This window comes from Escherichia sp. E2661, from assembly GCF_004745185.1.
Taxonomy (GTDB): domain Bacteria; phylum Pseudomonadota; class Gammaproteobacteria; order Enterobacterales; family Enterobacteriaceae; genus Escherichia.
In genome coordinates this window covers 57,672-115,342 of the sequence record NZ_PDIG01000042.1, presented here as the reverse complement: position 1 = coordinate 115,342, position 57,671 = coordinate 57,672, and the positions used below count along the sequence as shown (strand labels likewise).

General features: G+C 50.3%; 50 protein-coding genes and 5 pseudogenes (2 of these 55 cut by a window edge). 30 read left to right on the top strand and 25 right to left on the bottom strand.

All coding sequences use genetic code 11. The features are described 5' to 3' along the window. The 3 genes in view from CRI63_RS23000 to CRI63_RS22990 are tightly spaced (at most 8 nt apart) and all read left to right on the top strand, a layout consistent with a single transcriptional unit that may run on beyond the window. Nucleotides 1-1,864, top strand: partial view of an efflux RND transporter permease subunit gene (locus CRI63_RS23000; RefSeq protein WP_165383546.1) — the 3' portion only. The gene continues 1,244 nt to the left of window position 1, outside the view; only the last 1,864 of its 3,108 coding nucleotides appear in the window; its start codon lies off the left edge, out of view; its stop codon occupies nucleotides 1,862-1,864. A 3-nt stretch (nucleotides 1,865-1,867) separates the two neighbouring features. Then, entirely contained in the window at nucleotides 1,868-3,241 is a 1,374-nt protein-coding gene (locus CRI63_RS22995; protein WP_130222755.1) for a TolC family protein, read from the top strand. 8 nt (nucleotides 3,242-3,249) lie between these two features. Next, entirely contained in the window at nucleotides 3,250-4,413 is a 1,164-nt protein-coding gene (locus CRI63_RS22990; RefSeq protein ID WP_135520915.1) for a multidrug effflux MFS transporter, read from the top strand. 52 nt (nucleotides 4,414-4,465) lie between these two features. Here the strand turns inward: CRI63_RS22990 and sapF are convergent, their stop codons facing one another. The 9 genes and pseudogenes from sapF to puuA form a co-directional block, all read right to left on the bottom strand. Beyond that, nucleotides 4,466-5,272 carry a peptide ABC transporter ATP-binding protein SapF gene (gene sapF / locus CRI63_RS22985; RefSeq protein WP_000573415.1) on the bottom strand — a complete coding sequence of 269 codons (807 nt, stop codon included), beginning with the start codon at nucleotides 5,270-5,272 and terminating at the stop codon, nucleotides 4,466-4,468. A gap of 1 nt (nucleotide 5,273) precedes the next feature. Next, entirely contained in the window at nucleotides 5,274-6,266 is a 993-nt protein-coding gene (sapD, locus tag CRI63_RS22980; protein WP_130258932.1) for a peptide ABC transporter ATP-binding protein SapD, read from the bottom strand. After that, nucleotides 6,266-7,156, bottom strand: coding sequence for a peptide ABC transporter permease SapC (sapC, locus tag CRI63_RS22975; RefSeq protein ID WP_130208813.1), 891 nt, complete (start codon nucleotides 7,154-7,156; stop codon nucleotides 6,266-6,268). The genes sapD and sapC overlap by 1 nt, the downstream gene beginning before the upstream one ends. After that, nucleotides 7,143-8,108 carry a putrescine export ABC transporter permease SapB gene (gene sapB / locus CRI63_RS22970; protein WP_064527260.1) on the bottom strand — a complete coding sequence of 322 codons (966 nt, stop codon included), beginning with the start codon at nucleotides 8,106-8,108 and terminating at the stop codon, nucleotides 7,143-7,145. The genes sapC and sapB overlap by 14 nt, the downstream gene beginning before the upstream one ends. Further along, the gene (gene sapA, locus CRI63_RS22965; RefSeq protein WP_130208811.1) at nucleotides 8,105-9,748 is read right to left on the bottom strand and encodes an ABC transporter substrate-binding protein SapA; all 1,644 of its coding nucleotides are present in this window, start codon (nucleotides 9,746-9,748) and stop codon (nucleotides 8,105-8,107) included. Before sapA ends, sapB begins: the two co-directional genes overlap by 4 nt. Nucleotides 9,749-10,060: 312 nt before the next feature. After that, on the bottom strand, nucleotides 10,061-10,306 hold the full coding sequence (locus CRI63_RS22960; protein ID WP_130208809.1) for a YmjA family protein: 246 nt from the start codon (nucleotides 10,304-10,306) through the stop codon (nucleotides 10,061-10,063). A 134-nt stretch (nucleotides 10,307-10,440) separates the two neighbouring features. Then, nucleotides 10,441-11,825 (bottom strand): annotated as a pseudogene (puuP, locus tag CRI63_RS22955) (putrescine/proton symporter PuuP). Beyond that, the gene (locus tag CRI63_RS22950) at nucleotides 11,815-11,979 is read right to left on the bottom strand and encodes a hypothetical protein (RefSeq protein ID WP_122992123.1); all 165 of its coding nucleotides are present in this window, start codon (nucleotides 11,977-11,979) and stop codon (nucleotides 11,815-11,817) included. Before CRI63_RS22950 ends, puuP begins: the two are co-directional and overlap by 11 nt. Before the next feature lie 148 nt (nucleotides 11,980-12,127). Beyond that, complete coding sequence (gene puuA, locus CRI63_RS22945; protein WP_130208805.1) at nucleotides 12,128-13,546, bottom strand: glutamate-putrescine ligase; 1,419 nt, start codon at nucleotides 13,544-13,546, stop codon at nucleotides 12,128-12,130. Nucleotides 13,547-13,757: 211 nt separating this feature from the next. Here puuA and puuD point away from each other — a divergent pair, with 211 nt between their 5' ends. The 5 genes and pseudogenes from puuD to puuE all read left to right on the top strand — a co-directional run bounded on the left by puuD (nucleotide 13,758) and on the right by puuE (nucleotide 19,326). Next, the gene (gene puuD / locus CRI63_RS22940; protein WP_064527272.1) at nucleotides 13,758-14,522 is read left to right on the top strand and encodes a gamma-glutamyl-gamma-aminobutyrate hydrolase; all 765 of its coding nucleotides are present in this window, start codon (nucleotides 13,758-13,760) and stop codon (nucleotides 14,520-14,522) included. 25 nt (nucleotides 14,523-14,547) lie between these two features. Further along, entirely contained in the window at nucleotides 14,548-15,105 is a 558-nt protein-coding gene (puuR, locus tag CRI63_RS22935; RefSeq protein WP_001278727.1) for an HTH-type transcriptional regulator PuuR, read from the top strand. 149 nt (nucleotides 15,106-15,254) lie between these two features. Next, nucleotides 15,255-16,742: an aldehyde dehydrogenase PuuC gene (gene puuC, locus CRI63_RS22930; RefSeq protein WP_135520913.1), complete on the top strand. Its 1,488-nt coding sequence runs from the start codon at nucleotides 15,255-15,257 to the stop codon at nucleotides 16,740-16,742. 1 nt (nucleotide 16,743) lies between these two features. Next, nucleotides 16,744-18,024 carry a gamma-glutamylputrescine oxidase gene (gene puuB, locus CRI63_RS22925; RefSeq protein WP_135520911.1) on the top strand — a complete coding sequence of 427 codons (1,281 nt, stop codon included), beginning with the start codon at nucleotides 16,744-16,746 and terminating at the stop codon, nucleotides 18,022-18,024. A 37-nt stretch (nucleotides 18,025-18,061) separates the two neighbouring features. After that, nucleotides 18,062-19,326, top strand: a pseudogene (gene puuE, locus CRI63_RS22920) (4-aminobutyrate transaminase). A 130-nt stretch (nucleotides 19,327-19,456) separates the two neighbouring features. Here puuE and pspF read toward each other — a convergent pair. After that, nucleotides 19,457-20,434, bottom strand: a complete 978-nt coding sequence (gene pspF / locus CRI63_RS22915) for a phage shock protein operon transcriptional activator (RefSeq protein ID WP_023154543.1) — start codon at nucleotides 20,432-20,434, stop codon at nucleotides 19,457-19,459. Nucleotides 20,435-20,600: 166 nt separating this feature from the next. Between pspF and pspA the strand changes: the two genes are divergently transcribed. From pspA to tyrR, 8 genes are all read left to right on the top strand, one after another. Continuing rightward, entirely contained in the window at nucleotides 20,601-21,269 is a 669-nt protein-coding gene (pspA, locus tag CRI63_RS22910) for a phage shock protein PspA (RefSeq protein WP_000511019.1), read from the top strand. Between the two features lie 53 nt (nucleotides 21,270-21,322). Further along, nucleotides 21,323-21,547, top strand: a complete 225-nt coding sequence (pspB, locus tag CRI63_RS22905; RefSeq protein ID WP_001274965.1) for an envelope stress response membrane protein PspB — start codon at nucleotides 21,323-21,325, stop codon at nucleotides 21,545-21,547. Beyond that, nucleotides 21,547-21,906, top strand: a complete 360-nt coding sequence (gene pspC, locus CRI63_RS22900) for an envelope stress response membrane protein PspC (RefSeq protein WP_000907387.1) — start codon at nucleotides 21,547-21,549, stop codon at nucleotides 21,904-21,906. Before pspB ends, pspC begins: the two co-directional genes overlap by 1 nt. Before the next feature lie 8 nt (nucleotides 21,907-21,914). Beyond that, on the top strand, nucleotides 21,915-22,136 hold the full coding sequence (pspD, locus tag CRI63_RS22895) for a phage shock protein PspD (RefSeq protein ID WP_096839698.1): 222 nt from the start codon (nucleotides 21,915-21,917) through the stop codon (nucleotides 22,134-22,136). Nucleotides 22,137-22,210: 74 nt separating this feature from the next. Then, a complete protein-coding gene (pspE, locus tag CRI63_RS22890) occupies nucleotides 22,211-22,525 on the top strand; it encodes a thiosulfate sulfurtransferase PspE (protein WP_064527288.1) in 315 nt (104 codons plus the stop codon). Nucleotides 22,526-22,643: 118 nt separating this feature from the next. Then, nucleotides 22,644-24,041, top strand: a complete 1,398-nt coding sequence (locus CRI63_RS22885) for a YcjX family protein (protein ID WP_000825763.1) — start codon at nucleotides 22,644-22,646, stop codon at nucleotides 24,039-24,041. Next, the gene (locus CRI63_RS22880; protein ID WP_135520909.1) at nucleotides 24,038-25,099 is read left to right on the top strand and encodes a YcjF family protein; all 1,062 of its coding nucleotides are present in this window, start codon (nucleotides 24,038-24,040) and stop codon (nucleotides 25,097-25,099) included. Before CRI63_RS22885 ends, CRI63_RS22880 begins: the two co-directional genes overlap by 4 nt. A gap of 147 nt (nucleotides 25,100-25,246) precedes the next feature. Continuing rightward, nucleotides 25,247-26,788, top strand: coding sequence for a transcriptional regulator TyrR (gene tyrR, locus CRI63_RS22875; RefSeq protein ID WP_130216092.1), 1,542 nt, complete (start codon nucleotides 25,247-25,249; stop codon nucleotides 26,786-26,788). 44 nt (nucleotides 26,789-26,832) lie between these two features. Here the strand turns inward: tyrR and tpx are convergent, their stop codons facing one another. Continuing rightward, on the bottom strand, nucleotides 26,833-27,339 hold the full coding sequence (gene tpx / locus CRI63_RS22870) for a thiol peroxidase (RefSeq protein ID WP_130216094.1): 507 nt from the start codon (nucleotides 27,337-27,339) through the stop codon (nucleotides 26,833-26,835). Between the two features lie 118 nt (nucleotides 27,340-27,457). On the opposite strand from tpx, the gene ycjG reads away from it, so the two are divergent. After that, complete coding sequence (ycjG, locus tag CRI63_RS22865) at nucleotides 27,458-28,423, top strand: L-Ala-D/L-Glu epimerase (RefSeq protein ID WP_135520907.1); 966 nt, start codon at nucleotides 27,458-27,460, stop codon at nucleotides 28,421-28,423. Here ycjG and mpaA read toward each other — a convergent pair. After that, nucleotides 28,398-29,126 (bottom strand): murein tripeptide amidase MpaA, encoded by a 729-nt coding sequence (gene mpaA, locus CRI63_RS22860; protein WP_064527321.1) that lies wholly within the window; start codon nucleotides 29,124-29,126, stop codon nucleotides 28,398-28,400. The genes ycjG and mpaA overlap by 26 nt on opposite strands. A gap of 182 nt (nucleotides 29,127-29,308) precedes the next feature. Here mpaA and mppA point away from each other — a divergent pair, with 182 nt between their 5' ends. The 3 genes from mppA to CRI63_RS22845 all read left to right on the top strand — a co-directional run bounded on the left by mppA (nucleotide 29,309) and on the right by CRI63_RS22845 (nucleotide 34,118). Next, nucleotides 29,309-30,922 carry a murein tripeptide ABC transporter substrate-binding protein MppA gene (gene mppA, locus CRI63_RS22855; RefSeq protein WP_130222734.1) on the top strand — a complete coding sequence of 538 codons (1,614 nt, stop codon included), beginning with the start codon at nucleotides 29,309-29,311 and terminating at the stop codon, nucleotides 30,920-30,922. A gap of 280 nt (nucleotides 30,923-31,202) precedes the next feature. Continuing rightward, nucleotides 31,203-32,189, top strand: a complete 987-nt coding sequence (locus CRI63_RS22850) for a GH25 family lysozyme (RefSeq protein WP_130216102.1) — start codon at nucleotides 31,203-31,205, stop codon at nucleotides 32,187-32,189. A 3-nt stretch (nucleotides 32,190-32,192) separates the two neighbouring features. After that, nucleotides 32,193-34,118 carry a GH25 family lysozyme gene (locus CRI63_RS22845; RefSeq protein ID WP_135520905.1) on the top strand — a complete coding sequence of 642 codons (1,926 nt, stop codon included), beginning with the start codon at nucleotides 32,193-32,195 and terminating at the stop codon, nucleotides 34,116-34,118. A 57-nt stretch (nucleotides 34,119-34,175) separates the two neighbouring features. Here the strand turns inward: CRI63_RS22845 and ynaI are convergent, their stop codons facing one another. Then, nucleotides 34,176-35,207: a low conductance mechanosensitive channel YnaI gene (ynaI, locus tag CRI63_RS22840; protein ID WP_130222730.1), complete on the bottom strand. Its 1,032-nt coding sequence runs from the start codon at nucleotides 35,205-35,207 to the stop codon at nucleotides 34,176-34,178. 243 nt (nucleotides 35,208-35,450) lie between these two features. Here ynaI and CRI63_RS22835 point away from each other — a divergent pair, with 243 nt between their 5' ends. Then, nucleotides 35,451-35,708: a DUF2534 family protein gene (locus CRI63_RS22835; RefSeq protein WP_130222728.1), complete on the top strand. Its 258-nt coding sequence runs from the start codon at nucleotides 35,451-35,453 to the stop codon at nucleotides 35,706-35,708. A gap of 50 nt (nucleotides 35,709-35,758) precedes the next feature. On the opposite strand, the pseudogene uspE reads toward CRI63_RS22835, so the two are convergent. The 5 genes and pseudogenes from uspE to CRI63_RS24865 all read right to left on the bottom strand — a co-directional run. Further along, nucleotides 35,759-36,710, bottom strand: a pseudogene (uspE, locus tag CRI63_RS22830) (universal stress protein UspE). Between the two features lie 150 nt (nucleotides 36,711-36,860). After that, the gene (gene fnr, locus CRI63_RS22825) at nucleotides 36,861-37,613 is read right to left on the bottom strand and encodes a fumarate/nitrate reduction transcriptional regulator Fnr (protein WP_000611911.1); all 753 of its coding nucleotides are present in this window, start codon (nucleotides 37,611-37,613) and stop codon (nucleotides 36,861-36,863) included. 194 nt (nucleotides 37,614-37,807) lie between these two features. Next, nucleotides 37,808-38,323, bottom strand: coding sequence for a methylated-DNA--[protein]-cysteine S-methyltransferase (gene ogt, locus CRI63_RS22820; RefSeq protein WP_130208908.1), 516 nt, complete (start codon nucleotides 38,321-38,323; stop codon nucleotides 37,808-37,810). A 27-nt stretch (nucleotides 38,324-38,350) separates the two neighbouring features. Continuing rightward, nucleotides 38,351-38,481, bottom strand: a pseudogene (locus CRI63_RS24145) (AbgT family transporter); the annotation flags it as partial. Nucleotides 38,482-38,752: 271 nt separating this feature from the next. After that, nucleotides 38,753-38,857: pseudogene (locus CRI63_RS24865) on the bottom strand (AraC family transcriptional regulator); the annotation flags it as partial. A 271-nt stretch (nucleotides 38,858-39,128) separates the two neighbouring features. Between CRI63_RS24865 and smrA the strand changes: the two are divergent. Next, nucleotides 39,129-39,692: a DNA endonuclease SmrA gene (gene smrA, locus CRI63_RS22815; RefSeq protein ID WP_130208769.1), complete on the top strand. Its 564-nt coding sequence runs from the start codon at nucleotides 39,129-39,131 to the stop codon at nucleotides 39,690-39,692. Between the two features lie 30 nt (nucleotides 39,693-39,722). Here smrA and CRI63_RS22810 read toward each other — a convergent pair whose 3' ends face one another. Beyond that, a complete protein-coding gene (locus CRI63_RS22810; RefSeq protein WP_135520903.1) occupies nucleotides 39,723-40,955 on the bottom strand; it encodes a sensor domain-containing diguanylate cyclase in 1,233 nt (410 codons plus the stop codon). Between the two features lie 256 nt (nucleotides 40,956-41,211). On the opposite strand from CRI63_RS22810, the gene zntB reads away from it, so the two are divergent. From zntB to dbpA, 3 genes are all read left to right on the top strand, one after another. Beyond that, a complete protein-coding gene (gene zntB / locus CRI63_RS22805) occupies nucleotides 41,212-42,195 on the top strand; it encodes a zinc transporter ZntB (protein ID WP_130208765.1) in 984 nt (327 codons plus the stop codon). 274 nt (nucleotides 42,196-42,469) lie between these two features. Further along, nucleotides 42,470-42,643, top strand: coding sequence for a protein YnaL (gene ynaL, locus CRI63_RS24780; RefSeq protein WP_276319618.1), 174 nt, complete (start codon nucleotides 42,470-42,472; stop codon nucleotides 42,641-42,643). 29 nt (nucleotides 42,644-42,672) lie between these two features. After that, nucleotides 42,673-44,046, top strand: a complete 1,374-nt coding sequence (dbpA, locus tag CRI63_RS22800; RefSeq protein WP_135404317.1) for an ATP-dependent RNA helicase DbpA — start codon at nucleotides 42,673-42,675, stop codon at nucleotides 44,044-44,046. Nucleotides 44,047-44,172: 126 nt separating this feature from the next. On the opposite strand, the gene ttcA is transcribed toward dbpA, so the two are convergent. The 4 genes from ttcA to nifJ form a co-directional block, all read right to left on the bottom strand. Continuing rightward, complete coding sequence (gene ttcA / locus CRI63_RS22795) at nucleotides 44,173-45,108, bottom strand: tRNA 2-thiocytidine(32) synthetase TtcA (RefSeq protein WP_130216114.1); 936 nt, start codon at nucleotides 45,106-45,108, stop codon at nucleotides 44,173-44,175. Nucleotides 45,109-45,283: 175 nt separating this feature from the next. Then, on the bottom strand, nucleotides 45,284-45,718 hold the full coding sequence (gene uspF, locus CRI63_RS22790; RefSeq protein WP_130216116.1) for a universal stress protein UspF: 435 nt from the start codon (nucleotides 45,716-45,718) through the stop codon (nucleotides 45,284-45,286). Between the two features lie 139 nt (nucleotides 45,719-45,857). After that, nucleotides 45,858-46,976, bottom strand: a complete 1,119-nt coding sequence (gene ompC, locus CRI63_RS22785; protein WP_130222724.1) for a porin OmpC — start codon at nucleotides 46,974-46,976, stop codon at nucleotides 45,858-45,860. 365 nt (nucleotides 46,977-47,341) lie between these two features. Continuing rightward, complete coding sequence (gene nifJ / locus CRI63_RS22780; protein ID WP_135520901.1) at nucleotides 47,342-50,866, bottom strand: pyruvate:ferredoxin (flavodoxin) oxidoreductase; 3,525 nt, start codon at nucleotides 50,864-50,866, stop codon at nucleotides 47,342-47,344. A gap of 273 nt (nucleotides 50,867-51,139) precedes the next feature. On the opposite strand from nifJ, the gene CRI63_RS22775 reads away from it, so the two are divergent. After that, nucleotides 51,140-51,406 (top strand): DUF333 domain-containing protein, encoded by a 267-nt coding sequence (locus CRI63_RS22775; RefSeq protein ID WP_064527363.1) that lies wholly within the window; start codon nucleotides 51,140-51,142, stop codon nucleotides 51,404-51,406. Here CRI63_RS22775 and hslJ read toward each other — a convergent pair. Next, nucleotides 51,403-51,825 (bottom strand): heat shock protein HslJ, encoded by a 423-nt coding sequence (hslJ, locus tag CRI63_RS22770; RefSeq protein ID WP_135520899.1) that lies wholly within the window; start codon nucleotides 51,823-51,825, stop codon nucleotides 51,403-51,405. The two genes, CRI63_RS22775 and hslJ, sit on opposite strands and share 4 nt — an antisense overlap. 157 nt (nucleotides 51,826-51,982) lie before the next feature. Beyond that, complete coding sequence (gene ldhA / locus CRI63_RS22765; RefSeq protein WP_064527367.1) at nucleotides 51,983-52,972, bottom strand: D-lactate dehydrogenase; 990 nt, start codon at nucleotides 52,970-52,972, stop codon at nucleotides 51,983-51,985. 207 nt (nucleotides 52,973-53,179) lie between these two features. Here ldhA and CRI63_RS22760 point away from each other — a divergent pair, with 207 nt between their 5' ends. The 4 genes from CRI63_RS22760 to CRI63_RS22745 all read left to right on the top strand — a co-directional run. Next, nucleotides 53,180-55,819, top strand: coding sequence for a YdbH family protein (locus CRI63_RS22760; protein WP_135520897.1), 2,640 nt, complete (start codon nucleotides 53,180-53,182; stop codon nucleotides 55,817-55,819). After that, nucleotides 55,816-56,001 (top strand): YnbE family lipoprotein, encoded by a 186-nt coding sequence (locus CRI63_RS22755; RefSeq protein ID WP_000706310.1) that lies wholly within the window; start codon nucleotides 55,816-55,818, stop codon nucleotides 55,999-56,001. Before CRI63_RS22760 ends, CRI63_RS22755 begins: the two co-directional genes overlap by 4 nt. A 7-nt stretch (nucleotides 56,002-56,008) precedes the next feature. After that, complete coding sequence (locus CRI63_RS22750; protein WP_135520930.1) at nucleotides 56,009-56,332, top strand: YdbL family protein; 324 nt, start codon at nucleotides 56,009-56,011, stop codon at nucleotides 56,330-56,332. 485 nt (nucleotides 56,333-56,817) lie between these two features. Further along, nucleotides 56,818-57,671: the 5' portion of an autotransporter outer membrane beta-barrel domain-containing protein gene (locus CRI63_RS22745; protein ID WP_135520895.1), read on the top strand. It continues 4,444 nt past the right edge of the window; the window shows 854 of its 5,298 coding nt (coding positions 1-854); its start codon is at nucleotides 56,818-56,820; its stop codon lies beyond the right edge, outside the window.

Below are 57,671 nucleotides of genomic sequence, written 5' to 3'. Positions count from 1 at the left end.
GAACGTCGAACGCATTATGCGTGACGAAGGGTTGCCCGCGCGTGAAGCCACGGAAAAATCAATGGGCGAGATTTCTGGCGCACTGGTTGCTATTGCGCTGGTGTTGTCAGCCGTATTCCTGCCGATGGCCTTCTTTGGGGGATCTACGGGAGTAATTTATCGTCAGTTTTCGATAACCATTATCTCCGCAATGCTGCTTTCCGTGGTGGTGGCATTGACCTTGACTCCCGCGCTGTGCGGTTCCGTCCTTCAGCATGTTCCGCCGCATAAAAAAGGCTTTTTCGGCGCATTTAACCGCTTTTACCGCCGTACTGAAGATAAATATCAGCGAGGCGTAATTTATGTCCTGCGCCGTGCTGCCCGAACGATGGGTGTTTATGTCGTGCTGGGTGGCGGAATGGCCCTGATGATGTGGAAACTGCCGGGCAGTTTCTTACCCACTGAAGACCAGGGCGAAATCATGGTGCAGTACACGCTGCCAGCTGGGGCGACCGCGGCTCGTACAGCAGAAGTGAATCGCAAGATTGTTGACTGGTTCCTGGTAAACGAAAAAGCAAATACCGATGTCATCTTTACCGTTGATGGTTTCAGTTTTAGCGGCAGCGGACAGAATACCGGGATGGCGTTTGTCTCGTTGAAAAACTGGTCACAACGTAAAGGGGCAGAAAATACCGCCCAGGCTATCGCCTTACGGGCAACCAAAGAGTTGGGGGCAATTCGTGATGCAACGGTATTTGCCATGACGCCGCCTGCAGTTGATGGTCTGGGGCATAGCAATGGCTTTACGTTTGAATTAATGGCAAGTGGTGCGACTGACCGCGAAACCTTGCTTAAAATGCGTAATCAGTTGATTGAGCAGGCTAATCAAAGCCCTGAGCTGATTTCTGTACGTGCCAATGACCTGCCGCAAATGCCGCAATTGCAGGTAGATATCGATAACAATAAAGCCGTATCGCTGGGGTTGAGCTTAAGTGATGTCACCGACACGCTGGCAAGCGCGTGGGGCGGTACTTATGTGAATGACTTTATTGACCGTGGTCGTGTGAAGAAAGTCTACATTCAGGGCGACAGTGAATTTCGTTCTGCGCCGTCAGATTTAGGAAAATGGTTTGTGCGCGGTAGCGATAACGCCATGACACCGTTCTCTGCTTTTGCCACTACGCGTTGGATCTATGGCCCGGAAAAACTGGTGCGCTACAACGGTTCTGCGGCCTATGAAATTCAGGGCGAAAACGCGACTGGCTTTAGTTCCGGCGATGCAATGACAAAAATGGAGGAACTGGCAAACAGTCTTCCTGCGGGAACGACCTGGGCCTGGAGTGGTTTGTCATTGCAGGAGAAACTGGCCAGTGGTCAGGCATTAAGTCTGTACGCAGTCTCTATTCTGGTGGTTTTCCTCTGTCTTGCAGCCCTGTACGAAAGCTGGTCAGTTCCGTTCTCGGTCATTCTGGTGATCCCACTGGGGCTTCTTGGCGCGGCGCTGGCGGCCTGGATGCGTGATTTAAACAACGATGTTTACTTCCAGGTGGCGCTATTAACCACTATCGGCTTGTCGTCGAAAAACGCCATTCTGATTGTGGAATTTGCTGAAGCGGCAGTTGCTGAGGGCCATTCCCTGAGTCGGGCGGCATTACGCGCGGCGCAGACTCGTTTACGCCCAATCATCATGACCTCGCTGGCGTTTATTGCGGGGGTAATGCCGCTGGCGATGGCGACCGGCGCAGGTGCGAACAGCCGTATCGCCATTGGTACGGGCATTATTGGCGGTACGCTGACCGCTACGTTGCTGGCTATTTTCTTTGTTCCTCTGTTTTTTGTACTGGTGAAACGTTTGTTTGCCGGTAAACCGCGCCGTCAGGAGTAAGTTATGTTGCGTCGTTCTCTTATTTTTCTGGTGCTGTTGAGTGCGGGATGTGTCTCGCTCGATCCTCACTACAGCACGCCTGAATCCCCAATCCCGGCGACCTTGCCGGGAGCACAGGGCCAGGGAAAGGCAATCAGCCATGACTGGCAGCAGGTGATCCACGATCCCCGATTGCAGCAGGTGGTGACCATTGCTCTGAACAGTAACCGCGATGTGCAAAAAGCGATAGCTGATATTGACTCCGCACGGGCGCTCTATGGGCAAACTAATGCGTCGTTATTCCCGACGGTGAATGCGGCCTTAAGTTCGACCCGCAGTCGTTCGCTGACGAATGGTACGGGAACCACTGCCGAGGCTGACGGCACGGTGTCCAGTTTTACGTTAGATCTGTTTGGTCGTAATCAGAGTTTATCTCGGGCGGCGCGGGAAACCTGGCTTGCCAGTGAATTTACAGCCCAGAACACCCGTTTAACGCTGATTGCTGAAATCAGCACCGCCTGGCTGACCCTGGCGGCTGATAACAGCAATCTGGCCCTGGCAAAAGAAACGATGGCCAGTGCAGAAAACTCATTGAAAATTATCCAGCGCCAGCAACAGGTTGGCACGGCGGCAGCGACAGATGTCAGTGAGGCGATGAGTGTTTATCAGCAAGCGCGCGCCAGCGTTGCCAGCTATCAGACACAAGTGATGCAGGATAAAAATGCACTGAACTTACTGGCAGGTACAACGCTTGCGGAAAATCTGCTACCGGGAACACTGGAAAGCCTGCCGGAACAGATGATAAGCCTGGTTCCTGCGGGAGTGTCATCTGACGTTCTGCTGCGTCGCCCGGATATCCAGGAAGCGGAACATAATCTGAAGAGCGCCAATGCCGATATTGGCGCCGCGCGGGCTAACTTTTTCCCGACGATTTCGCTGACTGCCAGCGCTGGTGTTGGCAGTGACGCATTGTCATCGCTGTTCAGCCACGGAATGCAGGTCTGGTCATTTGCGCCATCGGTCACATTACCGCTGTTCACCGGCGGTAGTAATCTGGCGCAGCTTCGTTACGCAGAAGCACAAAAGCGCGGGCTCATTGCCACCTATGAGAAAACCGTTCAGAGCGCATTTAAAGATGTCGCTAACGCACTGGCGCGGCGGACCACGCTTGAAGAGCAACTGGATGCACAGCGCCAGTATGTTAAAGCTGAACAACAAACGGTCGATGTTGGCTTGCGTCGCTATCAGGCGGGTGTTGGTGATTACCTGACCGTGTTGACGGCACAGCGCAGCTTGTGGAGCGCACAGCAGGAGCTGCTGGCATTGCAACTGACTGATTTTACGAACCGGATCACGATCTGGCAGTCGCTGGGCGGCGGCATGTCATCACTCAAGTAAGGAATAGTATGGCTAGAGTCTCTCTTTCATGGGCGTTGATTCTTGGTCTTTTAGCCGGTATCGGCCCGATGTGTACCGATCTTTATTTGCCGGCATTGCCGGAGATGTCTGAGCAACTGGCGGCAACCACGACCATAACGCAATTAACGCTGACTGCATCACTGATCGGTCTTGGCGTCGGACAACTGTTATTTGGCCCTCTGAGCGACAAAATAGGGCGTAAACGTCCGTTAATCTTGTCGTTGCTATTATTTATTGTTTCTTCCATTTTGTGCGCGACAACGAACAATATTTACTGGCTGGTGGTCTGGCGTTTTATTCAAGGGATCGCGGGGGCAGGTGGTTCGGTGCTCTCTCGTTCTATTGCTCGTGACAAATATCAGGGAGTAACGCTGACCCAGTTCTTTGCGCTGTTAATGACGGTGAATGGCCTGGCACCGGTGTTGTCGCCAGTGCTGGGCGGTTATATTGTCAGCACGTTTGACTGGCGCACTTTATTCTGGGTGATGGCTGAAATTAGCACCGTACTGTTGCTGGGCTGCCTGTTATTTATCAATGAGACATTGCCAGAAAATAAAAGGGGCTCTTCATTGCTATTAACCGGACGAAGCGTGGTGCAGAACCGCCGTTTTACGCGCCTTTGCCTGATTCAAAGTTTTATGCTGGCAGGCTTGTTTGCGTACATCGGCTCTTCGTCGTTCGTGTTGCAGAAGGAATTTGGCTTTAGTCCAATGCAATTTAGCCTGGTGTTTGGCCTTAACGGCATCGGACTTATCATCGCTTCATGGATCTTCTCGCGCCTGGCGCGACGAGTTAACGCGATTATATTGCTGAGAGGTGGCCTGATAGCGGCAATTTTGTGTGCATTGCTCACGGTCTTATGCGCATGGATACAATTGCCCATTCCGGCACTGGTGGCATTATTTTTCACCATCGCATTTTGTAGCGGCATCGGCACTGTTGGCGGGGCAGAGGCTATGAGTGCAGTAGGGACGCAAGAATCTGGAACGGCGTCTGCGTTGATGGGGATGAGCATGTTTGTCTTCGGCGGTATAGCCGCACCATTGTCGGGGCTTGGCGGAGAAACACTGTTAAAAATGAGCCTGGCAATTATGGTGTGTTATACGCTGGCATTGCTGGTTGCTCTCACCAGAATCGACAATCAAAAGTAATGAATACCTCATTCTGACGGGGATTTCCCCTGTCAGAATGAGGTACCGAATACTAACGATCTTTACGCCACGCATCCGCCGTCAATGCTTCGCCAAAGTGGCCGGAAATTAGCCGTTTGGTGAGTTCGTGCAGCGGCGATGCCAACACATCCGCAGTGCTACCGCGTTCGACAACTTCTCCCTGATGCATGACCAGCACCTGGTCGCTGATGTGCTTCATCATTCCGATATGCTGGGTAACATAAATATAAGAAATACCCTGTTTCTCTTGTAGCTCCAGCATCAGGTTAATTAGCTGCGAGCGCATCGACATATCCAGCGAGGCGAGGGCTTCATCGGCAATAATCACTTTTGGGCGCAATATCAGCGCGCGCGCCAGACCAAGACGCTGTTTTTGCCCGGGGGCCAACATATGCGGATAGTAACTGACGTGATCCGGTAGCAGCCCAACCATACGCATCGTTTCAATAATCTGTTTGCGGCGCTGTTCCGGTTCCAGGTCGGTGTTCAGGCGCAGTGGAAAATCCAGAATTTGCGAGATACGTTGACGGGGATTCAACGAGGTCGACGGATCCTGAAATATCATGCGAATACGCTGGCTTCGGAAGGAATAATCGCCAAAATGCAGCGGATGATCGTCAATCAATAACTCGCCGCTGGTTGGCTCAATCATTCCTGCCAGCATCTTTGCCAGCGTCGATTTACCGGAACCGTTCTCACCAATAATCGCCAGTGTCTGGCGTTCACGCAGCGTAAAGCTCAATGGTTTTACCGCTTCGACTGTCTGACGGCGAAACCAACCGGTCCTGTAGCGGAACGTTTTGCTTAAATTACGCACTTCGAGCAGAGTTTCTATCATCTCACTCTTTCTCCATGTTCAGCGGGAAATGACAGGCATAGAGATGATTTTTCGCCCCCATCAAACGTGGCGTCACAATGCATTCTCGTTGTGCATAAGGGCAACGTGGCCCCAGACGACAACCAATCGGTAATTGTTCCAGCAGCGGAATTGCGCCCGGCAGGGTATTGAGGCGGCTTTTATGCGGCATCGCACTGCCAAAGTCCGGTATTGCCCGGATTAGTGCCTGGGTATAAGGATGATGTGGCATTGTCACCAACTCCTTACTTGGCGCGCTTTCCACTGTCTGGCCACAATAAAGCACGTTGATTTTATCCGCCCATTGGCTAAGCATTTGTAAGTCATGGCTGATAAGCAAAATAGTGGTGTTGCTGTTTTGGTTGAGACGCGTCAACAGGCGGAAAATTTGCGCCTGCGTTGTTGGCTCCATCGAGTTGGTCGGTTCGTCGGCAATCAGTAGACGCGGTTGATTCGCCAATGCGATGGCAATCATCACTTTCTGGCATTCACCTTCGGTCAACTCGTACGGGAAACTGCGCATCGCATCTTTATGATCTTTAATCCCCACGCGGTGTAGCAACTCAATGGCGCGGCGTTTGCGCCAGCCAAAACGCTGCCACCAACGGCCTTTATAGGTCCAGGCCGGGATGTTCTGCATCAACTGGCGACCCACACGTTCCGATGGATCAAGACACGATTGCGGTTCCTGAAAGATCATCGACACGTTGTGTCCAACCAGTTTGCGCCGTTCGCGTGCGGAGAGACGCAGCAAATCGATATCATCAAAACGCATTCGGTCAGCGGTAACACGCCAGTTATCTTTATTCACCCCACAAATCGCTTTCGCAATCAAACTTTTGCCGGAGCCGGATTCGCCAACAAGACCGCGAATTTCACCTTCGGTTAAGGTCATACTCACGCGGTCGACGGCTTTAACCCACTCATCACCGGTTTTAAATTCAATGGTCAGGTTACGAATATCCAATAATGGCATTATTCCACCCCCGCAATAATCGCACGACGAACGCCGTCGCCAAGGAGGTTAACCAACAACACGCTAATCATAATTGCCGCGCCAGGAAGCATTACGGTCCACGGGGCGACATAAATCAGTTCCAGCGCATCACCGAGCATCGCTCCCCATTCAGGCGATGGCAGTTGCGCGCCGAGGTCAAGAAAGCCCAGCGCGGCGATATCGAGAATTGCCATCGACAATGCGCGAGTGATCTCGGTGACCAGTCCGGCGGTGATGTTAGGCATCACCGCAAACCAGAGAATATTCAGCGTCGTTGCGCCATCCAGACGGGCGGCGATAACGTACTCTTTTTCCAGTTCGTCATGCACCATGCTGTAAATCGAACGTACCATACGCGGCAGCAGTGCCAACCAGACGGCAAACATGGCGTGCGATAAACTCGGTCCGGCAAATGCTACTACGATAATCGCCAACAGCAGGGACGGAATCGCCAGCAAAGTATCCAGAATATGGTTAAGCACCGCTGAGCGCAGACCGTGCGTTGCACCGGCGAAGGTGCCAAGTACCAGACCACAAATCGTCGCGGCGAGCGTCACCACAAATGCGCCCCCCACGGTAGGTGCTGCGCCACTCAATAAACGGCTTAAAACGTCGCGTCCCAGGTCGTCGGTCCCAAGGAAGAACGAGACTTCGCCATAGCGTGACCATGACGGCGGCAACAATTGATAACCAAGAAATTGCTGGTCGATGCCGTAAGGCGCAAACCAGCTACCAAAAATACACAGCACCGCCAGCCCCGCGCAGCCGTACAGGCCGACCATCGCAGCGGCGTCTCCATAGAATTTGCGCCAGGCAGTACGCAGCGTGCCCGGCGGGCGCTTCTCGCTGTATACGCTATCGTAAGGCATACCATTCCTTATGTTTCAGAGGGTTAGCCATGGCACCCAAAATATCAGATATCACGTTAATAATAATGACCAATGAACCGCACACCATCACTCCGGCGGAAATGGCTGCGTAATCCTGCTGGCGGATGGCGTTAATTAACCAGCGCCCTAAACCCGGCCAGCTAAAAACCATTTCGGTGATCATCGCCAGCGTCAGCATGGTGGAAAACTGCAAGCCCAGGCGAGGAATAACCGGAGGTAACGCGTTATGCAGCACGTGGCGACGCAAAATAGTAAAGCGCGACAAACCGCGAGTCGCCGCCGCTTTCACATAGTTTTGGTCATAGACTTCGATGGTGCTGATACGCATCAATCGGATCACTTCAGTTGTTGGCGCAACCGACAGGGTAATCACCGGTAGCACCATATGGCGAAGTGCGCTCATGATCATTTCGTCCCGCCACGGTGAGTCCGAAAGCCAGGCATCAATTAACGCAAAGCCGGTAATCGGTTTCACTTCATAGAGCAGATCGAAACGCCCTGAAACGGGCAGCCAACCTAGCGTGAGTGAACAAAACAGCGTCAACAGAAGCGCCAGCCAGAACACCGGGATGGAAAAGCCCAGCAAGGCGATGGCGTTGATCAAGTTATCCTGCCACTTATGGCGTGTAATCCCGGCAATCATGCCCACCGGGATCCCGACAATCAGCGCAAAACCGAAGGCGAGGATGCACAACTCCATCGTTGCCGGAAAGACTTCTTTTAACTGTTCGGCAATAGGCTGGCCGTTAATGCTGGAAACACCAAAATCCCAGTGGATCAGGCCATTAAACCAGAACACCCAGGCATTCCACAGTGAAGCGCCTTGTAACGGCGCGTGTGGCGTGAAATAGCTCAAACTGAAGCCAACAAAGGTTAGCAGGAACAAGGTGACGATTAATAACAAAATACGACGTAAGGTGAAGATAATCATGGTTTTTTCACCTCTTCTTGCTTCTCGCGATACACCCCTGCGAAGGAGGCGTTACCGAACGGGCTCAGTACCAGACCTTTAATATCGTAACGGTAGGCCTGCAAGCGCAGTGATGAGGCCAGCGGCAGAATGGGCAGTTCCTGCGCCAGAATGCTTTGCGCTTCATCATAGGCTTCAATACGCGCCGCCAGTTGCTGCGAGGAGAGGGCATTACGCAACACGCTGTCGAATTTCGGATCGCACCAGTGGGCAAGGTTGGTTTGCGAGTGAATAGCCGCGCAGCTCAGTAACGGACGGAAGAAACTGTCCGGGTCGTTACTGTCCGTCGCCCAACCAGATAACGTCAGATCATGGCTCATATCCATCAACCGCGCCTCCTGAAAACGACCTTCTACCGGCACAATCACCACTTTCACGCCAACCTGCGCCATATCCGCCTGAATCAGTTCGGCGGTTTTCAGCGGACTGGGGTTCCATGCCTGCGATCGTGTCGGTACCCACAGTTTCAGCGTTAAGTTTTCCAGCCCCAACGCTTTCAGTTGTTCGCGCGATTTCGCTGGGTTGTATTCAGTAATTTTAGCCTCGTTGTCATAAGCCCACGAGGCGCGCGGTAAAATAGAGGCCGCAGTTTCAGCCGTACCATAATAGATGGATTGCATCAGGCGCTGGTTATTGATCGCCAGTGCCAGCGCATGGCGGACAGCTGGATTATTTAGCGGCGGTTTGGCGGTGTTAAATGCCAGATAGGCGACGTTCATCCCCGGGCGCAGCGTTAAACGCAAACGCGGGTCGTCGCGCAAAATGGATAACTGGCTGGCGGCAGGCCAGGCCAGAACGTCGCATTCACCGGTCAGGAGTTTCGACAATCGTCCGGTACCGCCGGAGCCTAAATCCACCACCACCTGCGGCATCAACGGTTTGCCACGCCAGAACTCATCATGACGTTGTAAGCGAATATATTGCCCGGCGCGGTATTCCGACAATTGATACGGCCCGGTACCGACCGGTTGACGGTCGAGTTGTTCCTGGCGATCTTCTTTCTCTAATTTCTGGGCGTATTCGGCAGACATTACCGACGCATAGTGGGTCGCCAGGTGCCATAAGAAGGATGCATCCGGCTGGGCGAGACGGAACTCAACGGTGTGATTATCCAGCTTGCGGACACTTTTAACGTTATCGGCAAATTGCAGACTGTCGAAATAGGGGAAGTTACTGCCGTTGACGTTATGCCACGGATTATTGCGGTCAAAAATCCGTTGGAAGGTAAACACCACATCATCGGCATTCATTTTGCGAGTGGGAGTAAACCAGGCGGTTTTTTGAAACGGGACATCGCGACGCAGGTGGAAGCGATAGGTCGCGCCGTTGTCGAGCACTTCCCAGCTTTCGGCAAGTTCTGGCATCAGGCGATAGGTATACGGATCGACATCCAGCAGTCGATCATAAAACTGGGCGGCAAGGGTATCGACAATTAACCCACTGCTCGCTTTGGATGGGTTAAAGGTGTTGACTTGCCCGCTGACGCAATAGACAAAACCGCTGTCGCGGATATCAGCATGCGGGGGGGATTCAGGCGCGGCTATTGCCTGACCACTCACAAGTCCAGCAATCACCAAAAGAGACGATAATACCTGGCGCATAATATTAAGGGATTTTATGTAAAGAGGCTATCTTACTAATATTTAATGACATTTGCCATTACCGTTTGTGTTCAGGGGTCGTAATGAGGGCCGTGTGGTTGGTCGTTGAACAGGTGGCGTCGCCATCTGTTCAACATTCGTACCCGTGATTTCTCTATAACTATAACTCACAGAACAACTTAGCGAAGAGCAGAGCGGTACGATCGTGAGAAACCCATTAAAGCAGGCTGCAGTGCATGTCATTTTTAGCCGGATGCGGCGTGAACGCTTTATCCGGGCAACGATACTGACCGACTGTCCGCAATTAAATAATTATTCATTACCCCATTGATTCAAAAACTCTGCGATTTCATCAATGCGCGCGGGATTAATCCCCGCTTCAGCGGCCATGTCATGCTGGGCTTCTTCGCTGATCTCTTCATTATTCATCAAACGGGTGAGTAGTAACTGGAAGTAGTGGGCCAGCGGTGTGCGTTCTGCGTCTGCGACAGGTTCTGCGCATTCAGTCGCGTATTCATCGGCAATATCGAAATATTTTAATGGGATATCGTGGTTCATTGTTTGCCCCTGGAGTTAATGCGCTAAGCATAAGGGCGGATGATAGCACTCGTGATCCGGGTCATACATCTTTTTATAGTTAATGGCGCGGCGCATTACCCTCAGGCAGGATAATGCGCCGTGCATCCTGGATATTACGTTTCGCTCACCGGCGTTCTGTCACCATCATACAACGGCACTTTGCGATAGCGGCGGATCAAATACCACAAATATGCGCCGCCTAACGAAGCCCATACCAGACCCAGCGTCAGCGAGGTGGCTTCGAGGTTAATCCACAGCACGCCCACCGTCAGCGCGCCAACCAGCGGCATTAATAAATAGTGGAAGTGTTCCTTCCAGCTTTTATTCATTCCTTTGCGCCGCCAGAAGTGATTGAACACCGACAGGTTAACGAAGGTAAACGCTACCAACGCGCCGAAGTTAATTAACGCTGTGGCGGTAACTAAATCGAAGAACAGCGCCGACATCGCGACAATTCCGACCATAATGACGTTCAGTGCCGGAGTCCGCCATTTCGGATGCACATAGCCAAACACGCGCTCCGGAAACACATTGTCACGCCCCATCACATACAACAGACGCGACACGCTGGCGTGTGATGCCAGGCCAGACGCTAACGTGTTCACAAACGTAGTGCAAAGGAAAATCGACTGGAACAGCTTACCGCCAACGTACAGTGCAATTTCAGGCAGTGCGGCGTCCGGGTCTTTAAAGCGGCTGATATCGGGGAAGAACAGCTGCATAAAGAACGACGCCGCGATAAAGATAACTCCGCCGTATACCGCCGTCAGGAAGATGGCTTTCGGGATCACGCGTGCGGCGTCTGGTGTCTCTTCCGAAGTGTGGTCACTGCATCGAAACCGAGGAACGAGAAGCAGACGATCGTCGCCCCGGTAATAATCGGGATCAGGTGCGCGTTCTCGCTGATAAACGGCTGAAGTGACCAGACGGTGCCAACGCCTTCTCCTTTATGCAGTCCCTGAACCACCAGGAAGATAAACACCACCATGATGGAGATTTGCACCAGCACAAACAGGGTATTGAAGTTAGCGACCAGGTTGACGCTCTTCAGGTTCGCGGCAGTTAAGATGGCGACGAACGTCACCACCCACACCCACGGTGGCACTTCCGGGAAGAGGGCGGAGAGATAGATCTTCGCCAACAAGACGTTGATCATCGGCAAAAAGAGGTAATCCAGCAGCGATGACCAGCCGACCATAAAACCGACGTGCGGGTTAATCGACTTTTGCGCGTAGGTATAGGCCGAACCGGCCTCCGGAAACTGACGAACCAGTTTGCCGTAGCTGATAGCGGTAAACAGCACGCCCGCCAGCGCCAGCAAATAAGATGCCGGAACGTGACCGTCGCTAATACCGGAAACGATGCCAAACGTATCGAACACGGTCATTGGCGTGAGATAGGCCAGACCCATCATCACCACCTGCCACAACTTCAGTGATTTTCGCAGACGGGTTTTGCCAGGTTGCGCAGCAATATTCAGTGGTGAATTAATAGCCATAATTGCTGCCTCCCCTGCGTAATAAGGTTTGCGGTCGTGTCGACCTGAAATCAAACCTGTTTAGCAAGGGAAGCAAAGGGGGCGGAGTCCAGTCAGTCGCAGGGAGGGCGCACACGCAGCCTCCCTCGCCATGCGGGGATTTAATCATCGGCATCATCTCATTTCCTCGTCACAGTCTTAATCGTTAACGGAAGCCCGTTGCCGCCTGCGCTCCATAACGCGACATCCGGGAAATGTCTGGATTACCAGCAAATGTCAGGCCTGGCTCCGCTCAGGCCGATGAAACAACCCCGCAAGGGGTACTATGCATTTTTCAACATCCACTCAATTTCTGTTTCTGTGATGAGGCGCTCAAACTGCAACAACTCATCATTTTTACAGGCGTGATACACATGGCAAAAACGCTCGCCTAAATAGCGGCGCAAATGATCGTTCTCGATAAACTCCCACAGGGCATCGCTCTGGCGAATCGGGAAGGGTAAGCCTTCCTGCTCCAGCCCGTTGCCTTCGACTTCTTCCTGTAACGGCAGTTCGTTATCAAGGCCATGCAAAATACCGGCAAAAATCGCCGCCATCACCAGATATGGGTTGGCATCGGCACCCGCCACGCGGTATTCCACGCGGTGGTTATGACGATCGCCGCACGGAATACGCAGGGCGACGGTGCGGTTGTTATGGCCCCACGACGCCTGCGTCGGCACATACATCCCTGGCTGGAAGCGGCGATAGGAATTCACGTTCGGCGCCAGCAGCGCCATTGATGACGGCATCAGGTCGATCATCCCGGCGAGCATCTTTTTCAGCAGCGGCGAATCTTCGCCTTCCGCGTCAGAAAGCACGTTCTCGCCACGATTATTTTGCATACTGATATGGATATGCATCCCGCTGCCCGCGTGCTCTTCATACGGCTTCGCCATAAAAGTGGCGTGCATCTTATGCTTTTCTGCCATCAGACGCACCAGGCGTTTTAGCGCCAGCGCATCATCGCAGGCTTCCAGCACGTTATCGGTATGGTAAAGGTTGATTTCAAACTGACCCGGCGAGGCTTCGGCGACCGCACCGTCGGCGGGAATTAACTGTAACTGTGCCAGTTCATCAATATCATTGAGCACATCGGCGAAGTGGTTGAGGTTATCAACGGAGTAAACCTGGCTTTGTGTATTGCGGTCATCGGTGCCGGGCGCGCAGGGCGGTTGCAGATACCCTTCAGCGTCGCGCTGACGATCCAGTAAATAGAACTCCAGCTCTACCGCTACAACCGGGAACAATCCGCGCTGGCGTAGCTGCTGCCACAGGCGGTTAAGTACGTTCCGCGGCTCAACGTCAAAGGGAGCGCCATCTTCATCGACCATGGTCAGGAGTATCTGACCGATAAACTCAGGATCGGCGGCAGAAGGGGTTAAGGTACCGAGTATTGGCACACAAGTACGATCTGGTTCACCCATTTCCTGACCCAGGCCCGCTTCTTCTACTACATTGCCCAGAATATCCATTGCAAACACCGAGGCCGGGAAATAACACCCTTTCTCCAGCTTCTGCAGACTTGAAACAGGAATGCGTTTCCCACGGAAACAACCATTCAAATCGGTAAGTAAAACATCAACATATTGCGTATTCGGGTAGCGCTCCAGGTAGCGTTTCACTTCCTGCGTAAAGGCGCTACCCCGCCTCTCTTCTGACTGCTGAACAAAGTTCTCTACTTCAACGATATTGGTTTCCATGATTCTTCGCCTTTGGTTTGTTTTCCGCTCGTTAGCAAAGCGTAAAATATAATGACCACTATTCGAATCTGTATGCAAACTAAATGTTTGTCAAATGTTAAATTGAGTTTGCAAAAATGAAAACCCACTGCTAGATTGAAAAAATATTGAACATAAAGGTCATTTAAACCGCAGTAATGGCGATAATTTAGTCCACTTTGTGAGATTGAGCATGGAAAATATAATGAACAATCCGGTTATCGGTGTCGTAATGTGCAGGAACAGGCTTAAGGGTCATACGACCCAGACTCTGCAAGAAAAGTACCTGAATGCCATCATCCACGCGGGCGGTTTGCCGATTGCGCTGCCACATGCGCTGGCGGAACCGTCATTACTTGAAGAACTGCTGCCTAAACTCGATGGCATTTATCTTCCAGGTAGCCCCAGCAATGTGCAGCCGCACCTATATGGTGAAAACGGCGATGAGCCTGACGCCGATCCCGGGCGTGATCTTCTGAGCATGGCGTTAATTAATGCCGCACTCGAAAGGCGCATCCCCATTTTCGCCATCTGCCGGGGGTTACAGGAACTGGTGGTAGCAACCGGTGGGTCGTTGCATCGCAAACTGTGTGAACAGCCTGAATTGCTGGAACATCGTGAAGATCCCGAACTGCCGGTGGAGCAGCAATATGCGCCGTCGCACGAAGTTCAGGTTGAAGAGGGGGGATTACTGTCTGCATTGTTACCTGAATGTAGCAACTTTTGGGTAAACTCTCTGCATGGACAAGGGGCGAAGGTCGTTAGCCCGCAGTTGCGTGTTGAAGCTCGCTCGCCGGATGGCCTGGTTGAGGCGGTGAGCGTCATCAATCATCCTTTCGCGCTGGGCGTACAGTGGCACCCGGAATGGAACAGTAGCGAGTACGCGCTTTCGCGTATATTGTTCGAGGGCTTTATCACCGCTTGTCAGAACCATATCGCTGAAAAACAGCGACTCTGACCACTACAGTTAAGGAAATGCAAATATGAGTGATGAGGGACTGGCGCCAGGAAAACGCTTGTCAGAAATCCGCCAGCAGCAGGGGCTTTCACAACGTCGTGCCGCCGAACTCTCCGGGCTGACTCACAGTGCTATCAGTACGATAGAACAAGATAAAGTCAGTCCTGCCATCAGTACGCTGCAAAAGCTGCTGAAGGTGTATGGTCTGTCACTCTCGGAATTCTTTTCCGAGCCGGAAAAACCTGATGAACCGCAGGTCGTCATTAATCAGGACGACTTAATTGAAATGGGCAGTCAGGGTGTGTCGATGAAGCTGGTGCATAACGGTAACCCGAATCGCACGCTGGCGATGATCTTTGAAACGTACCAGCCGGGCACAACCACTGGGGAAAGAATCAAGCATCAGGGTGAGGAAATAGGCACTGTACTGGAAGGTGAAATTGTTCTGACCATTAATGGTCAGGATTACCACCTCGTCGCGGGGCAAAGTTATGCCATTAATACCGGCATCCCGCACAGTTTCAGTAATACGTCGGCAGGCATTTGCCGAATTATCAGCGCCCATACGCCCACCACGTTTTAATCTTTTTGTTCTGTAAGCCGGGTAAGCGCAATGCGCCCGGCAATCCATAAAGAATGTCGCCAGAAATAAACGGGCATGCGGCCCGGGGATCTCTGCGCCCTGACGTTCACAAACTGCATATATCTGATAGACGTGAAACAGGAGTCATAATGAATTTTCATCATCTGGCTTACTGGCAGGATAAAGCGTTAAGTCTCGCCATTGAAACCCGCTTATTTATTAACGGTGAATATACCGCTGCGGCGGAAAATGAAACCTTTGAAACCGTTGATCCGGTCACTCAGGCACCGCTGGCGAATATCGCGCGCGGCAAGAGCGCCGATATCGACCGTGCGGTGAGCGCAGCACGCGGCGTATTTGAACGCGGCGACTGGTCGCAGGCCGCCCCGGCAAAACGTAAAGCGGTGCTGAATAAACTCGCCGAGTTAATGGAAGCCAACGCCGAAGAGCTGGCACTGCTGGAAACTCTCGACACCGGCAAACCGATTCGTCACAGCCTGCGTGATGATATTCCCGGCGCGGCGCGCGCCATTCGCTGGTACGCCGAGGCAATCGACAAAGTGTATGGCGAAGTGGCGACCACCAGTAGCCATGAGCTGGCGATGATCGTGCGTGAACCGGTCGGCGTAATTGCCGCCGTTGTGCCGTGGAACTTCCCGTTGTTGCTGACTTGCTGGAAGCTTGGCCCGGCGCTGGCGGCAGGGAACAGCGTGATTCTAAAACCATCTGAAAAATCACCGCTCAGTGCGATTCGTCTCGCGGGGCTGGCGAAAGAAGCCGGTCTGCCGGATGGCGTACTGAACGTAGTGACGGGTTTTGGTCATGAAGCGGGGCAGGCGCTTTCGCGTCATAACGATATCGATGCCATCGCCTTTACTGGTTCAACCCGCACCGGGAAACAGCTGCTGAAAGATGCTGGCGACAGCAACATGAAACGCGTCTGGCTGGAAGCGGGCGGCAAAAGCGCCAACATCGTTTTCGCCGACTGCCCGGATTTGCAAAAAGCGGCGAGCGCGACAGCCGCAGGTATCTTCTACAACCAGGGCCAGGTATGCATCGCCGGAACGCGTTTGTTGCTGGAAGAGAGTATCGCCGATGAATTCTTAGCCCTGTTAAAACAGCAGGCGCAAAACTGGCAGCCGGGCCATCCACTTGATCCCGCAACCACCATGGGCACCTTAATCGACTGCGCCCACGCCGACTCGGTACACACCTTTATTCGTGAAGGCGAAGGTAAAGGGCAACTGCTGCTGGATGGTCGTAATGCCGAACTGGCTGCTGCCATCGGCCCGACCATTTTTGTGGATGTAGACCCGAATGCGTCCTTAAGTCGCGAAGAGATTTTCGGCCCGGTGTTGGTGGTCACGCGTTTCACATCAGAAGACCAGGCGCTACAGCTTGCCAACGACAGCCAGTACGGGCTCGGCGCGGCGGTATGGACGCGCGATCTCTCCCGCGCGCACCGCATGAGCCGTCGCCTGAAAGTCGGTTCCGTCTTCGTCAATAACTACAACGACGGCGATATGACCGTACCGTTTGGCGGCTACAAGCAGAGTGGCAACGGTCGCGACAAATCCCTGCATGCTCTTGAAAAATTCACCGAACTGAAAACCATCTGGATAAGCCTGGAGGCCTGAAATGACCGAACATACCAGCAGTTACTACGCCGCCAGTGCGAATAAATATGCCCCTTTCGAGACGCTGAATGAGTCGATTTCCTGCGACGTTTGCGTGGTCGGCGGCGGCTATACCGGGCTTTCCTCCGCGCTGCATCTGGCAGAAGCGGGCTTTGACGTGGTGGTTCTTGAAGCCTCACGCATCGGCTTCGGCGCCAGCGGGCGCAACGGCGGGCAGCTTGTGAACTCCTACAGCCGCGACATCGACGTTATCGAAAAAAGCTACGGCATGGACACCGCCCGTATGCTCGGCAGCATGATGTTTGAGGGCGGTGAGATCATCCGCGAACGTATCAAACGTTATCAAATTGACTGCGACTACCGCCCCGGCGGCCTGTTTGTAGCGATGAATGATAAACAGCTCGCCACGCTCGAAGAGCAGAAAGAGAACTGGGAACGCTACGGTAATAAACAGCTGGAGATGCTGGACGCCAACGCCATTCGCCGCGAAGTCGCCAGCGATCGCTATACCGGCGCGCTGCTGGATCACAGCGGCGGGCATATTCACCCCCTGAACCTCGCCATTGGTGAAGCCGATGCCATTCGTCTCAACGGCGGGCGTGTGTATGAGCTTTCTGCGGTGACGCAGATCCAGCACACTACGCCCGCCGTGGTGCGCACTGCCAAAGGCCAGGTGACGGCGAAGTATGTGATTGTCGCCGGGAATGCGTACCTGGGCGATAAAGTGGAGCCGGAGCTGGCGAAACGCAGCATGCCATGCGGCACACAGGTGATCACCACCGAGCGGCTTTCCGATGAGTTAGCCCGTTCGCTGATCCCGAAAAACTACTGCGTGGAAGACTGTAACTACCTGCTTGATTACTACCGCCTGACTGCCGACAACCGCCTGCTGTACGGCGGCGGCGTGGTCTACGGCGCGCGCGACCCGGATGACGTTGAGCGTCTTGTGGTGCCGAAACTGCTGAAAACCTTCCCGCAGCTGAAGGGCGTGAAAATTGATTACCGCTGGACGGGCAACTTCCTGCTGACCCTGTCGCGTATGCCGCAGTTCGGTCGCCTTGATACCAACATCTATTACATGCAGGGCTACAGCGGCCACGGCGTGACCTGTACCCATCTTGCAGGGCGCTTGATTGCCGAACTGCTGCGCGGTGACGCCGAGCGTTTCGACGCCTTCGCCAATCTGCCGCATTATCCGTTCCCCGGCGGGCGTACGCTTCGCGTGCCGTTTACCGCGATGGGCGCGGCTTATTACAGCCTGCGCGATCGTCTGGGCGTTTAATTTCCGATTAACAGTGAAGAGTCAAAAGGTGTGAAACATGAGCAACAATGAATTCCATCAGCGTCGTCTTTCTGCCACCCCGCGCGGGGTTGGCGTGATGTGTAACTTCTTCGCCCAGTCGGCTGAAAACGCCACGCTGAAGGATGTTGAAGGCAACGAATACATCGATTTCGCCGCAGGCATTGCGGTGCTGAATACCGGGCATCGCCACCCTGAACTGGTCGCGGCGGTGGAGCAGCAACTGCAACAGTTTACCCACACCGCGTACCAGATTGTGCCGTATGAAAGCTACGTCACCCTGGCGGAGAAAATCAACGCCCTTGCCCCGGTGAGCGGGCAGGCTAAAACCGCGTTCTTCACCACCGGCGCGGAGGCGGTGGAAAATGCGGTGAAAATCGCCCGCGCCCATACCGGACGCCCTGGCGTGATTGCGTTTAGCGGCGGCTTCCACGGTCGCACGTATATGACCATGCGCTGACCGGAAAAGTCGCGCCGTACAAAATCGGCTTCGGCCCGTTCCCCGGTTCGGTGTATCACGTGCCGTATCCGTCAGAACTGCATGGCATTTCGACGCAAGATTCCCTTGATGCCATCGAACGCTTGTTTAAATCGGACATTGAAGCGAAGCAGGTGGCGGCGATTATTTTCGAACCGGTGCAGGGCGAAGGCGGTTTTAACGTGGCGCCAAAAGAGTTGGTTTCTGCGATTCGCCGCCTGTGCGACGAGCATGGCATTGTGATGATTGCCGATGAAGTGCAAAGCGGTTTTGCGCGTACCGGTAAGCTGTTTGCGATGGATCATTACGCCGATAAGCCAGACTTAATGACGATGGCGAAAAGCCTCGCGGGCGGCATGCCGCTTTCGGGCGTGGTCGGTAACGCGAATATTATGGACGCGCCCGCGCCGGGCGGGCTTGGCGGCACCTACGCCGGGAACCCGCTGGCGGTAGCCGCCGCGCACGCGGTGCTCAACATTATCGACAAAGAATCACTTTGCGAACGCGCGAATCAACTGGGCCAGCGCCTGACAAACACGCTGATTGAGGCCAAAGAAAACGTTCCGGCGATCGCGGCAGTACGTGGTCTGGGGTCGATGATTGCAGCAGAGTTTAACGATCCGCAAACGGGCGAGCCGTCCGCGGCAATTGCACAGAAAATCCAGCAACGCGCGCTGGCGCAGGGGCTGCTACTGCTGACCTGCGGCGCGTATGGCAACGTGATTCGTTTCCTGTATCCGCTGACCATCCCGGATGCGCAATTCGATGCGGCAATGAAAATTTTGCAGGATGCACTGAGAGATTAATACGCAGAAGCGGGATCAACGCAATAATGTCTGATGCGCCGCGCTTATCAGGCCTGCAAACGACGTATTGATTATGTAGGCCGAATATGGCGTTCACGCCGCATCCGGCGAATCGCATTGCCCAACTCCGCTAAATCTGGTGCTTTTTCAACAACGCGCGGAACTGATGATAGGTTAACCCCAGCAATTCAGCCGCGCGTTTCTGGTTATATTTCCCCTGTTGCAAACTGAGTTGCAGCAACTCTTTTTCCTGCTGCATCTGAAACTCACGTAAATCCAGCGGCAGCGTCGGAAGCGAGGTGGTTTCTGAAACGGCAATGGCTTCTTCAGGTGGACGCCGTTTAAAGGGATCAATAATGATGTCATCAAGCGGATAATCGCTGGTGCCGTGGCGATACACCGAACGTTCCACCACGTTTTTCAATTCACGAATATTTCCCGGCCAGCGATAATTCAGCAATGTTTCTCTGGCGTGCTCGGTAAAACCCGGGAACAGAGGCAGCTTGATTTCCCGACACATCTGGATGGCAAAGTGTTCTGCCATCAACATAATGTCGCTTTCGCGCTCGCGCAGTGGTGGCAGTTGCACTACATCGAAAGCCAGCCGGTCGAGCAGGTCAGCGCGAAAAGTACCTTCATTGACCATCGCCGGGAGATCGGCATTCGTCGCGCATACCAACCGTACATTCACCTGTAATGGCTGGCTGCCGCCAACGCGCTCCAGTTCACCGTACTCAATCACGCGCAATAATTTTTCCTGCACCATCATCGGTGCTGTAGCGAGTTCATCAAGAAATAGCGTACCGCCGTCGGCACGTTCAAATCTCCCTGGATGACGTTTTTGCGCACCGGTAAACGCACCAGCTTCGTGGCCAAACAGTTCGGAATCCAGCAGATTTTCATTTAACGCCGCGCAGTTAAGGGAAATAAACGGCCCTTGCCAACGAGAGGAGAGATAATGCAGACGGCTGGCGATCAGCTCTTTACCTGTTCCGCGCTCGCCGATGATGAGCACCGGTTTGTCCAGCGGTGCGAGATGCGAAACCTGTTCCAGCACTTCGAGAAAGCTGTTCGCCTCACCGAGTAAATTATCTTTGTATTCTGCCATGATGAAATTCGCCACTTGTTAGTGTAATTCGCTAATTCATCCTGGCATGTTGCTGTTGATTCTTCAATCAGATCTTTATAAATCAAAAAGATAAAAAATTGGCACGCAAATTGTATTAACAGTTCAGCAGGACAATCCTGAACGAAGAAATCAAGAGGACAACATTATGGGTATTTTTTCTCGCTTTGCCGACATCGTGAATGCCAACATCAACGCTCTGTTAGAGAAAGCGGAAGATCCGCAGAAACTGGTGCGTCTGATGATCCAGGAAATGGAAGACACGCTGGTTGAAGTGCGTTCTACTTCGGCACGTGCGCTGGCGGAAAAGAAACAGCTGACTCGCCGTATTGAACAAGCGTCGGCGCGTGAAGTTGAGTGGCAGGAAAAAGCCGAACTGGCGCTGCTGAAAGATAGAGAAGACCTGGCGCGTGCGGCGTTAATTGAAAAACAGAAACTGACCGATCTGATTAAGAGCCTGGAACATGAAGTGACGCTGGTGGACGATACGCTGGTGCGTATGAAGAAAGAGATTGGCGAGCTGGAAAACAAATTGAGCGAAACTCGTGCTCGCCAGCAGGCATTGATGTTGCGTCATCAGGCCGCAAACTCGTCGCGCGATGTGCGTCGTCAGTTGGACAGTGGCAAACTGGATGAAGCGATGGCCCGTTTCGAATCTTTCGAGCGCCGTATCGACCAGATGGAAGCAGAAGCGGAAAGCCACAGTTTCGGCAAACAAAAATCGCTGGACGATCAGTTTGCCGAACTGAAAGCCGATGATGCAATCAGCGAACAACTGGCACAATTAAAAGCCAAAATGAAGCAAGACAATCAATAATAACATCCAGGCGGCGTCCGAACACGCCGCCGCTCATCCCTTAAGGAGTACTTATGAGCGCGCTATTTCTGGCTATTCCGTTAACCATCTTTGTGCTGTTTGTTTTACCGATTTGGTTATGGCTGCATTACAGCAACCGCTCCAGTCGTGGAGAGCTTTCGCAAAGCGAACAACAGCGATTAGCGCAACTGGCTGATGAAGCAAAACGGATGCGCGAGCGTATTCAGGCGCTGGAATCAATTCTTGATGCTGAACATCCGAACTGGAGGGATCGCTAATGGCGGGTATTAATCTCAATAAAAAATTATGGCGTATTCCACAACAGGGCATGGTTCGCGGGGTCTGTGCCGGGATTGCTAACTATTTTGATGTACCGGTAAAACTGGTACGTATTCTGGTGGTGCTATCGATTTTCTTCGGTCTGGCGCTGTTTACCCTGGTTGCTTACATCATTTTGTCATTTGCGCTTGATCCAATGCCGGACAACATGGCCTTTGGTGAGCAGCTACCTTCCAGCAGCGAATTGCTGGATGAAGTCGACCGTGAACTGGCGGCCAGTGAAACGCGTTTACGCGAGATGGAACGTTATGTCACTTCCGATACTTTCACGTTACGTAGCCGTTTCCGTCAACTGTGAGGAAAGTTATGAATACTCGCTGGCAACAGGCCGGGCAAAAGATGAAGCCTGGTTTCAAATTAGCAGGCAAGCTGGTACTTCTTACCGCACTGCGCTATGGCCCGGCGGGTGTGGCTGGTTGGGCGATAAAATCAGTTGCTCGCCGACCGCTGAAAATGTTGCTGGCTGTGGCGCTGGAACCGCTGTTAAGTCGGGCTGCCAATAAACTGGCGCAGCGTTATAAAAGGTGAGGGGAGTTCCGCAAAAATTGTTAGATCTCAGGCGTATAATGGATGGCAATTTTCATCCATAGAAGGATACTTATATGTTTAAAAAAGGCTTACTTGCTCTGACTCTGGTGTTTTCACTGCCTGTTTTCGCCGCTGAACACTGGATAGATGTTCGTGTTCCAGAGCAGTATCAGCAAGAGCACGTTCAGGGGGCCATCAATATTCCCCTGAAGGAAGTGAAAGAGCGCATAGCCACCGCCGTTCCGGATAAAAACGACACCGTGAAAGTGTATTGCAACGCCGGACGCCAGTCCGGGCAGGCAAAAGAGATCCTCAACGAGATGGGATATACCCACGTTGAGAACGTCGGTGGCCTGAAAGACATCGAAATGCCGAAGGTCAAAGGTTAACAAATTATTGCCTGAGCGGTGTAAATAACGCCGCTTATTCATTTGATAAATCAAAATTAACCCACATTATTATCTCCAGTATCTAATCCTTTCTACGGCTTTCTGGCACAGGACAGCAATGAAGCGACTTAAAAATGAACTTAATGCGCTGGTGAATCGGGGTGTCGACAGGCACCTGCGCCTCGCTGTAACCGGACTTAGCCGCAGCGGCAAAACAGCGTTTATCACCGCGATGGTTAATCAGTTGCTCAATATTCATGCCGGAGCACGTTTGCCGCTATTAAGTGCGGTGCGTGAAGAGCGCCTGCTGGGCGTAAAACGCATTCCCCAGCGTGACTTTGGCATTCCGCGCTTCACCTATGATGAAGGGCTGGCGCAGTTATATGGCGATCCTCCCGCCTGGCCGACGCCAACGCGCGGCGTCAGTGAAATCCGCCTGGCGCTACGTTTTAAATCGAATGATTCACTGCTGCGTCACTTCAAAGACACCTCCACGCTGTATCTTGAGATTGTGGATTATCCCGGCGAATGGCTGCTCGACCTGCCGATGCTGGCGCAGGATTACTTAAGTTGGTCGCGCCAGATGACGGGCTTACTTAATGGTCAGCGCGGCGAATGGTCGGCGAAATGGCGAATGATGTGCGAAGGTCTGGATCCGTTAGCGCCTGCCGACGAAAACCGACTGGCAGACATTGCCGCCGCGTGGACCGATTATCTCCACCACTGTAAACAGCAGGGGCTGCACTTTATTCAGCCAGGGCGCTTTGTTTTGCCTGGCGATATGGCAGGAGCGCCCGCGCTGCAATTCTTCCCGTGGCCGGATGTCGATGCCTGGGGCGAGTCCAAACTGGCGCAGGCCGATAAACACACCAACGCCGGAATGCTGCGCGAGCGGTTTAATTATTACTGCGAGAAAGTGGTGAAGGGGTTCTATAAGAATCATTTTCTGCGCTTTGACCGCCAGATTGTGCTGGTGGATTGCCTGCAACCTCTCAACAGTGGGCCACAGGCATTTAATGATATGCGTCTGGCGCTGACGCAGCTGATGCAAAGTTTCCACTACGGGCAGCGTACCCTGTTCCGGCGTTTGTTTTCGCCGGTTATCGATAAGCTATTGTTTGCTGCCACTAAAGCGGACCATGTGACCATCGATCAGCACGCCAATATGGTTTCATTACTGCAACAACTGATTCAGGATGCCTGGCAAAATGCGGCGTTCGAAGGGATCAGCATGGACTGCCTGGGGCTGGCGTCAGTTCAGGCGACCACCAGCGGCATTATTGATGTTAACGGTGAGAAAATCCCGGCGCTGCGCGGTAATCGACTCAGCGATGGCGCACCGCTCACTGTTTATCCTGGCGAAGTTCCCGCACGTTTGCCCGGTCAGGCGTTCTGGGATAAGCAAGGCTTCCAGTTTGAAGCGTTTCGTCCGCAGGTAATGGATGTCGACAAACCGCTACCGCATATTCGTCTTGATGCTGCGCTGGAATTTTTAATAGGAGATAAATTGCGATGACCGAACCGTTAAAACCACGTATTGATTTCGACGGTCCGCTGGAGGTCGATCAGAGTCCAAAATTCAGGGCGCAGCAGACCTTTGACGAAAATCAGGCGCAAAATTTTGCCCCGGCCACGCTCGACGAAGCGCAGGAAAAAGAGGGGCAAGTCGAAGCGGTAATGGATGCCGCGTTACGTCCGAAACGCAGTCTGTGGCGCAAAATGGTGATGGGCGGGCTGGCTCTGTTTGGCGCAAGCGTTGTCGGTCAGGGCGTGCAGTGGACAATGAACGCCTGGCAAACTCAGGACTGGGTGGCGCTGGGCGGTTGTGCCGCTGGGGCATTGATTATCGGCGCTGGCGTGGGTTCTGTGGTAACAGAATGGCGGCGCTTATGGCGCTTGCGCCAGCGTGCGCACGAACGCGACGAAGCACGCGATTTGTTGCACAGCCACGGCACGGGTAAAGGCCGCGCATTTTGCGAAAAACTGGCGCAGCAGGCGGGAATCGATCAGTCACATCCGGCGCTGCAACGCTGGTATGCCTCAATCCATGAAACGCAGAACGATCGTGAAGTGGTTAGTTTGTATGCCCATCTCGTTCAGCCAGTACTGGATGCACAGGCGCGTCGGGAAATCAGCCGTTCGGCGGCGGAATCGACGTTGATGATTGCGGTCAGCCCGCTGGCGCTGGTGGACATGGCGTTTATCGCCTGGCGCAATCTGCGTTTGATTAATCGCATTGCCACGCTGTATGGCATTGAACTGGGGTATTACAGCCGTCTGCGCCTGTTTAAACTGGTCTTGCTGAATATCGCTTTCGCGGGTGCCAGCGAACTGGTGCGTGAAGTGGGGATGGACTGGATGTCGCAGGATCTCGCCGCGCGCTTGTCTACTCGCGCCGCTCAGGGAATAGGTGCCGGGTTACTGACCGCACGACTGGGGATCAAAGCGATGGAACTTTGCCGCCCGCTGCCGTGGATTGACAATGACAAACCACGTTTGGGTGATTTCCGTCGTCAGCTCATCGGTCAGGTAAAAGAGACGTTACAAAAGAGCAAAACGTCCGGCGAAAAATAGTGCACTTTCGGGCACTGATCGGATACCTTTACGCCGAAGTGCCCGTTTATCCATCGTTGTGTCAATGTTTGTTGACAGAAACCTTCCTGCTACTCGAATAGTGTCATATCATCATATTTATTGTTTCTTTTTCATGTGAAGGTTCCCATGCGTCTGGAAGTCTTTTGTGAAGACCGACTCGGTCTGACCCGCGAATTGCTCGACCTACTGGTGTTAAGAGGCATCGATTTACGCGGTATTGAGATTGACCCAATCGGGCGGATTTACCTGAATTTTGCCGAACTGGATTTTGACAGTTTCAGCAGTTTGATGGCGGAAATACGCCGTATTGCGGGCGTTACCGATGTGCGCACTGTGCCGTGGATGCCTTCCGAGCGAGAACATCAGGCGTTGAGCGCATTGCTTGAAGCATTGCCTGAACCCGTGCTTTCTGTCGATATGAAAAGCAAGGTGGACATGGCAAATCCGGCGAGCTGTCAGCTATTCGGGCAAAAACTGGAGCGCTTACGTAATCATACCGCTGCGCAATTGATTAACGGATTTAATTTTTTACGTTGGCTTGAGAGCGACCCGCAGGATTCACATAACGAACATGTAGTGATTAATGGACAAAATTTCTTGATGGAGATAACGCCAGTCTATCTTCAGGATGAAAACGACCAGCATGTCCTGACCGGTGCGGTAGTGATGCTGCGCTCAACCATCCGTATGGGCCGTCAGTTGCAAAATGTGGCCGCCCAGGATGTCAGCGCCTTCAGTCAGATTGTCGCCATCAGTCCTAAAATGAAGCATGCGGTAGAGCAGGCGCAAAAGTTAGCAATGTTAAGCGCACCGCTGCTGATCACGGGTGATACCGGCACAGGTAAAGATCTCTTTGCTTACGCTTGTCATCAGGCAAGCCCGCGTGCGAGTAAACCTTATCTGGCGCTGAACTGTGCTTCTATTCCAGAAGATGCTGTTGAGAGCGAACTCTTCGGGCATGCGCCGGAGGGGAAAAAAGGATTCTTTGAACAGGCGAACGGCGGCTCGGTTTTGCTGGATGAGATTGGCGAGATGTCGCCACGAATGCAGGCAAAATTATTGCGTTTTCTCAACGATGGCACTTTCCGTCGAGTAGGGGAAGACCACGAAGTGCATGTGGATGTGCGGGTAATTTGCGCGACGCAGAAGAATCTGGTCGAGCTGGTGCAAAAAGGCGTGTTCCGCGAAGATCTCTATTATCGTCTGAACGTGCTGACGTTAAATCTGCCGCCGCTACGTGACTGTCCGCAGGACATCATGCCGTTAACCGAACTGTTCGTCGCACGCTTTGCCGACGAGCAGGGAGTGCCGCGTCCGAAATTAGCTGCAGATCTAAATACCGTGCTTACGCGTTATGCATGGCCGGGTAACGTGCGGCAGTTGAAAAACGCCATTTACCGCGCACTGACGCAACTGGAAGGTTATGAACTGCGTCCGCAGGATATTTTGCTGCCGGATTATGACGCTGCAACTGTAGCCGTTGGTGAAGATGCAATGGAAGGTTCGCTGGACGAAATCACCAGCCGTTTTGAACGTTCGGTATTAACCCAGCTTTATCGCAATTACCCCAGTACGCGCAAACTGGCAAAACGTTTGGGCGTTTCACACACCGCGATTGCCAACAAATTGCGGGAATATGGATTGAGCCAGAAGAAGAACGAAGAATAAGTGGGATAAATGCCTGATGGCGCAATACCATCAGGCATAATAATTTACGCTTTCAGTACCGAGAGAGCTGCTTCGTAATCCGGCTCGGTGGTGATTTCATTTACCAGCTGGCTGAAAATCACATTATCATTTTCATCAATTACGACAACCGCACGTGCCGCCAGACCTTTCAGTGGACCTTCAGCGATCTCAACGCCGTAAGCTTGCAGGAATTCAGCGTTACGGAAAGTGGAGAGAGTGATAACGTTGTTCAGACCTTCCGCGCCGCAGAAACGAGACTGGGCAAACGGCAGATCGGCGGAGATGCACAGCACAACCGTGTTGTCGATTTCGGTTGCCAGTTGGTTAAACTTACGTACTGATGCGGCGCAAACACCGGTATCAATGCTCGGGAAAATGTTCAGCACTTTGCGTTTACCTGCAAACTGACCGAGGGTGACGTCAGACAGATCTTTTGCCACGAGAGTAAAAGTCTGCGCTTTGCTACCCGCTTGCGGGATGGAATTGGCGACTGTAACCGGGTTGCCCTGGAAATGAACGATTTGTGACATGATTATCTTTCCTGTTTACATATAGTTAACGTCACGCCTAGTTTATGCTAACTGTCAATAACACAGCAATCGCTATTTGCGCTTAATCCGCAGACCACCGCGGCAACAAGGAGTAAAGATGAGAACCGTTAAGGTATTTGAGGAAGCCTGGCCGTTACATACCCCGTTTGTTATTGCGCGGGGAAGCCGCAGTGAAGCGCGCGTGGTGGTGGTTGAACTGGAAGAAGATGGCGTCAAAGGTACGGGCGAATGTACACCTTATCCGCGCTATGGCGAAAGTGATGCCTCAGTTATGGCGCAAATAATGAGCGTGGTCCCACAACTGGAAAAAGGGCTGACGCGCGCAGAGTTGCAAAAAGTTCTGCCTGCCGGTGCAGCGCGTAATGCGCTGGATTGTGCGCTGTGGGATCTGGCCGCAAGACAACAGCAGCAGACGCTGGCTGTACTTAACGGTATCTCTCTTCCTGAAACGATCACCACTGCGCAGACGGTAGTGATCGGTACGCCGGATCAGATGGCAGGCAGTGCCGCAGCACTATGGCAGGCTGGGGCTAAGCTGCTAAAAGTGAAGCTGGATAATCATCTTATCAGCGAGCGGATGGTGGCGATTCGCGCGGCAGTGCCGGATGCGACGTTAATTGTTGATGCTAATGAATCCTGGCGTGCGGAAGGACTGGCGGCTCGATGCCAGTTGCTGGCCGATTTAGGCGTCGCAATGCTGGAGCAACCTCTCCCGGCTCAGGACGATGCGGCGCTGGAGAATTTTATCCATCCATTGCCTATTTGCGCGGACGAAAGTTGTCATACCCGCAGCAACCTGAAGGCGCTGAAAGGGCGCTATGAGATGGTTAATATCAAGCTTGATAAAACCGGCGGCCTGACGGAAGCGTTGGCGCTGGCAACAGAAGCGCGTGCACAAGGTTTCAGCCTGATGTTGGGCTGCATGTTATGCACCTCACGCGCCATTAGCGCAGCATTACCGCTGGCGCCGCAGGTCAGCTTCGCCGATCTCGACGGGCCGACCTGGCTGGCGGTGGATGTGGAACCGGCTCTTCAGTTTACGACCGGCGAATTGCATCTTTAGGATGCCAGCGCAGTAAATTCGCCATCGCAAAAAGATATTTTTCGCTGGCCTCATCGGCGGAGATGGGGGGAAACTCAGCAGTGATACAGTGTAAGTTCAGGTCTGCACACCAACTGCCAAAGGAACCGGGGGTGTCGTAGCCGACGCTGGTTACCAGCGGCAATTCAAACGCCTGGGCCAGCCATTCACCTAATTCACTGTGTCTGGGATCTTCAATACATGCCAGAGGATCGTGGAACGAGACGACCCAGGCGGGTTGAATGCGATGAATGAGCTGGCATAACGCCTGGGTTTCAGGTTCGGAGCCTGGTTTATCTCCGGTCAGCAAGACAACGTCGCGCTCTTCGGCGGCGCTGTTCCAGCGATATACCGTTTCTCCTTCCTTCCAATTGGCGGCGGGAAAGTTTCGGTTTAAATCCACACCATTGGCATTGGCACGTAGACCCAACTGGCAACCGTCGGGATTCACACACAGCACAACATGATGGCGGCGCAGAGACGGTGTTAATGTGCGTAATGCGCAGGAGAGGGCGACGACGGAAGAATTCTCATCGCCGTGGGTACCAGCAAGAATCAAACCACTTTCGCTACTGGCGGCATGGGCGGGAAACCAGAGCAGCGGCGCACCCAATAATGAACGTCCGTAATGTTCAGTTCCTGGGGGGAAAGCGCCCCGTTCGGCGCGTGGGCGAGTCACGGTCATAATCGTCTCTGATAATAGAAGTATTACAGGCAGTGTTGTGCAAATTTTGTGGATTATCAAATCCTTTTCGACAACGATATGTTATCGATCTTTTATCACTTTTTTGCCGGAAGTTATTTGCATTTCTTCAAGGAGAAACAAATAATTACGCATCAATTTTAATGTCGGTTTGAGGGTAACTTATGAAGCACTCTGTTTCAGTAACTTGTTGTGCGCTGTTAGTCAGCAGCATTTCTCTTTCGTATGCTGCTGATGTTCCGAGCGGCACAGTACTGGCAGACAAGCAGGAGCTGGTGCGTCATATTAAGGATGAGCCTGCATCATTGGATCCCGCGAAAGCGGTTGGTTTGCCGGAGATTCAGGTGATTCGCGATTTGTTTGAAGGACTCGTGAATCAGAATGAAAAAGGGGAGATTGTCCCCGGCGTCGCCACCCGGTGGAAAAGCAATGACAACCGTATCTGGACCTTTACCCTGCGCGATGATGCTAAATGGGCAGATGGCACACCGGTTACAGCGCAGGATTTTGTCTATAGCTGGCAACGTCTGGTAGACCCGAAAACGTTGTCCCCATTTGCCTGGTTTGCCGCACTGGCGGGGGTAAACAATGCTCAGGCGATTATTGATGGTAAAGCTACGCCTGACCAACTTGGCGTCACTGCCGTTGATGCCCATACCCTGAAAATCCAGCTTGATAAGCCATTGCCGTGGTTTGTTAATTTGACGGCCAACTTTGCCTTCTTCCCGGTGCAAAAAGCCAACGTTGAAAGCGGTAAAGATTGGACAAAACCAGGGAAACTTATCGGCAACGGCGCATATGTGCTTAAAGAACGCGTGGTGAATGAAAAGCTGGTGGTTGTACCGAATACCCATTATTGGGATAACGCAAAAACGGTACTGCAAAAAGTGACTTTCCTGCCGATTAACCAGGAGTCCGCTGCCACGAAACGTTATCTTGCAGGTGATATTGATATCACTGAGTCCTTCCCGAAAAATATGTATCAAAAGCTGTTGAAGGATATTCCAGGGCAGGTTTATACACCGCCGCAGCTGGGGACTTATTATTATGCCTTCAATACGCAAAAAGGTCCGACGGCAGATCAACGCGTTCGTTTGGCATTAAGTATGACGATTGACCGCCGCCTGATGACGGAAAAAGTATTAGGCACCGGTGAAAAACCAGCATGGCATTTTACGCCAGATGTTACTGCCGGATTTACGCCGGAGCCTTCGCCGTTTGAACAAATGAGTCAGGAAGAACTGAATGCGCAGGCAAAAACTTTGTTGAGCGCAGCCGGTTATGGTCCGCAAAAACCGCTGAAGCTGACGCTTTTGTATAACACTTCAGAAAACCATCAGAAAATTGCGATTGCCGTAGCATCGATGTGGAAAAAGAATCTTGGTGTGGACGTCAAATTGCAAAATCAGGAATGGAAAACCTATATCGATAGCCGTAACACCGGTAATTTTGACGTTATCCGCGCATCATGGGTTGGGGACTATAATGAACCGTCTACCTTCCTGACACTGTTAACGTCAACGCACTCGGGAAATATTTCACGTTTTAATAATCCGGCATACGATAAAGTGCTGGCCCAGGCATCGACTGAAAATACCGTTAAAGCGCGCAATGCTGATTACAACGCGGCAGAGAAAATTCTCATAGAACAAGCGCCTATTGCACCGATTTACCAGTATACCAATGGGCGATTAATCAAACCGTGGTTGAAAGGTTATCCCATTAATAACCCGGAAGATGTGGCCTATAGCCGCACAATGTATATTGTGAAGCATTAATATGATGTCATCTGGCGCGTTTATGCGCGCCAGATTTAACAACCCCGATAAAATACCTTCTTTTTTTAAAATCCCCCTATAAAAATCACACCCAAGACAATTATTTGAATTTTTCTGCCAATGTCCAGCATAAATAATAATCAAATATTTTATTTAAAAGGTGTATTACATACTCCCAATATATGCTGTGCTTTACTTTTCTTTACAACGCAAGACGTATTGCGTTCCTTGTGAAAGTTTTCATTCGCAAACAGACACACAGCTAAAATGGGGTGGTAAAATGAAAAAATCCTTAGCTATTCCTTTAGTTATCTCGTTATTACTCCTTCATTATCCTTCTTTAAGTCTGGCCGCAGAATCACTGCCCGATGCCACGTCGTTGGGGCTGGAAAACTTAACGAATGATCTCTCACGACAAGAATTGTTTGTAAAAATACTGGAATCGGATCCATCTCGTGATAAAGAGTTTGATTCCTTTGCGGTAAAAAAATATTTTAAATTTCCGGCTGATGTCGCTTACGATTCGGTATTGAATCAACCACGACCCAGTTCTTTATTTGGTGTGGATATCAGCCATCATAACGGTAAAAACTTCCCGATCGAACTGTTGGCAAAAAATAAGTCTGTGTTCTTGTATATGAAGTCCAGTCAAGGAACGCGTTATGTTGATCCTGAATTCGCCGGTTTTTGGCAGCGGGCTGGGGATACTGAGCGAGGGATAAAACTTCACCGTGGGGCCTACCACTTTCTTTCCAGTGGCACACCGGCAGACGACGCGGAATTGTGGGGACGCAAGCAGGCAATGACGTTTGTTAAAGTTATTAAAGCCAATGGCGGGTTAAGGGCGACAGATATGCCACCGGCGGTGGATGTTGAGTGGGATGTAGATTCATCAACAGGTAAGGACCGCTGGCAGAAGCGTAAACCCACTGAAATAATCACGATGATCAAGGCATTCACCGCGCAGGTAGAAGCCGATTTAGGGCGTAAACCGGTTATCTACACTGCGCGGGCGTGGTGGAAAGATGCCGTCGGCGGAGAAAAAAGTTTTGCCCAGGTTGCAGAACATAATCTGTGGCTGGCTGATTATTCTAATCAGGCACAGGCCAGCGAAACGCCGCGTTCAATTAACCAGACAAAATGGGCAATCTGGCAGTTTACCGATGCTGCGCAGCTTAATTTGGGATCAAGTCAGAAATTCGATGCCAGTATATACAAGGGCCCGACCGCTGAGTTTTATTCCACTCTGGGTGTGCAGGAGTTTTAAATCATGAACAGGCGATGGCCAAATTTATGTAAAACGCTCCTGGGGCTGTTAATTGCAGGAATATCACTGGGAATGACTGATGTCCGCGCAGATGACATTTGCAAAAATGGCGCAATGGTCCCTGATGAATATTGTCATTTTTTTGTCCACTATGGGCCAGAAAACCCAGGGAAACTGGATATCCGGATCAGTGATGCGTTAAAAATACCCGATCAGGATGCAGCGAAAACTCGCTCCATCGGGTTGATTATTGCAATTTCAAAATATCCACTATTACACGCAGATATTCCGGCAGCCGCGGTGGATGGCCAAAGAATGGCTGATTTTCTGATCAACGGACAGAAGTTTGATGAGGTTATTCTACTAAGAGATCAGGAAGCTTCATTAGATAATATTAATTATTTTTTAAAGGAATATTTACCTGCCAGAGGGATGATGTTTGATAAGAAAGCTCGCTTGTTAATTGCTTATTCAGGTCATGGTCGTTTTGGCACTCAAAATGGTAATTCTGATAAAGCCCCTGCATTTGTATTGAGCAACGCTACGGATATTGATGGTTCAAAAGGGATGTATGAAATGCCAGCTCTGAACACACAACTTAATATTCTGGCAAAGCGTTATTTCCATGTTCTGACTTTAGTCAATGCTTGCTTTGGTTCTGGCTTGTATGGCATGACTATCGGCGCGGGTAATTCTAACTCGTACAGTAATCCTGGTGCCTATGCAATAGCTGCCGGTGATGATAAAACAGAGGTTTACTCACTGGAGGCAAAGCGCGGTAGTGTCTTTTTCGATACAATTATCAAAGGAGTAACGAATGGCGTTGCCGACGAACGTTTTGGTAAGTCGTATATGGTAAAGGTAGATGGAAAAAAGGAATACTACGCAGGAATAACCAGAACGTTGAGTTTATTTATCTATGTTAATGATCAATATTCAGATATTAATGAAAAACTGGATGAACAAGGTAAGGGATTACATTTAAGCGATGCCTGGATAGGTGCAACAGAAATGCCCGCGGGTCCTGGGGGATTCTTCTTCATCAATGAACCTGCGGCAAATCGTCTGGATAATAAGACTCAGCTGGCTGCGGGTAAAGCAGGGGAGTTTACGAATATTGATGTGGCCTCATTCTCGATTGATAAGTCAGCCCCTGTCCCCGCAGATAATCAGGAAAAAGATAATAAATCGATTGAGATTCCTTATGGCCCCGTAAGTGCAATTCCCAACCGTCCTGACATTCGTATTTTTAAAACGCCGGAAATTTACCCGATTCACGGGCATGATATTTCTTCTAACGATGGTGAAATAGACTGGAAATTATTCCAGGAAAAATCGTCTGCGCGTTTTGTTTATGCGAGAGTGGTTGGCTGGAGAGGCCCCGATTCATCATTTAAGTCTCACTGGAAACAATTAGCTGATTCCAAATTTGACCGTGGAGGTTATTTCAAATTTGATTTTTGTCGCACACCTGAGGCGCAATTGGAAACAGCAAAAAGTCTCCTGCCCGCAGAGCCGAAAATGTTACCGCCCGGTATTTTATTGGTAAATCCTGAAGGTGAAGATACAACTCAACTAAACTGCTTTAAAAAATCGGGAATGGCTAATGCACGGAATGATATTTTACGTTTTGCCGATTTAATCTACCAAAATTATCATAAAATACCCATATTTTATGGAAATCATAATAATCTGTCACATTTTATGGATAGCCGATTCGAGCAGTATATGGTGTGGATGGGGTATTGGGGACAAGCTGGTGTGAAGCTTGAAGGACGCAATCCCTGGACGCTTTGGCAATATTCAGGGAATGAAACGGTGCCGGGGATCGGTCACAGCACGGAGTCTGAAGTTTTCTTTGGTACTGAGGAACAATATGTTCAGTTTAAAGCTGGCGAGAATAATGTCGCGCTGGCTGCTGTTAATTGAATAATAAATAAGACTGGATGGCGAATAAACATATCGCCATCCAGTTTCTGCAGGTTATTACTTCACCTGTTCTGGTAGTGTGTTATTCTCCATATACAATGTCTGGCTGGGGAAGGCAAAATCTGCGCCATGCGACTGTACAATATCGATAATTTTCAAATATACGTCCTGCTGGGCGGCAAGCCATTCGGCCCAAACCGTGGTTTTGGTAAAACAATAAACCATAATATTTAGCGACGAATCGGCAAACTGGTTGAAATAAACCAATAGGGTTTGCTGCTGGTCGATGGCGGGATGATTTTTAAGCATTTCGCGTACCGCTTCGACAATAACGCCCACTTTAGCCGCATCTTCATAACGTAAACCAATGGTCGTAGTAATACGACGGTTGGTCATTCGTCCTGGGTTTTCTACGCTGATCGACGAAAACAGTGAGTTCGGCACGTACAGCGGACGATGATCAAATGTGGTGATTTTAGTCATTCGCCAGCCAATTTCTGCCACCGTTCCTTCGATATTTCTGTCAGGAGAACGGATCCAGTCGCCAATACTAAAGGGGCGATCAAAATAGAGCATAATGCCGGAAAAGAAGTTACTCAGAATGTCTTTACCGGCCATACCCACTGCAAGGCCACCAATACCGCCAAAAGTCAGCAAGCCTGAAAGGCTCATGCCGAAATGTTCGCCATAGAGCAGAACAATGACGATGATAATGCTGATTTTAATGATCCGCGACATAATCCGTGCACTGGTAATATCGCGGCCTTTTTTAATCTGCTTCCGTTCAAACTGATTGATTAGAAGGAATAACTTAACCGTCAGGATAAGGGCTATCAGCGACGTACAGATAAAATCAACGGCGTCCGGTGTGATAAATTTGAGTTTGTAGTTTTCGATGACATAATTAATGATGCTACCAACAGCACTGATAATTATGGTGTAGATTAAAAATTGCACTGCGTGGAATAAGAATCCTTTTCTTTTATGATTTCCACGGCGAAACCAAAAGCTCATAAGAATCAATGCTGCGCAACTACCGAAAATAATGACCAGATTAAGCGCATTATTTGTAAACAGTTCAGCGATCATTGTTTTATCAGGCTCCTCCAGATTGTTGACGTCATGCCGGAAACCCCTGGCGGGGTTATTTTATCGCGATAATTCATGCATATCATCAATAGACAGGGAAGGAAGTAGCAATATTAGCTAATTTATCAACGAGTTGATGATATGTTACGCGACAATCTATTGCTTTCAGGGCAGACAACACCAAAATGTCATGGTATTGTTACACACAAGTAACAAAGGGTTTATCTGCAAAAGGATTACATTATGATCATGGCGAAACTGAAGTCAGCGAAGGGGAGAAAGTTTCTCATAGGTTTGTTGGCGGTTTTCATTATTGCGGCGTCGGTAGTGACTCGCGCGACTATCGGTGGTGTTATTGAACAATACAATATCCCGCTGTCCGAATGGACGACATCAATGTATGTGATTCAGTCATCGATGATTTTTGTCTATAGTCTGGTCTTTACCGTGTTACTCGCAATCCCGCTGGGTATTTATTTCCTCGGCGGAGATGAGAAGTAAGTAAAAGAAAAGGCCCGTAACTTCGGGCCTTGAAAGCAAGTGACGAACGATTAATCGTCGTCTTCGTCATCCAGTTCGACAGGTGTCTGGTATTGGTCTGGTTTAATCACCAGCAGGTCGCAGCGAAGATGATCAATCACTTGTTCCGCCGTATTGCCAAGGAATGCCGCAGAAATACCAGTGCGTCCTACGGTTCCCAGAACCACAATGCCTGCTTGTAAATGCTCCGCTAAATCGGGAATCACTTCCTCCGGCAGACCTTTTTCGACATGCGTCATTTTCTCGTCAATACTGAATTTCTGCCGCAGGGCTTTCATCGCCAGTAAATGTTGCCCGCGAATAGCATCGTTATAAACGCTTGGATCAAATTCCGGCAGTTCAATCGCGATATTGATGGGGGTTACTGGATAAGCACCAACCAGATGTACCTCGGTATGGTTGACCTGATCCGCCAGTTCGATCGTCTCTTTCACCAGTTTTTCATTGAGGGCATTATGATACGGCTCTTCGCTGGCGAGATTCACCGCCACCAGTGCCTTACCCCCTTCCGGCCACGGTTGGTCTTTCACCATCCACACCGGGCTCGGGCATTTGCGTAACAGGTGCCAGTCTGTTGGAGTAAAAATCACCGCTTCCAGGCGGTCATGTTGGTGCGCCATTTTTAGCACCAGATCGTGTCCACCGCTAAGTACTTCCTGAATGATGGCTTCGAAAGGACGGTTATGCCAGACCACTTTAATTTCAATGGGAACGCCAGCGTTAAGATAATATTTCGCCTGCTCGTGGATCCACGCAGTACGCTGACTAATGACGCCCTGACGCATGGCGGTCCGCTCGTCCGGGGGAGAGTAGGGTAGTCATCTCATATGAGAAGTCATAAATAGGCAAAAAGGCTTTAATTTTGCCACCAATCCGTTGATGCAAATAAACAGCTCGCCGTAATGCGGGTTGATCGTCCTGATTAGGATCGATAACAACAAGCATGTTCTGATACATAGCCATACAGAGTCTCCTTACAACAACTGTCAATGCAGTTTGTATTAAAAGAGTAACCTGGATCTGGTGAATGAAACAGTGATGAACCTTCTGCCAGATCAATAAATGAGAAAAATTTAATGATATGACAGAAGGATAGTGAGTTATGCGGAAAAATCAGGCGACGTTGCGTGTATGACCGGCTAGTTGGGCCAGCGCATCGTTATTTTCGATGGTGATATATTTACCTTTGACTGCCAGCATGCCGCTTTTCTGGAAGCGCCCTAGCAGACGGCTGATGGTTTCAACTGTCAGGCCCAGATAGTTACCGATATCGCCACGAGTCATCGTCAGGCGGAATTCACGAGGGGAGAAGCCGCGTTGGGCAAAACGACGGGACAGATTATAGATAAATGCAGCCAGACGTTCTTCGGCATTTTTCTTCGACAACAGCAGGATCATGTCCTGATCGCCTTTAATTTCGCCGCTCATCAGACGCATCATTTGTTGGCGCAAATTTGGCATTTTACCGGACAGATCGTCCAGCGTTTCGAACGGAATTTCACACACCATCGAGGTTTCCAGCGCCTGGGCGAAGCTTGGATGATGACCGCTGCCTATGGCATCGAAACCCACCAGATCGCCTGCTAAATGAAAGCCAGTGATTTGCTCGTCGCCTTGCTCTGTAATGGTATAACTTTTAATCGTACCGGAGCGGATGGCATAAAGCGATTTAAGTTCATCACCAGCCTTAAACAGCGTCTGGCCTTTCTGAATAGGCTTCTTTCGCTCAATGATATTATCAAGCTGATCAAGCTCATGCTCGTTGAGTGTGAACGGGATGCAAAGCTGACTGATGCTGCAATCCTGGCAATGGATAGCACAACCGCCAGACTGAATGCGCCGTATAATTCGCTTTTCCGGGATCATAGGTCTGCTCAAGCCGTAATTGATATTTGTCAATTTTAACATCTTTTTAGGGAGCAAGTAAGTCTAAGCAAACCTTAACAGCGGAGAATTCCGATAATAGATGTAAATTTATGTCTATCTAATTGAAAAACCTTAGATTATTAAGGGTAACTTTACGTAAAACTGTGAACACGCAGGCACAAATTGCTTAATGTTTACAGTAAAAGATAACCTTCATGGCGCAATAGCCACTCTTTTCGCTGCACTCCGCCTGCATATCCTGTCATCGTGCCGTTTCGGCCAATGACCCGGTGACAAGGCACCACAATACTGATCGGGTTTGCACCGTTGGCTGCGCCGACGGCACGCGCGGCCCCTGGGCGGCCTAGTTGTTCTGCCAGTTGACCGTAATGCATTACCTGTCCACACGGGATAGTGCGTAGCGTTTTCCATACTTCCCGTTGAAATGGCGTACCGCCGGTGGCAGTGGGTAGGGAATCAATAATGCTTAGATTACCGGCAAAATAATCACGAAGTTTATCGCTTAACCCGCCGGGATTGGTGGCGGAAATACGCTCATAACCTTCTTTGCGATAATGGATGTCCAGCAATTGCACCATGCGATCGCTATACTCTTCCCACTCAACCGCCCGCAGACGAAATTGTTCATCGCAAATAACCCACAGAGGACCCAGTGGCGTGGCAATTTTTTCTTCAAGTAATCTCAGCATCCGTTCTCTCTTAAGATAAATATGGGTAAACACCCCCGGACAAATCAGCAGACCGACAAGATACCACGCAAGCAACATGAGCAGCCATACCACAAGAAGATAAGAGGGTACGGTACGACTAATGAATAGTAGGTACCTGGATTAGTTTCTGGTTTGAACGATAGCGCTGAAGTGGATTTCCGGGCTAAATGCGTCTGCCGCTTCGTTACTTCTCCCGACACCAGCGAGAATGTGGTTTTCTGCAATGCAGACAAATGAATAAATAGAGTCTGTCGACATCCGCCAGACTCTACAGTACACACAGCAGTGCATCCGCGTCTTGAATCCGGCCTGCTTCCTGTCAGCCGGTGACAGTGTTATAACGGTTTTGCCCATCAGTTGCCAATTTTCTTCAGTGACAGATTTCACGAAAATATAAGTTAAAAACGTTCATCTCGTGATTGAATAATCATGCATCGTTAATCGACTGGTGAATTTAGCGGGTGATTAACCTGTGCGGCGTTTAAACATATTGCAGAATGATTTGCTTAAGTATATTTCAGGCGACGTGCAACAAATTACCGTCATCATATATTGGTTGCTTGATGGACAAATCGCCTTAATTAGGGCCTGTGCAGGCTCACTCCCGGCCTAAACTGTTCGATACTGCGACCAGGCTGGTATAAAATGCCCCGCCTGCGGAGACACTAGCCTGTATGGGGCAAGATGTTGCTTCAACTTGCGAAGTGAACGATGCAGCAAGCATCAGATATATGAACAATTAACTCGTCTGGATCACGACGTGCGAAGGTACATAGGAGGTTACATGAACCTTGACGACAAATCGCTGTTTCTTGACGCCATGGAAGATGTCCAACCACTGAAACGCGCTACTGATGTCCACTGGCATCCTGTGCGTAACCAACGCGCGCCACAGCGTATAGACACGCTGCAACTTGATAATTTCCTCACCACAGGATTTCTCGACATCATCCCGCTAAATCAGCCCCTGGAATTTCGTCGGGAAGGTTTGCAACATGGGGTGATCGATAAGCTACGCAGCGGCAAATATCCGCAACAGGCTAGCCTGAATTTACTTCGCCAGTCGGTGGAAGAGTGCCGCAAAATGGTGTTTAGTTTTATTCACCAGGCGCGGGCGGATGGTTTGCGTAATGTACTTATTATTCACGGCAAAGGCAGAGAAGATAAGTCTCACGCCAACATTGTCCGTAGTTATGTCGCACGTTGGCTGACAGAGTTTGATGATGTACAGGCTTATTGCACCGCGCTACCGCATCATGGCGGCAGCGGGGCGTGTTACGTTGCACTGCGTAAAACAGCGCAGGCGAAACAAGAAAACTGGGAGCGTCACGCTAAACGCAGTCGATAATTCATTGACGCTTCCGCGCTATTGAAAATATCAAGCCGCCAGTACGCGGTTGCGTCCGTCATTTTTCGCCCGATACAACGCATCATCTACGCGTTTAAACAGTTCATCGATGCCTTCATTGCCTTCGTGATGTGCCACGCCAATGCTGACCGTAAAACGCGGTAAGCCAGAAATACTCACTTTTGCCACGCTCAATCGGATAGTTTCAGCGAGAGAAATTGCGGTATCCAGCGGAGTTCTGGGTAATAACAAGACGAACTCTTCACCTCCCCATCGAAACACCATATCGCCTTTGCGAGCGCAGCTTTCGAGCGTACGTGCCAGAGTGCATAAAACTTCATCACCTTTCTGGTGACCGTACAGGTCATTAATATGCTTAAAACGATCGGTGTCGATAAGCAGCAAACTGTAATCCTGAGCGATTGCGAGATGCTGCATCTGGCCTTGCTCGGTGATGTGATAAAATTGTCGGCGGTTAAGTAACCCCGTCAACGCGTCATGGTGAGCCGCGTGTTCCAGTTGTTGTTCCAGCCTTTTTTGCTCGGTAATGTCATGCACGATGCATAACATTAACTTGTCGCCATAAATCTCAATTGGCCCGGCATAAGTTTGCACATGGCGAGTGGAACCATCTGCCAGCTTATGGACAAAGTTAAGAGGTTTATGTCCGCCGGGTAAACGCGAAATTTCATGCATGACAGGCATCACGCGACGCCCAAGAATATTAATTTCCCAGGTGTGTTTCTGACAGATTGTTTCATGGTTATAGCCATAGAAATTGAGTGCGGCCACATTGGCGTCGACAATTTGGCCATCACGCGAGGGATCTATCAACAGCATTGGCGCGGAATTAGTCAGAAAAAAACGCGCATAAAACCCTTGTTTTTTACGCTGATAATTTGCAGATCGGCTGGCTTTTAAGCCCAGACTTGCGGGTGTCTCCATCCCTTCAAATATGAGCACTTCCCCAGTATCACTAATCTCTTTGAGGGTTAACCGACAGCTTAGTGCTGTCTCTTCACCATTACGCTTGACCGTGAGAATTTCTACAATATCGAGTTGGTTATGCAGGTCTACGAGATATTTTGGTAGTTCGTTTTGGGAGGAGACGGAATAGAGGCCGGTTCGTAGCTGACTAAAAGTGAGTTCTTGCATCAACAGTTGCGCAGCGCTATTGGCATAAATTAACCGTTCCTCGAAGGGGGAAACGATCCAGACAGGACTGGTTAATAAGTCCAGGGTATTGAAGTTGTGCGTAGTCATTGAAATCCCGTTATTTTTATCAATTTTCTATTGTTATCTGATCGCAAAAATGCCACCACGAATGATCAGATAATTCTGATAATGATAGACGCTATTTAACACTTTACCCCTTTTCTAATCATGAAAAGTATTTTGCTTTCTGTATTTAGTTTTGACAGGATTTTATTAATCATTTCAGGGTAATGGGGTGAGGAGATGTTGCGTAAGATGACCAGAAGACTAGACTACAAAATAAAGCATTGATAATGGAGGCACTGTGGAAACGATTAAGGGAGCGGACATAAATGTACCGGATGCAGTATTTGCCTGGATGTTGGATGGTAAAGGCGGCGTTAAACCGCTGGAAAATACAGATGAGATAGATGAAGAGCATCCCTGCTGGCTCCACCTTAATTATGTGCACCATGACAGCGCGCAGTGGCTGGCAACGACACCATTGCTCCCAAATAACGTGCGTGACGCGCTGGCAGGGGAAAGCACGCGACCCAGAGTCAGCCGTCTTGGTGAAGGGACGTTGATTACGTTGCGCTGCATTAATGGCAGTACTGATGAACGTCCCGACCAGCTGGTCGCCATGCGTGTTTATATGGACGGTCGGTTCATTGTCTCGACCCGACAACGTAAAGTACTGGCGTTAGACGATGTAGTTAGCGATCTGGAAGAGGGGACCGGCCCGACTGATTGCGGAGGCTGGCTGGTGGATGTGTGTGATGCATTAACCGATCACTCCAATGAGTTTATAGAGCAACTGCACGATAAAATTATCGACCTGGAAGATAATTTACTTGATCAACAAATTCCGCCGCGCGGTTTCCTGGCACTACTACGGAAACAACTCATTGTTATGCGTCGCTATATGGCGCCGCAGCGAGATGTTTATGCTCGCCTTGCCAGTGAGCGCCTGCCCTGGATGAATGACGATCAACGGCGCCGAATGCAGGATATTGCTGACCGTCTTGGGCGCGGTCTGGATGAGATTGACGCGTGCATTGCGAGAACTGGCGTGATGGCGGACGAAATCGCCCAAGTGATGCAGGAAAATTTAGCCCGCCGTACTTACACAATGTCATTGATGGCAATGGTCTTTTTACCCAGTACATTTTTAACCGGGTTATTTGGCGTTAACCTCGGCGGTATTCCAGGTGGAGGATGGCAATTTGGTTTTTCGCTTTTTTGTATTCTGTTAGTTGTTCTTATTGGTGGTGTTGCTTTATGGTTGCATCGTAGTAAATGGTTGTAACAAAAGCAATTTCACCGGGTTTCTGTATACAAAAACGCCGTAAAATTTGAGCGAGGTCAATAAACTCTCTACCCATTCAGGGCAATATCTTTCACGCAGGTGAATGCAACGTCAAGCGATGGGCGTTGCGCTCCATATTGTCTTACTTCCTTTTTTGAATTACTGCATAGCACAATTGATTCGTACGACGCCGACTTAGATAAGTCGGCTTTTTTTTGTCTGTTATCTGTCAACGTCTACCCTTTAAGAGTCTACCCAATGACCAAAGGGAAATATGATGACACTCATTTATTTGCAAATTCCTGTCCCTGAACCGATTCCTGGCGATCCCGTCCCAGTCCCCGATCCAATCCCTCGTCCACAACCTATGCCCGACCCGCCGCCCGATGAAGAACCGATTAAATTGTCGCAACGTGAGCGTAGATCTGCGAGGATACGCGCCTGCTAACTTTGCGCTGATGACCACGAGAATAGATTGTGACCGCTTTTTCTACCCTGAACGTTTTCCCTCCCGCCCAGCTCACTAACCTTAATGAGTTGGGTTACTTAACCATGACACCGGTGCAGGCCGCCGCACTTCCGGCGATCCTTGCTGGAAGAGATGTTCGCGTGCAGGCGAAAACCGGCAGCGGAAAAACCGCGGCATTTGGCCTCGGGTTGTTACAGCAAATTGATGCGTCGCTGTTTCAGACTCAGGCTTTAGTGCTGTGTCCGACTCGTGAACTGGCGGATCAAGTCGCAGGGGAGTTACGTCGGCTGGCGCGTTTTCTACCAAATACCAAGATCTTGACCTTATGCGGCGGTCAGCCGTTTGGCATTCAGCGCGATTCACTGCAACACGCGCCGCATATCATCGTGGCAACGCCGGGGCGTTTGCTGGATCACCTGCAAAAAGGCACTGTTTCGTTAGATGCATTGAATACGTTGGTCATGGATGAAGCCGACCGTATGCTGGATATGGGGTTTAGCGACGCAATTGATGAAGTCATCGGTTTTGCGCCAACTTCTCGCCAGACGCTTCTCTTCTCTGCCACCTGGCCGGAAGCGATCGCCGCGATTAGCGGTCGTGTACAACGAGATCCCCTGGCGATTGAAATAGACACAACAGATGCTCTGCCGCCTGTTGAACAACAATTTTATGAGACATCCAGCAAGGGCAAAATTCCGTTGTTGCAACGGTTATTAAGTTTGCATCAGCCAGCGTCTTGTGTGGTGTTTTGTAACACCAAAAAAGATTGCCAGGCTGTGTGTGACGCGCTGAATGAAGTAGGGCAAAGTGCATTGTCGTTACATGGCGATCTGGAACAGCGCGATCGCGACCAGACGTTGGTTCGTTTTGCCAACGGTAGCGCTCGTGTGCTGGTAGCGACCGATGTCGCTGCGCGTGGTCTGGATATTAAATCGCTTGAGCTGGTGGTGAACTTTGAGCTGGCGTGGGATCCTGAAGTTCATGTGCATCGTATCGGGCGTACGGCGCGTGCCGGGAATAGCGGTCTGGCAATCAGTTTCTGTGCGCCAGAAGAAGCACAGCGCGCCAATATCATTGCCGACATGTTGCAGATGAAACTTAACTGGCAAACGTTACCAGCCAGCAGGGACATTGTGTCGCTGGAGGCAGAAATGGCAACGTTGTGTATCGATGGCGGGAAAAAAGCCAAAATGCGTCCGGGTGATGTATTAGGCGCGCTGACAGGAGATATCGGGCTTGATGGTGCGGATATTGGCAAAATCACCGTGCACCCAGCGCATGTCTATGTCGCAGTGCGACAGGCGGTTGCTCATAAGACATGGAAGCAGTTACAGGGCGGCAAGATTAAAGGAAAAACTTGCCGGGTACGGCTGTTAAAATAACGAAATGTTGAATTGCCTGATGCAAGGATAAACATCTTCTTCGGCATTGCCGGATGCGACGCGGACCGCGTCTTATCCGGCCTACATGAGTAGCCCGATAAGCTTGCGTATCGGGCACTATCCTGGTTATTTCACTTCAACCACATTCAGGCGCAGTTCATCCAGCTGATTTTCGTCTTCTTCAGGCTGCCAGCCCGCCGGTTGTAGTGGGAGCTCTTCGCGATCAAACGCCAGATCACCGCCGTTAACCACTTCTGAACCGTGGGTAATGCCTTTGAAATCGAACAGACTGGTATCGCACAAATGAGACGGCACTACATTTTGCATCGCGCTGAACATTGTCTCGATACGTCCCGGATAACGCTTATCCCAGTCACGGAGCATATCGGCAATCACCTGACGTTGCAGGTTAGGCTGTGAACCGCACAGGTTGCACGGAATAATCGGGAACGCTTTCGCATCGGCAAAACGCTGAATATCTTTTTCGCGGCAGTAGGCCAGCGGACGAATCACGATATGTTTGCCATCATCGCTCATCAGTTTCGGTGGCATCCCCTTCATCTTGCCACCGTAGAACATATTTAAGAACAGCGTTTGCAGGATATCGTCGCGGTGGTGACCCAGTGCGATTTTCGTGGCTCCCAGTTCTGTTGCGGTGCGATAAAGGATACCGCGACGCAGACGAGAGCAGAGCGAGCAGGTGGTTTTTCCTTCAGGGATTTTCTCTTTTACGATCCCGTAAGTATTCTCTTCAACAATCTTATACTCAACGCCCAGCTTATCGAGATACTCCGGCAGGACGTGTTCCGGGAAACCTGGCTGTTTCTGGTCGAGGTTAACGGCAACCAGCGAGAAATTGATTGGCGCGCTTTGCTGCAAATTACGCAGGATCTCCAGCATGGTATAGCTGTCTTTGCCCCCGGAGAGGCAAACCATAATGCGGTCGCCATCTTCAATCATATTGAAGTCAGCAATGGCTTCGCCCACGTTACGACGCAGACGTTTTTGCAATTTGTTGAGATTGTATTGTTCTTTCTTACTAATTTCTTGATTTTGCGACATTTAATAGCGACTCAATTCGTTATATGGCATCAGAAAAGTATGCGTCATGCCGGAACGCCCAGCATAAGAAATCTGATATAAAAACTGTGGCGTGTATGGTACGGATTAGAGGGGAAAATGTCAGCACATTTGCGAAATGAATCAAAAAGCCCGCAGCGATCTGCGGGCGTTAGTGTTAGCGCACGACCAGCACTGAGCACTCTGCGTGACGTACTACGGCAGCGGCGTTAGAGCCGAGCAGGTAGGTGGTGATATCCGGTCGATGAGAAGCAATGATTATCATGTGAGCAGGGATTTTTTTCGCCATTTCCAGAATACGGTCTTTTGGCGAACCTTCTTCAACATGGACATGCACTCTGTCAGTCGGCAGTTTGAATTTTTTAATGACTTCTTCCAGTTGCGATTTGGCTTCCGCTTTCAGGTCATCCATTGCCGGTAACTCTGCGGAATACGCTAATCCCAGAGAGGCATAGTAGGGTAGCGAAGGTATTACCGTCAGGAAATGAACCTCTGCATCATCAATCTTTGCCTCTGCCTCAACGTGGCTAATCACACGTTGAGTTAATTCTGAATCTGAAATATCGATAGGGACAAGAATCGTTCTGTTCATAAAACCTCCTGTTTTAGTATCCGCATAAAGTGTAACGCCAGATGACTCATTTTGTGTAATGACGGAGTTCACATTTTTAATTTAGATCAAGGGAGGAGAAATATGAAGAAAATGCCCGCCAAACGGCGGGCAGGCAAGATTAAAACTGGTATACCAGACCTAAAGCAACGATATCATCGGTAGAGATACCGTTCGCAGCGTAGAAGCTGTCATCCTCATCTAGTAGGTTGATTTTATAATCAACATAGGTGGACATGTTTTTGTTGAAATAATATGTTGCGCCAACGTCGGCGTATTTAACCAGATCTTTATCGCCATCAGTACCGACCAAATCGTTGCCTTTAGACATCAGGAAGGAGACTGCCGGACGCAGGCCAAAATCAAACTGATACTGGGCAGTAACTTCAAAGTTCTGGGTTTTGTTGGCAATCGTATTTGCTGAATTGCCGTAAGGCGTCATGTTACGGGTTTCAGAGTACATGGTTGCAAGGTAGATATTGTTAGCATCGTATTTTGCCCCTGCCGTCCATGCGTCAGCCTTATCGCCTTTTGCAGTAGAGAATTCAGCCTGTTGGTTGGTACGATCAGAACTGGTATACGCAGCACCAATGCTCACCCCCATACCTAAGTCGTAGGTAGAGGAGATACCGAAACCGTCGCCATTGGCATTCTTAATATTACGACTGCCACCGTTTGCAGTACCTTCTTGCTCATGACTAACCTGGTTTTCGTTCGCTCCCTGATACTGCAACGCAAAGTCCAGGCCATCAACCAGACCGAAGAAATCGGTGTTACGGTAAGTTGCGACGCCGTTTGCACGACCGGTCATATAGTTATCGGCTTTGGTATAAGAGTCGCCACCGAATTCAGGCAGCATATCTGTCCAGCCTTCGATGTCGTACATCACACCATAATTACGACCATAGTCAAATGAACCGAAGTCACCAAATTTCAGACCGGCAAATGCCAGACGAGTCCAGGAGTCGCCTTTATCATTTTCAGAGCCATTAGCCTGAACGTTATATTCCCATTGACCATAACCAACCAGTTGATCGGTAATTTGAGTTTCGCCTTTAAAACCAAAACGTACATAAGTTTGATCGCCATCACTATTCGCATTATCAGAAAAATAATGCAGGCCATCGACTTTGCCGTACAGGTCTAATTTATTGCCGTCTTTATTATAAATTTCTGCTGCATGTGCAGCACCTGCGGCGAGCAGGGCAGGGATTAAGAGCGCCAGTACTTTGCTTTTCATTGAATAAATCCTTTAGTTATTTTATTTGCCTTAATTTCCCCTGTTTGGGGAATGAAAACATCCTAAAGGAGAAGTTCAGTTAGCAGATAAATATCATTTGTTACGCCTTAAGTAAAACCTTAATCAAATAATTCTATGGAAATAGCAATAAGTTTGATGAATGTATTGCCGGGGAATCATGCAAAATAAAAATTATACATTTAATAAAGCATGGGTTATTCTGCGCGGGTTATATGCCTTTATTGTCACAGATTTTATTTTCGGTTGGGTCATTGCATTACTAATGTTTTTCCAACGAATAAAAAGACAAGCCCGAACTTTCGTTCGGGCTTTTTTTTTAATTGGATAATAGTTATCCAGAAAGGTTACTCGGTGCTATTTTTTTCCGCCTTTCCGGCCATTTGTGCCAGGAAGTCATAACGTTTTTGCAAATCAGCGGCGGCATCTTTCCATAACTGTTCTGCCACTTCCGGCTGTTGCGTGTTCAGACGGCGGAAACGCTGCTCATGAAGAAGCGTTTCTTCCAGAGCTTCTGAAGGCGGGCGGGAATCCAGCGCCAGCGGCAGTTTACCTTCATCGGCTCGACGCGGATCAAAGCGATACAGCGGCCAGAAGCCCGTTGCGGTGAGTTGACGCATCTGGTCGTGACTTAATGCCAGGTCATAACCGTGCTCTTCACATGGGCTGTAAGCAATAATCAGCGATGGCCCCGGATACGCTTCCGCTTCCTGTATCGCTTTCACCGTTTGGTTGAGTTGTGCGCCAAGAGAAATCTGCGCGACATAAACATGACCGTACATCATCATGCTAACACCAAGATCTTTGCGTGCTTTGCGTTTGCCATGTTCACCAAACTTAGTTACCGCGCCAAGCGGGGTGGCTTTCGATGCCTGACCACCAGTATTGGAATAGCATTGCGTATCCAGCACCAGGATGTTGACGTTTTCCGTCAGACTCAACACATGATCCAGACCGCCAAAGCCGATGTCGTAAGCCCAGCCGTCACCACCAATCAGCCAGATTGATTTCTCCACCAGCGCATCTGCGTCACGCAGCAGTTCATGCGCTTCAGCCACATCTTTGAGTTGCTGGCGCAGAGCAGCGACTTGTTCGCGACGAACGTCTGGCGTGGCGTCTGATTTCAACGCAGTCAGTAACTCAGCAGGGATTTTGTCGGCAAATTGATCCAGCAGACGCAGCACGCGGACACGGTGTTGATCGACCGTCAGGCGGAAACCAAGGCCGAATTCGGCATTATCTTCAAATAGCGAGTTCGCCCATGCCGGTCCACGACCGTTGGCATCAGTGGTATATGGCGTGGAGGGCAGGTTGCCGCCGTAAATAGAAGAACAACCAGTAGCGTTGGCAATCAACATCCGATCGCCATAGAGCTGAGTGAGCAATTTGATATACGGCGTCTCACCACAACCGGAGCAAGCGCCAGAATATTCAAACAGCGGAGTGATCAACTGCGAAGTACGAATATCAATACGTTCCAGTTTGCTGCGGTCGATTTCTGGTAAATTCAGGAAGAAGTCGTAATTGATTTTCTCTTCTTCCACATGTTCCAGACGCGACATCATATTGATGGCTTTGATCTCTGGATTTTGTCGGTCTTTCGCCGGGCAAACTTCTACGCACAGGTTACAACCGGTGCAATCTTCCGGTGCGACCTGCAACACATATTTCTGCCCGCGCATATCACGAGATTTCACATCCAGTGAATGCAGGCTGGTCGGAGCGTTTACCATCGCTTCGGGCGGTACGACTTTCGCGCGAATGGCGGAATGTGGGCAAGCGGCGACGCAGTGGTTACATTGAGTACAGAGTTCCTCTTTCCAGATAGGGATCTCTTCGGCAATGTTGCGTTTTTCCCAGCGAGTAGTGCCCATCGGCCAGGTGCCGTCTGGTGGTAGCGCTGAAACGGGGAGGGCGTCGCCAAGTCCGGCGAGCATCGCAGCGGTAACCGTTTTGACAAAATCAGGTGCGGCATCAGATACCACTGGTGGACGGTTGGCACTTTGCGGATTTACCGGTTGCAGTGGTACTTCTTCAACGGACTCGCGCGCCAGCGCCAGAGCTTGCCAGTTGCGTTCAACCAGATCCTGGCCTTTGCTGCTGTAACTTTTGGCAATGGCGCCCTGCAATTCTGCGAGGGCGCTATCGCCAGGCAGAATTTGCGTTAGATGGAAAAAAGCCATCTGCATGACAGTATTAATGCGAGCTGCCAGCCCACATTCACGGGCGATTTTCGCCGCGTTAATCACATAGAAACGCGCTTTTTTCTGATTCAACACAGCCTGGACTTCCTGCGGCAGTCGCGACCACACTTCATCTGCGCTGTACGGCGTGTTGAGCAGGAAAATGCCGCCAGGTTTTAAACGCTCAGCCATTTGATATTTGTCGATAAACTGCAACTGGTGGCAGCCAACAAAATCAGCCTGGGAAATGAGATAAGCGGAACGAATCGGCTGCTCGCTCACGCGAAGGTGAGAAACCGTCAGGCCGCCCGCCTTTTTGGAGTCGTAAACAAAATAGCCCTGTGCGTACCACGGCGTGGAATTACCGATAATTTTGATATTGTTTTTAGTTGCGGAAACGCTGCCGTCGCTACCCAGCCCGTAAAAGAGTGCTTCCAATTTTGCGGAATTCGGCAGAGTATTTTCCGGCAATGGCAGCGACAAATTGGTCACATCGTCATAAATACCAACCGTAAAGCGCGCTTTCGGTTTAGCTGCGTTGAGTTCGGCGAATACCGCCAGTACACAGTCTGGGCCAAATTCTTTGGATGAAAGACCATAGCGCCCGCCAATGACGCGTGGCAGTGTTTCGCGCTCGCCATTATTAAAGGCTTCAGCCAGCGCCGTCATTACATCCAGATACAGGGGTTCTGCCTGCGCACCAGGCTCTTTGGTGCGATCCAGCACCGCCACAGTACGTACAGAGTTCGGCAATGCTTGCAGTAAGTGTCTGGCGGAGAAAGGGCGGTAAAGTCGCACTTTTAGTACGCCCACTTTTTCGCCACGGGTCAGCAATTCGTCCACGACTTCTTCACAGGTGCCGATGGCCGACCCCATCAGGATAATTACCCGTTCCGCTTGCGGATGACCATAATATTCAAACGGCTGATACTGGCGACCTGTAGCGGCAGCGAAATCAGCCATTGCCTGTTCAACATGGTCATAGACCGCGTTGTACCACGGGTTAGTGGCCTCACGTGACTGGAAGTAAGTGTCCGGATTAGCCGACGTACCGCGGATTACCGGATGTTCCGGGTTAAGTGCGCGAATGCGATGAGCATCAATTTCTGCCTGGGGCATTAGCTCAAGAATAGTGTCGTCGGCCAGTGGGACAATTTTGTTGATTTCGTGGGAAGTGCGGAAACCATCAAAGAAATGAATAAATGGTACGCGGCTTTTCAGCGTTGCGATGTGCGAAATGAGAGCAAAGTCTTGGGCTTCCTGCACGTTTGCTGCACACAGCATGGCACAGCCAGTCTGACGTACCGCCATCACATCTGAATGATCGCCAAAAATAGAGAGCGCATGCGTGGCCACAGTACGCGCTGCCACATGCAGTACAAACGGCGTCAGCTCACCTGCCAGTTTATACAGCGTCGGGATCATCAGCAGTAAACCCTGCGACGATGTAAATGATGTCGAAAGAGCGCCTGTTTGCAAAGCACCATGCACAGTTGCGATAGCGCCAGCTTCTGACTGCATTTCAACCACACGAGGTGTATCTCCCCATACGTTCTTCAGGCCGTTTCCGGCCCAGGCATCAGCCTGTTCAGCCATCGTGGAACTCGGGGTAATAGGGTAAATGGCGATAACTTCACTGGTGCGAAATGCCACCGAAGCTACCGCGCCATTTCCGTCAATTGTGATCATACGACACCCTTACATTGCGCAAATGAGGGGCGCACGAAAAAGCTGCGCGCCCAGTAATAATCTTTTAATTTTAGCAAATGGCTTTCTGCTGCATTTTCGCTTTTGTGTTCTCTATATCAGCGTAATGAATGTTTTGATCAAATCCCGGGCAAAAAAATAGCCACAAAATAGTAAAAAAAAACGTTGCAATTCACATACAGTTCTCGACGTAGCCGCCTGAGCTGCCTATTATTACGGCGGTTTCGTTGGACTTAAAGATTTGAGGAAGTAAAGATGCGAGTAATGTTGTGCGTAGGGGCTGCCGTTTTATTGTTGTCGGCGTGTAGTAGTGAACCTGTTCAGCAGGCGACCGCGGCGCATGTGGCCCCAGGTTTAAAAGCGTCAATGTCGAGTAGTGGAGAGGCAAATTGTGCAATGATTGGCGGTTCGCTTTCCGTTGCCCGTCAACTGGATGGTACAGCGATCGGGATGTGTGCATTGCCCAACGGCAAACGCTGTAGTGAACAGTCGCTTGCCGCCGGAAGTTGTGGCAGTTATTAATTCATTAAATCCGCCAGCTTATACGTTAATGTCTGTTTTGCGGTCGCCAGCGTTAACTGATTCGCGGTCAGATCCACTTGCGCACCTTCTTTCAGCATTTCGCGGATGGTGTTATCGAGTTCGTTAAGCTGTGGATTGGCACACATCATACGAGTCATTGCCAGTCCTTTAACTTTTAGTTCTCCGTCCAAAAGTTTACCTTCGCCGCTAAAGCGGTTGCACATGTTGCCAGAAATCATCATCTTTTCACCAAAGCTGATTTCTGGCGGGTTTTTCTCGCTGGCAACAGGTTGACCATTTACACTTTCCAGTACGAAACGGTGATGCTGTAACTGTTCTGGCGTTACAGCAATTTTGTCATTACTTACACATCCCGCCATCAGCAGGCTTAGCGCGACTAGCGCGGCAACTTTCTTCATTTTAGTTCTCTACTTAAGGTATAAATTTGGTGCTGTTTGCCGGATGCAACGCTGATTGCGTCTTATCCGTCCTTAAAACATATTTTAAGAATAGAAGATCAAATATCTTTGAGGATTATCTGAATAAGCTCCCCTGTATGACAGGGGAGCGGTGAGATTAAACCAGTTCGTTCGGGCAGGGTTCGCCTTTTTCCAGATTGCTCAAGTTTTGCAGCGTTGTCTGGGAAATACTGGTCAGGGCTTCTGCCGTCAGGAACGCCTGGTGTCCGGTGAACAGTACGTTATGGCAGGCTGAGAGACGACGGAAAACATCATCCTGAATCACATCGTTGGATTTATCTTCAAAGAACAGATCGCGTTCATTCTCATACACGTCCATTCCCAGCGAGCCAATTTTCTGGTTTTTCAGTGCTTCAATCGCGGCTTGTGAATCAATCAGCGCACCACGGCTGGTGTTGATGATCATTACGCCATTTTTCATCTGATCGAACGCCGCCTCATTCAGCAGGTGGTAGTTCTCCGGCGTCAGCGGGCAGTGCAGGGAGATAACGTCTGATTCAGAGAACAAGGTCGGCAGATCGACATATTCCACGCCGAGTTCCAGCGCTGCTGCACTTGGATACGGATCGAATGCCAACAGGCGCATACCAAAACCTTTCAGTATACGCAGCATTGCCACACCGATTTTACCGGTGCCAATCACCCCCGCCGTTTTACCGTACATAGTAAAACCAGTAAGCCCCTCCAGAGAGAAGTTGGCGTCACGGGTACGCTGATACGCGCGGTGAATACGACGGTTCAGCGTCATCATCATACCAATCGCATGTTCAGCGACGGCTTCCGGATCGTAAGCCGGGACACGCACCACTTTGAACCCCAGTTCTTTTGCCGCATCGAGGTCGACGTTATTGAAACCGGCACAGCGCAGGGCGATATACTTAACGCCGTGCTTTTTCAGCTCTTCCAGCACCGGACGGCTGCCGTCGTCGTTTACGAAAATACATACTGCTTCGCAACCATTGGCGGTTTTTGCCGTTTTTTCCGTCAGCAGAAAGTCAAAAAATTCCAGCTCAAAGCCAAAGGACTCGTTCACCTGTTGCAGGTACTTTTTGTCGTACTGTTTTGTGCTATATACGGCGAGTTTCATAAGACTTTCTCCAGTGATGTTGAATCACATTTAAGCTACTAAAAATATTTTACAAAATTTAAAATTTAATTGAAAGTTATGGCGATATTGAAAATTCCAGGAACATCTATGCTTAGTGTAGGCGCAACCTTCAACTGAACGGTTAAACATGCCACAATACCTGTATTGACTGCTTAATTTTTCGCTAAATCAGGATATTAACTACCCATGTTGGGTAAATATAAAGCCGTTCTCGCGCTGCTATTGCTGATTATTCTTGTGCCGTTGACGCTGCTGATGACGCTCGGGCTGTGGGTTCCCACGCTGGCGGGTATCTGGCTACCGCTCGGTACACGCATTGCATTGGATGAAAGCCCACGCATTACGCGTAAAGGTTTAATTATTCCCGATCTTCGTTATTTGGTGGCGGATTGCCAGTTGGCACATATCACCGATGCCAGCCTTTCGCATCCCAGCCGCTGGTTATTGAACGTCGGTACAGTAGAACTTGACTCCACTTGCCTGGCGAAATTGCCACAGGAAGAACCCTCGCCAGCCGCGCCGAAAACTCTTGCGCAGTGGCAATCCATGCTGCCTAACACCTGGATCAATATTGATAAACTGATTTTTTCACCCTGGCAGGAATGGCAGGGAAAACTCTCTCTATCGTTGACCTCCGATATCCAGCAACTCCGTTATCAGGGCGAAAAAGTTAAATTTCAAGGCCAACTTAAAGGGCAGCAACTCACGGTCAGTGAACTGGATGTTGCCGCCTTTGCAAATCAGCCGCCAGTAAAACTGGTGGGAGAATTTACCATGCCGCTTGTGCCGGATGGGCTTCCGGTAAGTGGTCATGCTACAGCAACGTTGAACCTGCCGCAGGAACCGTCACTGGTGGATGCCGAGCTGGAGTGGCAGGAAAATAGTGGGCAATTGATTGTAATGGCTCGAGATAACGGCGATCCGTTGCTCGATTTGCCGTGGGAAATTACCCGTCAACAGTTGACCGTTAGCGATGGTCGCTGGAGCTGGCCGTATGAAGGTTTTCTCCTGAGTGGGCGGCTGGGTATCAAAGTCGACAACTGGCAGGCAGGGCTTGAGAACGCGTTGGTGAGTGGTCGACTGAGTGTGCTGACCCAGGGGCAAGCGGGTAAGGGTAACGCGGTGCTTAATTTCGGCCCAGGAAAATTAAGCATGGATAACAGTCAGATGCCGCTGCAACTGACCGGTGAAGCGAAACAGGCAGATCTCATTTTATATGCTCGCTTACCTGCTCACTTAAGTGGAAGTCTGGCTGACCCAACGCTGGCCTTTGAACCGGGCGCATTATTACGCTCTAAAGGGAGAGTCATCGATTCGCTGGACATTGACGAAATCCGCTGGCCGTTAGCAGGTGTTAAAGTGACACAACGTGGTGTGGACGGTCGCTTGCAGGCCATTTTGCAGGCTCATGAAAATGAATTGGGCGACTTTGTGCTGCATATGGATGGGCTGGCGAATGATTTTCTCCCTGACGCAGGCCGCTGGCAGTGGCGTTACTGGGGCAAGGGCAGTTTTACCCCAATGCACGCCACCTGGGATGTTGCAGGAAAAGGTGAGTGGCAGGACAGCACGATTACGCTGACCGACCTCTCGACCGGTTTCGATCAGTTGCAATATGGCACAATGACGGTAGAAAATCCGCGATTGATTCTCGACGAGCCCGTCGTCTGGGTACGTGACCCACAGAAACCTTCGTTTCGAGGGGCGCTTTCGCTGGATGCAGGACAAACACTTTTCACGGGCGGTAGTGTGTTACCGCCATCAACTTTAAAATTTAGTGTCGATGGACGCGATCCGACGTATTTCCTCTTCAAAGGGGATTTACATGCTGGTGAGATTGGTCCGGTACGGGTGAATGGTCGCTGGGACGGTATTCGCCTGCGCGGCAACGCCTGGTGGCCAAAACAATCACTGACCGTATTCCAGCCGCTGGTGCCACCAGACTGGAAGATGAACTTACGTGATGGCGAGTTGTATGCCCAGGTGGCATTTTCTGCTGCGCCTGAGCAGGGCTTCCGTGCGGGTGGGCATGGCGTGTTGAAAGGTGGCAGCGCGTGGATGCCAGACAACCAGGTCAACGGTGTCGACTTTGTGTTGCCATTTCGTTTTGCCGACGGTGCGTGGCACCTGGGAACGCGGCGGCCTGTGTCATTACGTATTGCTGAGGTGGTTAACCTGGTGACGGCAAAAAATATCACTGCCGATCTTCAGGGCCGTTATCCGTGGACCGAAGACGAACCCTTGTTACTGACCGATGTGAGTGTTGATGTTTTGGGCGGTAACGTGCTGATGAAACAATTACGTATGCCGCAACACGATCCGGCGCTGTTGCGACTGAATAATCTCTCTTCCAGTGAGCTGGTTAGCGCCGTCAATCCGAAGCAATTCGCTATGTCAGGGGCATTTAGTGGTGCATTGCCGCTATGGCTTAATAATGAAAAATGGATTGTGAAAGATGGCTGGCTGGCAAACGCAGGTCCCATGACTTTGCGCCTGGATAAAGACACCGCCGATGCAGTAGCAAAAGACAATATGACCGCTGGGACTGCCATCAACTGGTTGCGCTATATGGAAATTAGCCGTTCATCGACAAAAATTAATTTAGATAATCTCGGCGTGTTAACCATGCAGGCGACGATCAGTGGTAATAGTCGCGTCGATGGTAAAACCGGTACGGTAAATCTCAATTACAGCCATGAAGAGAATATTTTCACGCTGTGGCGCAGTTTACGCTTTGGCGATAATCTCCAGGCATGGCTGGAACAGAATGCCCGACTCCCGGAAACTGGCTGCCCATCAGGAAAAGAGTGTGAGGAAAAACAATGAAAATAGTGATAGCCGCGTTCGCGTCCTCTTTTATGTTGGTTGGTTGTACGCCGCGTATTGAAGTGGCTGCACCGAAAGAGCCAATCACCATTAATATGAACGTTAAAATTGAGCATGAGATCATCATCAAGGCGGACAAAGATGTTGAAGATTTGCTCAAAACCCGTAGCGATCTTTTTTGAGGTAATGATGAAAAGAACATTACTCATAGCGGTATGGATTATTGGACTGGTGAGCAGTAGTGCGATGGCATTAACCCTGAATGAAGCCAGAAGTCAGGGGCGGGTAGGTGAAAGGCATGATGGCTACCTTGCGGCTATAAGCACTGATCCGGAAACACGCGAGCTGGTAGCAAATATCAACCAGGCACGGAAAGAGAGTTATCAGAAGCTCGCTGAAAGCCATAATATCCCATTGGAAGAAGTGGCAAATCTGGCAGGGACGAAGCTGGTGGAAAAGGCAAAAACCGGTGAATACGTGCAGGGCATAAATGGTATGTGGGTACGGAAATAACATGCAACGGTAGTTCAAACACCATTTGGTAGTAGTCGGTGAAAAATAGGGTATTAGTTCACAAGATCATAGTGCACAGTGTCGCTGCAAAGGAGAACATCGATTACACCGACGTTCCTGAGAAAAAAGATGAATGTATTAAAAGAGACGCGTTCGCAACTATAGTGAATTGCTGCTCATCAAATAAATAATCCCAACAAATAATCAACATTAATAATATTCTCTACGTGAATTTAATATCGAAATCATTATTGTATTGAGAAGATTTTTAATCATATATAAATATTGTTCTTATGTTGTTATATATTCACTGTATCTATATTTAGGTAATGCCAACAAAATAGGTTGAATAATGTACTGCTGACAATATAGAATGCCTCTCATATATTTTTTGAATATTTTACAGTCAGATATTTGTAAGGGTTGTTGATTTCAATGATCTTTATGAACTCTGGCATTCTTTATATTTGTCAGAAGGATTTATTATGCAAAGGAAAACCCTATTATCAGCCTGTATTGCATTAGCTCTGAGTGGTCAGGGTTGGGCGGCTGATATTACAGAGACAGAAACGGCCACAGGCGAAAAGAAAAATACCAATGTGACTTGTCCGGCAGACCCTGACAAGCTGACTCCGGAAGCGTTAAAGCAAATCCCTCCCGAATGTTCTCCACAAGTACAACAAAACCTTATGCCGTGGGTTGCCTCTGGTGCCTTTGCGTTAATCACCGCGCTGGCGGTCGTCGAACTAAACGACGATGGTAATCATCATCATGGCAACAATGCCCCTGTACCGCCGACACCACCCGATGATGATTCAGGCGATACTCCAGTACCCCCAACGCCTGGCGGAGATGATATAATCCCGGACGATGGTCAAGATGATCCCCCGCAGCCCCTCAAACCTATTTCGTTTAATAATGACGTTATCTTCGATAAAACAGCAAAAACGTTAACGATTCGCGATACCGTTTTTACTTATAGCGAGAATGCCGATGGGACTATTTCTCTGCAAGATAGCAATGGGCGTAAGGCAACGATTGATCTTTGGCAGATTGATGAAGCAAATAATACCGTAGCCCTTGAAGGGGTGAGCGCAGATGGCGCAATAACGTGGCAATATAATCACAATGGTGAACTCATTATTACGGGTGATAATGCCACAGTAAATAACAACGGCAAAACCACCGTTGACGGTAAAGACTCCAGCGGTACGGAAATCAACGGTAATAACGGGAAAGTTGTTCAGGACGGCGATCTGGACGTCAGCGGCGGGGCGCACGGTATTGATATCACCGGCGACAGCGCGACGGTGGACAACAACGGCACCATGACCGTGAC

Bases quoted from the DNA above. Each gene is read 5' to 3' on its own strand.
- CRI63_RS22995 (WP_130222755.1), top strand. From the start codon at position 1,868: ATGTTGCGTCGTTCTCTTATTTTTCTGGTGCTGTTGAGTGCGGGATGT.
- CRI63_RS22850 (WP_130216102.1), top strand. From the start codon at position 31,203: ATGAAAAAATCCTTAGCTATTCCTTTAGTTATCTCGTTATTACTCCTT.
- CRI63_RS22960 (WP_130208809.1), bottom strand. From the start codon at position 10,306: ATGAACCACGATATCCCATTAAAATATTTCGATATTGCCGATGAATAC.
- puuC (WP_135520913.1), top strand. From the start codon at position 15,255: ATGAATTTTCATCATCTGGCTTACTGGCAGGATAAAGCGTTAAGTCTC.
- CRI63_RS22880 (WP_135520909.1), top strand. From the start codon at position 24,038: ATGACCGAACCGTTAAAACCACGTATTGATTTCGACGGTCCGCTGGAG.
- mpaA (WP_064527321.1), bottom strand. From the start codon at position 29,126: ATGACCGTGACTCGCCCACGCGCCGAACGGGGCGCTTTCCCCCCAGGA.
- ldhA (WP_064527367.1), bottom strand. From the start codon at position 52,972: ATGAAACTCGCCGTATATAGCACAAAACAGTACGACAAAAAGTACCTG.
- puuR (WP_001278727.1), top strand. From the start codon at position 14,548: ATGAGTGATGAGGGACTGGCGCCAGGAAAACGCTTGTCAGAAATCCGC.
- pspD (WP_096839698.1), top strand. From the start codon at position 21,915: ATGAATACTCGCTGGCAACAGGCCGGGCAAAAGATGAAGCCTGGTTTC.
- CRI63_RS22775 (WP_064527363.1), top strand. From the start codon at position 51,140: ATGCGAGTAATGTTGTGCGTAGGGGCTGCCGTTTTATTGTTGTCGGCG.
- fnr (WP_000611911.1), bottom strand. From the start codon at position 37,613: ATGATCCCGGAAAAGCGAATTATACGGCGCATTCAGTCTGGCGGTTGT.
- hslJ (WP_135520899.1), bottom strand. From the start codon at position 51,825: ATGAAGAAAGTTGCCGCGCTAGTCGCGCTAAGCCTGCTGATGGCGGGA.
- ycjG (WP_135520907.1), top strand. From the start codon at position 27,458: ATGAGAACCGTTAAGGTATTTGAGGAAGCCTGGCCGTTACATACCCCG.
- CRI63_RS22990 (WP_135520915.1), top strand. From the start codon at position 3,250: ATGGCTAGAGTCTCTCTTTCATGGGCGTTGATTCTTGGTCTTTTAGCC.
- ttcA (WP_130216114.1), bottom strand. From the start codon at position 45,108: ATGTCGCAAAATCAAGAAATTAGTAAGAAAGAACAATACAATCTCAAC.
- ynaI (WP_130222730.1), bottom strand. From the start codon at position 35,207: ATGATCGCTGAACTGTTTACAAATAATGCGCTTAATCTGGTCATTATT.
- sapB (WP_064527260.1), bottom strand. From the start codon at position 8,108: ATGATTATCTTCACCTTACGTCGTATTTTGTTATTAATCGTCACCTTG.
- tyrR (WP_130216092.1), top strand. From the start codon at position 25,247: ATGCGTCTGGAAGTCTTTTGTGAAGACCGACTCGGTCTGACCCGCGAA.
- sapF (WP_000573415.1), bottom strand. From the start codon at position 5,272: ATGATAGAAACTCTGCTCGAAGTGCGTAATTTAAGCAAAACGTTCCGC.
- puuA (WP_130208805.1), bottom strand. From the start codon at position 13,546: ATGGAAACCAATATCGTTGAAGTAGAGAACTTTGTTCAGCAGTCAGAA.
- CRI63_RS22750 (WP_135520930.1), top strand. From the start codon at position 56,009: ATGAAAAGAACATTACTCATAGCGGTATGGATTATTGGACTGGTGAGC.
- puuB (WP_135520911.1), top strand. From the start codon at position 16,744: ATGACCGAACATACCAGCAGTTACTACGCCGCCAGTGCGAATAAATAT.
- mppA (WP_130222734.1), top strand. From the start codon at position 29,309: ATGAAGCACTCTGTTTCAGTAACTTGTTGTGCGCTGTTAGTCAGCAGC.
- ogt (WP_130208908.1), bottom strand. From the start codon at position 38,323: ATGCTGAGATTACTTGAAGAAAAAATTGCCACGCCACTGGGTCCTCTG.
- CRI63_RS22810 (WP_135520903.1), bottom strand. From the start codon at position 40,955: ATGACTACGCACAACTTCAATACCCTGGACTTATTAACCAGTCCTGTC.
- pspE (WP_064527288.1), top strand. From the start codon at position 22,211: ATGTTTAAAAAAGGCTTACTTGCTCTGACTCTGGTGTTTTCACTGCCT.
- sapD (WP_130258932.1), bottom strand. From the start codon at position 6,266: ATGCCATTATTGGATATTCGTAACCTGACCATTGAATTTAAAACCGGT.
- ynaL (WP_276319618.1), top strand. From the start codon at position 42,470: ATGATGACACTCATTTATTTGCAAATTCCTGTCCCTGAACCGATTCCT.
- CRI63_RS22845 (WP_135520905.1), top strand. From the start codon at position 32,193: ATGAACAGGCGATGGCCAAATTTATGTAAAACGCTCCTGGGGCTGTTA.
- sapA (WP_130208811.1), bottom strand. From the start codon at position 9,748: ATGCGCCAGGTATTATCGTCTCTTTTGGTGATTGCTGGACTTGTGAGT.
- smrA (WP_130208769.1), top strand. From the start codon at position 39,129: ATGAACCTTGACGACAAATCGCTGTTTCTTGACGCCATGGAAGATGTC.
- CRI63_RS22760 (WP_135520897.1), top strand. From the start codon at position 53,180: ATGTTGGGTAAATATAAAGCCGTTCTCGCGCTGCTATTGCTGATTATT.
- nifJ (WP_135520901.1), bottom strand. From the start codon at position 50,866: ATGATCACAATTGACGGAAATGGCGCGGTAGCTTCGGTGGCATTTCGC.
- CRI63_RS22755 (WP_000706310.1), top strand. From the start codon at position 55,816: ATGAAAATAGTGATAGCCGCGTTCGCGTCCTCTTTTATGTTGGTTGGT.
- pspB (WP_001274965.1), top strand. From the start codon at position 21,323: ATGAGCGCGCTATTTCTGGCTATTCCGTTAACCATCTTTGTGCTGTTT.
- CRI63_RS22950 (WP_122992123.1), bottom strand. From the start codon at position 11,979: ATGCCGATGATTAAATCCCCGCATGGCGAGGGAGGCTGCGTGTGCGCC.
- pspC (WP_000907387.1), top strand. From the start codon at position 21,547: ATGGCGGGTATTAATCTCAATAAAAAATTATGGCGTATTCCACAACAG.
- ompC (WP_130222724.1), bottom strand. From the start codon at position 46,976: ATGAAAAGCAAAGTACTGGCGCTCTTAATCCCTGCCCTGCTCGCCGCA.
- puuD (WP_064527272.1), top strand. From the start codon at position 13,758: ATGGAAAATATAATGAACAATCCGGTTATCGGTGTCGTAATGTGCAGG.
- CRI63_RS22835 (WP_130222728.1), top strand. From the start codon at position 35,451: ATGATCATGGCGAAACTGAAGTCAGCGAAGGGGAGAAAGTTTCTCATA.
- pspA (WP_000511019.1), top strand. From the start codon at position 20,601: ATGGGTATTTTTTCTCGCTTTGCCGACATCGTGAATGCCAACATCAAC.
- pspF (WP_023154543.1), bottom strand. From the start codon at position 20,434: ATGGCAGAATACAAAGATAATTTACTCGGTGAGGCGAACAGCTTTCTC.
- tpx (WP_130216094.1), bottom strand. From the start codon at position 27,339: ATGTCACAAATCGTTCATTTCCAGGGCAACCCGGTTACAGTCGCCAAT.
- uspF (WP_130216116.1), bottom strand. From the start codon at position 45,718: ATGAACAGAACGATTCTTGTCCCTATCGATATTTCAGATTCAGAATTA.
- CRI63_RS22885 (WP_000825763.1), top strand. From the start codon at position 22,644: ATGAAGCGACTTAAAAATGAACTTAATGCGCTGGTGAATCGGGGTGTC.
- sapC (WP_130208813.1), bottom strand. From the start codon at position 7,156: ATGCCTTACGATAGCGTATACAGCGAGAAGCGCCCGCCGGGCACGCTG.